This is a genomic window from Amycolatopsis sp. NPDC114484, from assembly GCF_055633755.1.
In genome coordinates, this window is the sequence record NZ_JBVKDQ010000014.1 from 230,061 (window position 1) to 282,012 (window position 51,952).

The 51,952-nt window shown below is 67.3% G+C and carries 42 protein-coding genes and 1 pseudogene (1 of these 43 running past the window's edge); 16 read left to right on the top strand and 27 right to left on the bottom strand.

The annotated features are described in order from the left end of the window. On the bottom strand, positions 1-37 hold the 5' end (the start) of the coding sequence (locus tag ACZ7SW_RS30540; protein WP_470233810.1) for an NUDIX hydrolase. It extends 440 nt beyond the left edge of the window; only the first 37 of its 477 coding nucleotides appear in the window; the start codon lies at positions 35-37; its stop codon lies beyond the left edge, outside the window. Between the two features lie 3 nt (positions 38-40). Beyond that, positions 41-784 (bottom strand): helix-turn-helix domain-containing protein, encoded by a 744-nt coding sequence (locus tag ACZ7SW_RS30545; RefSeq protein ID WP_470233811.1) that lies wholly within the window; start codon positions 782-784, stop codon positions 41-43. Positions 785-1,439: 655 nt separating this feature from the next. On the opposite strand from ACZ7SW_RS30545, the gene ACZ7SW_RS30550 reads away from it, so the two are divergent. Further along, positions 1,440-2,294 carry a helix-turn-helix domain-containing protein gene (locus tag ACZ7SW_RS30550; protein WP_470233812.1) on the top strand — a complete coding sequence of 285 codons (855 nt, stop codon included), beginning with the start codon at positions 1,440-1,442 and terminating at the stop codon, positions 2,292-2,294. 124 nt (positions 2,295-2,418) lie between these two features. Here ACZ7SW_RS30550 and ACZ7SW_RS30555 read toward each other — a convergent pair whose 3' ends face one another. The 11 genes from ACZ7SW_RS30555 to ACZ7SW_RS30605 all read right to left on the bottom strand — a co-directional run bounded on the left by ACZ7SW_RS30555 (position 2,419) and on the right by ACZ7SW_RS30605 (position 13,562). After that, on the bottom strand, positions 2,419-3,039 hold the full coding sequence (locus tag ACZ7SW_RS30555) for a hypothetical protein (protein ID WP_470233813.1): 621 nt from the start codon (positions 3,037-3,039) through the stop codon (positions 2,419-2,421). After that, the gene (locus ACZ7SW_RS30560) at positions 3,036-4,868 is read right to left on the bottom strand and encodes a type IV secretory system conjugative DNA transfer family protein (protein WP_470233814.1); all 1,833 of its coding nucleotides are present in this window, start codon (positions 4,866-4,868) and stop codon (positions 3,036-3,038) included. The genes ACZ7SW_RS30555 and ACZ7SW_RS30560 overlap by 4 nt, the downstream gene beginning before the upstream one ends. Before the next feature lie 40 nt (positions 4,869-4,908). After that, complete coding sequence (locus tag ACZ7SW_RS30565; protein WP_470233815.1) at positions 4,909-6,024, bottom strand: C40 family peptidase; 1,116 nt, start codon at positions 6,022-6,024, stop codon at positions 4,909-4,911. A gap of 7 nt (positions 6,025-6,031) precedes the next feature. Then, positions 6,032-6,409 (bottom strand): hypothetical protein, encoded by a 378-nt coding sequence (locus ACZ7SW_RS30570; RefSeq protein ID WP_470233816.1) that lies wholly within the window; start codon positions 6,407-6,409, stop codon positions 6,032-6,034. Between the two features lie 44 nt (positions 6,410-6,453). Next, positions 6,454-7,254 carry a hypothetical protein gene (locus ACZ7SW_RS30575; protein ID WP_470233817.1) on the bottom strand — a complete coding sequence of 267 codons (801 nt, stop codon included), beginning with the start codon at positions 7,252-7,254 and terminating at the stop codon, positions 6,454-6,456. Continuing rightward, positions 7,247-9,628 carry an SCO6880 family protein gene (locus tag ACZ7SW_RS30580; RefSeq protein WP_470233818.1) on the bottom strand — a complete coding sequence of 794 codons (2,382 nt, stop codon included), beginning with the start codon at positions 9,626-9,628 and terminating at the stop codon, positions 7,247-7,249. Before ACZ7SW_RS30580 ends, ACZ7SW_RS30575 begins: the two co-directional genes overlap by 8 nt. Continuing rightward, on the bottom strand, positions 9,556-10,269 hold the full coding sequence (locus ACZ7SW_RS30585) for an SCO6880 family protein (protein WP_470233819.1): 714 nt from the start codon (positions 10,267-10,269) through the stop codon (positions 9,556-9,558). The genes ACZ7SW_RS30580 and ACZ7SW_RS30585 overlap by 73 nt, the downstream gene beginning before the upstream one ends. After that, positions 10,266-11,576, bottom strand: coding sequence for a hypothetical protein (locus tag ACZ7SW_RS30590; protein ID WP_470233820.1), 1,311 nt, complete (start codon positions 11,574-11,576; stop codon positions 10,266-10,268). The genes ACZ7SW_RS30585 and ACZ7SW_RS30590 overlap by 4 nt, the downstream gene beginning before the upstream one ends. Continuing rightward, positions 11,573-12,271 (bottom strand): hypothetical protein, encoded by a 699-nt coding sequence (locus ACZ7SW_RS30595; protein WP_470233821.1) that lies wholly within the window; start codon positions 12,269-12,271, stop codon positions 11,573-11,575. Before ACZ7SW_RS30595 ends, ACZ7SW_RS30590 begins: the two co-directional genes overlap by 4 nt. 89 nt (positions 12,272-12,360) lie before the next feature. After that, positions 12,361-12,663 carry a hypothetical protein gene (locus tag ACZ7SW_RS30600; RefSeq protein ID WP_470233822.1) on the bottom strand — a complete coding sequence of 101 codons (303 nt, stop codon included), beginning with the start codon at positions 12,661-12,663 and terminating at the stop codon, positions 12,361-12,363. Positions 12,664-12,746: 83 nt separating this feature from the next. Further along, positions 12,747-13,562 (bottom strand): hypothetical protein, encoded by an 816-nt coding sequence (locus ACZ7SW_RS30605; protein WP_470233823.1) that lies wholly within the window; start codon positions 13,560-13,562, stop codon positions 12,747-12,749. A 170-nt stretch (positions 13,563-13,732) separates the two neighbouring features. On the opposite strand from ACZ7SW_RS30605, the gene ACZ7SW_RS30610 reads away from it, so the two are divergent. From ACZ7SW_RS30610 to ACZ7SW_RS30645, 8 genes are all read left to right on the top strand, one after another. After that, positions 13,733-14,362 (top strand): hypothetical protein, encoded by a 630-nt coding sequence (locus ACZ7SW_RS30610; RefSeq protein WP_470233824.1) that lies wholly within the window; start codon positions 13,733-13,735, stop codon positions 14,360-14,362. Between the two features lie 479 nt (positions 14,363-14,841). After that, on the top strand, positions 14,842-16,752 hold the full coding sequence (locus ACZ7SW_RS30615) for a S53 family peptidase (RefSeq protein WP_470233825.1): 1,911 nt from the start codon (positions 14,842-14,844) through the stop codon (positions 16,750-16,752). 150 nt (positions 16,753-16,902) lie between these two features. Further along, complete coding sequence (locus ACZ7SW_RS30620) at positions 16,903-17,691, top strand: L,D-transpeptidase family protein (RefSeq protein ID WP_470233826.1); 789 nt, start codon at positions 16,903-16,905, stop codon at positions 17,689-17,691. A 1,000-nt stretch (positions 17,692-18,691) separates the two neighbouring features. After that, positions 18,692-19,687, top strand: a complete 996-nt coding sequence (locus ACZ7SW_RS30625) for a hypothetical protein (RefSeq protein WP_470233827.1) — start codon at positions 18,692-18,694, stop codon at positions 19,685-19,687. Beyond that, positions 19,684-20,172 carry a cupin domain-containing protein gene (locus ACZ7SW_RS30630; protein ID WP_470233828.1) on the top strand — a complete coding sequence of 163 codons (489 nt, stop codon included), beginning with the start codon at positions 19,684-19,686 and terminating at the stop codon, positions 20,170-20,172. The genes ACZ7SW_RS30625 and ACZ7SW_RS30630 overlap by 4 nt, the downstream gene beginning before the upstream one ends. 111 nt (positions 20,173-20,283) lie before the next feature. Continuing rightward, positions 20,284-20,466 carry a hypothetical protein gene (locus ACZ7SW_RS30635; protein WP_470233829.1) on the top strand — a complete coding sequence of 61 codons (183 nt, stop codon included), beginning with the start codon at positions 20,284-20,286 and terminating at the stop codon, positions 20,464-20,466. Then, positions 20,463-21,539, top strand: a complete 1,077-nt coding sequence (locus ACZ7SW_RS30640; protein ID WP_470233830.1) for a 3-oxoacyl-[acyl-carrier-protein] synthase III C-terminal domain-containing protein — start codon at positions 20,463-20,465, stop codon at positions 21,537-21,539. Before ACZ7SW_RS30635 ends, ACZ7SW_RS30640 begins: the two co-directional genes overlap by 4 nt. 52 nt (positions 21,540-21,591) lie before the next feature. Next, positions 21,592-22,365, top strand: coding sequence for a helix-turn-helix domain-containing protein (locus ACZ7SW_RS30645; RefSeq protein ID WP_470233831.1), 774 nt, complete (start codon positions 21,592-21,594; stop codon positions 22,363-22,365). 317 nt (positions 22,366-22,682) lie between these two features. Here the strand turns inward: ACZ7SW_RS30645 and ACZ7SW_RS30650 are convergent, their stop codons facing one another. Both ACZ7SW_RS30650 and ACZ7SW_RS30655 read right to left on the bottom strand, forming a co-directional pair. Then, a complete protein-coding gene (locus tag ACZ7SW_RS30650) occupies positions 22,683-23,666 on the bottom strand; it encodes a tyrosine-type recombinase/integrase (protein WP_470233832.1) in 984 nt (327 codons plus the stop codon). A gap of 761 nt (positions 23,667-24,427) precedes the next feature. Beyond that, positions 24,428-24,775, bottom strand: a complete 348-nt coding sequence (locus tag ACZ7SW_RS30655; RefSeq protein ID WP_470233833.1) for a hypothetical protein — start codon at positions 24,773-24,775, stop codon at positions 24,428-24,430. Between the two features lie 64 nt (positions 24,776-24,839). Between ACZ7SW_RS30655 and ACZ7SW_RS30660 the strand changes: the two genes are divergently transcribed. From ACZ7SW_RS30660 to ACZ7SW_RS30670, 3 genes are all read left to right on the top strand, one after another. Then, on the top strand, positions 24,840-25,307 hold the full coding sequence (locus tag ACZ7SW_RS30660; RefSeq protein ID WP_470233834.1) for a helix-turn-helix domain-containing protein: 468 nt from the start codon (positions 24,840-24,842) through the stop codon (positions 25,305-25,307). After that, the gene (locus ACZ7SW_RS30665; RefSeq protein WP_470233835.1) at positions 25,265-25,852 is read left to right on the top strand and encodes a transposase; all 588 of its coding nucleotides are present in this window, start codon (positions 25,265-25,267) and stop codon (positions 25,850-25,852) included. The genes ACZ7SW_RS30660 and ACZ7SW_RS30665 overlap by 43 nt, the downstream gene beginning before the upstream one ends. Positions 25,853-26,247: 395 nt before the next feature. Then, on the top strand, positions 26,248-27,024 hold the full coding sequence (locus ACZ7SW_RS30670) for a response regulator transcription factor (protein WP_470233859.1): 777 nt from the start codon (positions 26,248-26,250) through the stop codon (positions 27,022-27,024). Between the two features lie 890 nt (positions 27,025-27,914). On the opposite strand, the gene ACZ7SW_RS30675 is transcribed toward ACZ7SW_RS30670, so the two are convergent. Beyond that, positions 27,915-28,316: a beta-ketoacyl synthase N-terminal-like domain-containing protein gene (locus ACZ7SW_RS30675; protein ID WP_470233836.1), complete on the bottom strand. Its 402-nt coding sequence runs from the start codon at positions 28,314-28,316 to the stop codon at positions 27,915-27,917. A 173-nt stretch (positions 28,317-28,489) separates the two neighbouring features. Between ACZ7SW_RS30675 and ACZ7SW_RS30680 the strand changes: the two genes are divergently transcribed. The 3 genes from ACZ7SW_RS30680 to ACZ7SW_RS30690 all read left to right on the top strand — a co-directional run bounded on the left by ACZ7SW_RS30680 (position 28,490) and on the right by ACZ7SW_RS30690 (position 33,537). Further along, a complete protein-coding gene (locus ACZ7SW_RS30680) occupies positions 28,490-29,113 on the top strand; it encodes a hypothetical protein (protein WP_470233837.1) in 624 nt (207 codons plus the stop codon). Positions 29,114-30,146: 1,033 nt separating this feature from the next. Further along, complete coding sequence (locus ACZ7SW_RS30685) at positions 30,147-31,916, top strand: hypothetical protein (RefSeq protein WP_470233838.1); 1,770 nt, start codon at positions 30,147-30,149, stop codon at positions 31,914-31,916. An 826-nt stretch (positions 31,917-32,742) separates the two neighbouring features. Further along, positions 32,743-33,537 carry an IclR family transcriptional regulator gene (locus tag ACZ7SW_RS30690; protein WP_470233839.1) on the top strand — a complete coding sequence of 265 codons (795 nt, stop codon included), beginning with the start codon at positions 32,743-32,745 and terminating at the stop codon, positions 33,535-33,537. Here the strand turns inward: ACZ7SW_RS30690 and ACZ7SW_RS30695 are convergent. The 11 genes and pseudogenes from ACZ7SW_RS30695 to ACZ7SW_RS30745 all read right to left on the bottom strand — a co-directional run bounded on the left by ACZ7SW_RS30695 (position 33,524) and on the right by ACZ7SW_RS30745 (position 49,807). Then, positions 33,524-38,824, bottom strand: coding sequence for a type I polyketide synthase (locus tag ACZ7SW_RS30695; protein WP_470233840.1), 5,301 nt, complete (start codon positions 38,822-38,824; stop codon positions 33,524-33,526). The two genes, ACZ7SW_RS30690 and ACZ7SW_RS30695, sit on opposite strands and share 14 nt — an antisense overlap. 675 nt (positions 38,825-39,499) lie before the next feature. Beyond that, positions 39,500-40,351 (bottom strand): SAM-dependent methyltransferase, encoded by an 852-nt coding sequence (locus ACZ7SW_RS30700; RefSeq protein ID WP_470233841.1) that lies wholly within the window; start codon positions 40,349-40,351, stop codon positions 39,500-39,502. A gap of 9 nt (positions 40,352-40,360) precedes the next feature. Next, on the bottom strand, positions 40,361-42,046 hold the full coding sequence (locus ACZ7SW_RS30705) for an AMP-binding protein (protein ID WP_470233842.1): 1,686 nt from the start codon (positions 42,044-42,046) through the stop codon (positions 40,361-40,363). A gap of 20 nt (positions 42,047-42,066) precedes the next feature. Next, positions 42,067-42,774: a DUF1365 domain-containing protein gene (locus ACZ7SW_RS30710; RefSeq protein WP_470233843.1), complete on the bottom strand. Its 708-nt coding sequence runs from the start codon at positions 42,772-42,774 to the stop codon at positions 42,067-42,069. Between the two features lie 11 nt (positions 42,775-42,785). After that, positions 42,786-44,042, bottom strand: coding sequence for an NAD(P)/FAD-dependent oxidoreductase (locus tag ACZ7SW_RS30715; RefSeq protein ID WP_470233844.1), 1,257 nt, complete (start codon positions 44,040-44,042; stop codon positions 42,786-42,788). Next, positions 44,039-45,199, bottom strand: a complete 1,161-nt coding sequence (locus ACZ7SW_RS30720; RefSeq protein ID WP_470233845.1) for a cytochrome P450 — start codon at positions 45,197-45,199, stop codon at positions 44,039-44,041. Before ACZ7SW_RS30720 ends, ACZ7SW_RS30715 begins: the two co-directional genes overlap by 4 nt. Next, positions 45,199-46,218 (bottom strand): beta-ketoacyl-ACP synthase 3, encoded by a 1,020-nt coding sequence (locus ACZ7SW_RS30725; RefSeq protein WP_470233846.1) that lies wholly within the window; start codon positions 46,216-46,218, stop codon positions 45,199-45,201. The genes ACZ7SW_RS30720 and ACZ7SW_RS30725 overlap by 1 nt, the downstream gene beginning before the upstream one ends. Next, positions 46,218-47,078, bottom strand: coding sequence for an SAM-dependent methyltransferase (locus ACZ7SW_RS30730; RefSeq protein WP_470233847.1), 861 nt, complete (start codon positions 47,076-47,078; stop codon positions 46,218-46,220). Before ACZ7SW_RS30730 ends, ACZ7SW_RS30725 begins: the two co-directional genes overlap by 1 nt. After that, complete coding sequence (locus tag ACZ7SW_RS30735) at positions 47,075-47,335, bottom strand: acyl carrier protein (protein ID WP_470233848.1); 261 nt, start codon at positions 47,333-47,335, stop codon at positions 47,075-47,077. Before ACZ7SW_RS30735 ends, ACZ7SW_RS30730 begins: the two co-directional genes overlap by 4 nt. A gap of 703 nt (positions 47,336-48,038) precedes the next feature. Next, positions 48,039-48,893, bottom strand: a complete 855-nt coding sequence (locus tag ACZ7SW_RS30740; RefSeq protein ID WP_470233849.1) for an acyl-ACP desaturase — start codon at positions 48,891-48,893, stop codon at positions 48,039-48,041. Positions 48,894-49,002: 109 nt separating this feature from the next. Then, positions 49,003-49,807: pseudogene (locus ACZ7SW_RS30745) on the bottom strand (IS5 family transposase). Positions 49,808-50,555: 748 nt separating this feature from the next. On the opposite strand from ACZ7SW_RS30745, the gene ACZ7SW_RS30750 reads away from it, so the two are divergent. Then, on the top strand, positions 50,556-51,200 hold the full coding sequence (locus ACZ7SW_RS30750; RefSeq protein WP_470233850.1) for a hypothetical protein: 645 nt from the start codon (positions 50,556-50,558) through the stop codon (positions 51,198-51,200). Positions 51,201-51,952 lie beyond the last annotated feature (752 nt).

Here is a 51,952-nt window from a genome sequence, read left to right on the forward strand (position 1 = left end):
GTGCTGCAGGGTCGTCGACGTAATCGATCCTGGCCATGGCTTACCCCTCCCTCTGCTCCGGTTTTGCGGATCGCCACACCTGCTCGAACGACTTCAGGTAATGATCCCACACAGTTCCCTGCGGGTGACGCTTGAAATGCAGGACGGGGCTCTGCCCTGCGAGCGCTCCGTACACGTGCGGATTGACCAAAAGCTGGTCATCGAAGCGATACAGCGAGTTGTACAGAGTTGTGCCGTGCGTACGAACTTCGACACCGTCAAGGTCGGCGACCTCGGCCAGATACCGGCGCATCAGCTGGATGCGCCCCTCCAAGCCTCCGGGTGTGCCTTCGTCGTTCGCACGTTGCAAGACAGCTTCCGACTTCTCGTCTCCGACGAGCAGCCGGAAACGAACACCAGATTGGGCCTTCTTCAGAATCATCGGTACCAGGTCGTACTGTTCCACAAGAAATACCCCGGAGAACACGAGCACGTCCATCTGCTCCTCGACACCCGTGAGGAGTTCTTGCCAGCCGGCCCCGGTGATGGCCGACCGGGAGGGGTAGAGATGGATGAACTCGGTTTCGGACGGCACTGGCCGAGCGCCGTTGTTGAGGGAGGGCCAGATCTCGGTTTCCCCGACCCCCAGCACGGCGAGAATCCTGTGCCTGGTCGTTCGATGCGGCACGACCTCGTCCCGGATCCACCGTTCCGCGGTCTTCGGGTGCGCGTCGACCCGCTCAGCCAACTGTTCGATAGTCAGGTTCGCCGCCAGCATGGCGGTGCGAAGCCGATCGTTCGCCATAGATTCCCTCCCCTGGGCTAGCACGTTTGGAAACGTCGTGAGGGACGTTTCAGCCCGCCAAGCCGTTCTCAAGAGTTCCGCAAGTGCGGTGTCGGCGTCCTCCACAGTGGAGTTTTCTGTGACCAGCACAGCAAACCCGCCGCAGGTCGTAGGGTGGAGGTAGCGGTGTTCCTGGTGATCTGCTCATGGATGCTCCAGGTCCGGCTGTTTCCGTTGGGCCGCAAGCGTACTTCCGGCCCGTTCTGCGCGCTGCTTCGTGATCATAGCTTCGTATCACGAAATCTGACGCCTGTCGCTCGGTCGCCGGAACACGAGAGGAGCGGTCGCCAATGGCAGCTTTGATCTTAATCTACCTCGAACATCTACGCCCGGTCGTCGACGGCGTGTGGCACCGCGCGCGCCTTACGCGCGTCCCCTCGCCGGGGGAACACATCACCATGCTCTGCGGACTGCGAGCAGCAGCTGCGTTCGCGCCACACGACCAACGCCGGGCGCGTTGCATACCGACGCAGTGCCTACCCTGCGCCGCGGTATACCGCGAACAACTGGGCTGGGGCACCCCGAACCGGTCCGCTGGCCGACCCGCGAAGTCGAAGCGGAAGCGGCAGCGATGAATGGCCGGACCGACGATCACAGCTGCAAAGGCTGAATTGCAATGAAACCCAGCAAAGGGCCGATGGCGGTGAGCACGCGTGCCACGCTGCTCGGATCGGCGTTGCGCGCCGCACGGGAGCGCGCGTCATGGGGCCTCAACGAGCTTGCCCGCAGGATCGGGGTCCGGCCTGCGAGACTGTCCAGCTGGGAATTAGGCCTGCGGGCCGCGCCGGTCATTGACGTCGCCTACATTCTCGGCACGCTCGGTGTCGACGGCGACGACAAGCGCCGCATTCTCGCCCTGGCAAGAATGACCGCGTCCGAAGTCGTCATCATGGGCCAGCACCATGACTACGACCGCTACGCGATGCTCGCCGACTGCGGGACGACCGCCACGTCCGTAGCCGACTGGCACCCGCTGTTCATTCCCGATCTCGTACAGCACAATGACTACGCACGCGAAGCCTTGACCGCTGCGGGCAGGTCGGAAGCTGAAGTCCACTTCGTCGGAGAACTCGGCACAGAACACCGAGAACTTATCCAGTCCAAGCCGCTCACGGCATACATCGGCGAAGCCGCATTCGACTACATGACCGGATCGTTCGAAACTGTCTCCCGGCAGTTCGGCTTCCTCGCCAGCCTGGGCGCACCGAGCTCGACGGTCAGCATCCGCGTTGTTCCGAGGGGAACCTGGCGGCATCCCGGGCTTATGGCCGCGTTCACGCTGTACCGCACGAACAGCGGTCCCGTCGTCCACCTCCCGAGCCATGGTGCCGCCGTTTTCATGGCTGACGACGGAAACTACAGCGACGTGCTCGAAGAACTGGACAGCGTCGCTCTGTCCAAAATGAGCTCAAGGGTTCTCATGGACGAGTACGCGGCAAAGCATCGAACCAGCCTGCGCAGATCGGCGTAATTCTTACTCCTCTTCCGTGCCATTTCTCCATACAGCACTGAATGTTCCGCCTACCGCGTCAGGCGGAACGGGCCGGTGCACCGTTTGCCCCAACGGGCACCGGCCCCTCGTAAACACCGACGGTCTAGCCGGTACGTTTCCGGCTGTTGGCTGGCGGTTGGGGCGAGGCCGGTGCTTCGACTGTGTACCGGTCCTTCAAATCTTCCGAGCCGACCTGCTTGTGCGTCGCGGTGAGACAGTGCGGGTGGGTCCATTCGGTCGCGAGGCGTTCGGCGAACGCGGGTCGCCACCGGTCGTGCCAGTATTGGGCGTCGCGGACGTTCGCGTGCCGGCCGAGATGAGCGGCGCGCCAGGTGTAGGTCAGGGTCGCGATTTCGGCGAGCAGCCCGGGGTGGTTAAGCCAGCAGTCGGGTATCGAGACGGCACGGCTGCCGGGCCGTCCGACATAAACCTCGTTGTAGTACTGCACGAAGCACGCGATCGTGAACAACGGGGTCTCGCCTAGGTGCTCGGGGTCTTCCGCAGCCGGAGGTGCCGGAAACGTGAGCCAACGGGCGACGTGTTGCGGGTTCGCCTCTTCGTCGGCTTCGAGCCTGCTGATGCGGTCGTGGAGATGCCCGAGGCGAGCTTCATGAGACTGAGCTGCGGACCACAGCCGCTCGACCATCGCGGCGATCTCGGCAGCGCTCCGCCGCGGATCCTCCTCTTCGCTCTCGGGGATGGGGATATCGTCGTCTGTGTTCATGCTCGACCTTGGATTCGGTCAAGTTCGTGCTGTGCGTTGCCCGCCCGGATGGCCGCGACATCGGCTTCGATCTGGGGCCAGTCCGGTCGCTCGGTGATGTCCACGGTGCGGCCGAGGATCGGCTTGAGGTTGCCGTGCAGGATGAGGACCCGGTCGCGGTCGAGGGTGCGGATGTCGCCGGGACGGTAGGTCGGGGTGTCTTCGCTGCCGACCGAGCCGCGGCCGCTGCTGAGCAGGCCGTCGGAGTGGTGCTGGTAGGTGCGGCGCCGGTGCTGCCCGCTGATGGTGGAGAGCCATTCGAGGGTCTGGTCGTCTTTGATGCCGGGGAAAACCGACAAGGTCAGCGTGTTGTCGATCAGGGTTTTGCGGCCGTGTTCGCCGTAGAGCTCGTCGAGCTGGCCGCGGGATTGGGCAGACCAGTGGACGGGCCCGCCGCGGCCGGCGATGTCGGAGATGATTCCGGGCAGTCGTGGCACGGGAGTGCCTTCGTAGATTTCGTCGAGGATTGTGGTCGCTGGTGGCGAGTTGCGCCGGTGTGCCTGGTGCAGTGCGCGTTCCTGGACTCGGGTGAGGAACTCCTCGGCGAACGCGCTCAGCACGGGTCGAGCGTGCGCAGCCTGGTGCTGACCGGCGATGACGAACACGCTCCCGCCGGTGTCGAGGAGGGTATCGATGTCGAACGGATCGCTGCCCGGAGTGCACAGCGCACGGACATCAGGGTTCATGAAGGGCTCGAGCGCGCGACGCACGCTCATCCAGACCGCGTCGGCCGTCTCGGCGACCATGCCGGTTTCCGAGCGCAGATTGTGGGCCAGGTGCGGGAATTCGCGTTGCAGCAGCTCGGCAGGTTCCTGGTCGGCCGGTTTGGTCAGCGACCAGGTGATCAGGTCGTCGATCCCGCGTTGATGGCGGGCAGCAGCGAGCAAGTACGCCTGCAGCACGATCCTGGCACGGCCGCGAAATACAGCGTCGTTCCCGCCGACATCTTCGATCCCGAGCGCTGAGGTCGCGATCAGCGTTTCAGCACGGCGCAATGCGACTGCGGGTTCAGCACAGCCGGCGACCGGGTTCCAGCGAACATGGCGGGGCCAGTCGGTGGTACCGGTCATGTCCAGCAGCCAGGCCGTCCCGCCGCGGTCTCGGCGCGATCGGGCGAGCAGGCACCATTCGGCGAGGTCGTTCTTCGTCGTGGACGCGAACAACGCGCCCGGTGCGTCGAGTGCTTTGTGGACGAGGTCGGTGCGGGACTTGCCGGACCGGGTCGGTGCGATCGTGCCGGTCGGTGTTTCCAGCGAGACGACCAGGCGTTCGCGGTAGGGCCCGCGGGGCAGCGGCGCGGAGATCTGGGCGATCGGGGCACGGCGGCGCCGCTCCGGGGTGAGGTCCGGGCGAGTCCAGGCAGCAGTGCGCCGGGCGGCGGCGGGCGTGAGGGTTCGGTGGACCTGCAGCCGGCTGGCATGGCCTGGGCGGGAGGGGCCGCATCGGCGCCAGACAGGGATCGAGACGCCGACGATCAGGCTCGCGAGCACCATGATCACCGCGATGGCGTAGGCGTAGAAAGCCAGTTCGCGGCCGGATACGCCGTTGTCCCAGGGATGGATCAGAGCTGCTGCCGGGCGGGCAGGGTCCGTGACGACCTGCAAGGCGAGCTTGAGCGTTCGGGGCGGCGTCGGCCAGGCCCAGATGTCGGTGGCGAAACCAGTGGTCAGCACCGCGGACACGGTCAGCGCGAAGGCGGCTGCGCAGACGACGAGCACTGCGGCGATGAGCAGCGCGACCAACACGACGTCGCGGTCCGTATCGGTTGGTTCGGAGCGGTGACGGGGCACAGTGGCGTCCCTCCCGTGTGGGGAGGGCACCAGCAGTCGTTCATCGAGGCTGGCTCCCTCCTGGCGGAGGGGAGGGCGAATCCAGATCGGCGATCCGGCGGATGGCAACGATGCGGGCGGACCAGTCTGCGAGGCGCTCGACGATCACGCCGTGCTTCTCGTCGTAGGCATCAACGATCAGGCCTGCGCCGACGTACATGCCGACGTGGCGAGGCTGGGCGGGGGTGCCGAGGGCTCCGGGGATGAACAGAAGGTCGCCCGGCTGCAGTTGGGACTGGTCGGGGACGGCGTGACCGGCTTTGACCTGGCCGACGGTGGACGCGGGGATACCGATGCCCGCAGTGGCCCACGCGGCGAGCATGAGGCCGGAGCAGTCGAAGACGTCCGGGCCTTTGCCGCCCCAGACGTACCGCTTTCCCAGTTGCGCCACGGCGTATCCGACCGCTGCTTTCTGCCGCGGATCCGCAGGCAGCGTGAATCCGGCCGGCATCCGCGTCTTCTGGTCGCTGCCTGGCGGCAGCGGAACGTCGGATCTGCCGTCGTCTCCGCATGTGGTCGTCGAAGTCTCGGCGGTCGTGTGCGGGACGGGGTTGTCGGGGCCGGTCCAAATCGAGGCGACAATCTGGGCCGCTTCCGGCTCGCGAGGCGCGTAACGGCCGGGAAAGCCGCTGTTCTGCACGGCTTGTTCCGCTTTGCCGGGCGGAAGCGTGTCCCATCCGGGCAGGGCGAGAAGGCGGTCGAGGAAGGTGTTCGTGGCATGTGCGGGGTTCAGGACCTCGGCACGGGTCCCCCAGCCTTGGGACGGCCGTTGTTGAAACACGCCAAGGGAGTCGCGGTCGCCGTGGTCGAGGTTGTGCAGGTGTGATTCGACCAGGCCGGTCGCGATCGCGATGACGGCTGCCCGGCGCGGAAGCCGTCGCTGCTGGACGATGCCGACGATGGTCCGGGCGATGTTGCTCGCTTCCGCGTCCCGTTCGTCGCGGACGATCCGCCCGGTCCCGGACGAGGAGTTCCCGCAACCCGCCGCAGCGATCGCCGTGGGCGGTTGCGCGACAGCGACGATCGCGACGCCGAGCAGGAGGCCGCAGAGCACCGTCACGGTGGCAGTGACGAAGCCTGTGACGGCTTTGGTCGCCCGGTTCATCGGCAGCGCCAAGACATGCTCAGTACCCGAAGCCTTGGCCGAGGTCGTCGTTGTCCCGGAAGTGGTCGTTTAGCAGACGGTCTTCGTCGGCTTCGCTATTCAGCTCATCCGCAAGATCGTCGAGCAAGTACTCGGTTCGTTCGGCCATACAGTCCGGTTCGTGAATCACCGCCGCGAGCGGATCGGCAAGGTAGTAATCACGTTCCTCAAAGCCAAGAACAGCGGACATCTCCCTGACGGTCTTCTGGTACGCCGCGTCAGCTTGGTTTTCGACTGCGGACATAGCCGATTGCAGCCCACCCGAGTTCACGTTTTTCGGTATGACAGAGCTGTTCCACACGCGATCAGCGGCCTCGGTTGCAGCCTGCTTAATCCGTGCCGCGGTCTCTTCGTCCATGACAGAACCTCCTTCGGGTCGTTCGGCGGGCTCCCGTTGCGGCGCTAGGTGCCGAGTCCTGAGTGGAATCCCTCGCCGTCGGAAGGCGGGTCATCGAACCACGATTCGTCCGGCCCGGTGTCGAGCCGACGGTCCTGGTGCTGTGCTTCATCGTCGGCGAGAATCCCGGTAAGCAGTTCGTCGACCCGCTCTTCGCTGCCTGGCGTGAGAATCCGCGGATCCGGGCTGCCTTCGGCCAGCAGGCTCGAGAGTTCTTCGCGGTTGTCCACGCCGTGGCGCTGGCCGTCGAGGTGGATCGGGCTCAGCATACGTTCGGTGTCGTAGTCGTGGTCGGGCCAGGTCCAGGCGAGAGTCAACTCCTGCTCGCCGCGGCTGTAGGTCTCGGTGTGGCCGGTCTTGGTGGCTTTGATGCCGCTAGACGTCCAGCCGTGCTCGCTGAGCACGGGTGCGACGTCGTCGCGGGTGAGCGTGGTGACGAAGCCGTCCGGGCGGTAGAGCCGGTTCAGCTCGGACTGGACATGCTGCTCCTGTTGGTAGCGCCGGGAATCCGGCCGCAAGTCGGTATAGGTAGGCGTCGTCGAGACGCGACTGACGTTCAGCAGTTCGCCGAGGTCGTCGGTGATTTCGGCATAGGGCCGGAGGGCCGCGATCACCCCGCCGGGATAGGTGACGTCGCCGAGGCCATTGCCGACGTCGACGGTCAAACGGTCCTCCCCCTGCGCGTCTTGACCGTCGAAGACCTGGGCGTAGTAGGTTTGCAGGCCCTCGTCCCAGCCGACGTAGACCTCCCGGTTCGGGTTCACGAAGGTGGAGAGTGGTTGCAGGCGGATGCGGCTGTTAGCCACGGCTTCTCCCCTCTACCCCGCTGCGGCCTGCGGTTGGCCGCAGTTGCGCGTTCGTGTCGAAAAGGCGCTTTTCGAAGCTGGACAGCACGGTCTGCACCAGATGCGCCGGATGGTTCTCCGTCTTCCACAGCGCGCGGCCGCGTCGTTCGTTCACTGGCCCGGTCAGCCGTTGATGCTCCGGTCCGGTCAACGCGAGCGCGTCGGCGAGATCGTCCGCGACGCGCGTGGACTGTCCGAAAAGGACGCGCGTGGAACAGAGCGCGATGAGGTCCTTGGCGATCGAAACAGCCTGCGATCCCGTTGCGCCGACCGAGTGCAGATCGGACAGCTTGTGCAGGACCAGGATCTGGATGACCTTCTCGAGTCGGGACAGCCGCAGCTCCGCATCGATCGCGGCGACCGCGCGAGGGCCGAGCCGCAGCTGCCGCCAGCATTCGTCGCGCACGACGATGCGGATGTCGCCGTCGCCGCGCAGATCAGTGGCCAGGGACGACCAGGCTCCGAGACACGTCAGCGCGACCGCGACGGCCGTGTCGCCACGGGAGCGCAGCCGCGACAGGTCCATGCTCTGCACCGGTGCGTCCCAGTCGATGGCCACGGTGGTCGGTGCGTCGAACATCCCGGCGAGCGCACCGGAGATGAGGTTCGCGAGCGCGTCGGTCATCGGGCGCAGCTGATGGAGGAAGTCGTGCCGGCCCTCGTAGCGCAGATCGCGCCACAGCTGGGGATCCGGGGAAGCGAGTTCCCGGTGGACATCGGGAATCGTGATCGGCCGGAGCCGGGTGTAGCCGTCGCTGGCTCCCACGAGGCGGTGCAAGACCGCGGCCAGCGCGGCCTCGTCGGACACGCTCGGCGGATGCCGTTGGGACTCGGCCAGCGCGGCCAGCAACTGCACCCAGCGGCCGAGCACGCTGGACAGTACGTCGCGTTGCCGCCTTACAGTCCAGGTATCCCAGCGGGCGGTCAACGGTCCGAGGTCGAGGGCATTGACCCGGGCGCAGTTGCCCGCGCCCAGCTCGATAGGCGTCGCTCCGAGTGCGCGCACGACCGGGGTGTACTCGCCTTTGACGTCCCCGCTGATCAATGTGCGGACGCCGAAATTGAGCATCCTCAGCGCGAAAGCCACGACTGTCGACGACTTGCCGCGGCCGGGTTCGCCGAACATCGCGATGTTGGGGTTGGTCGCCAGACCGTTGCGCAGCACCCACTCGACGGGGTGGCAGTAGAACGCGCCCCCGGACTGGACGTCGTAACCGATGCGTGCGCCGACTGCCGGCATCGGGCTGGCCACCAGCAGCGGAAACAGCCCGCCGATCTCACGGGTGCTGGCCTGGTACACCGGCAACGGCGCGAGCACCGGCGACCACCCGTGTCCTGGCCGGGCGTGCCCGCGCAGCGGTGCCGTCGAGCGGTTCACTCTGCCGCGTTTCGCCGCCGCCGGAGGTTGCCTGGGCTTGTGGTGGGACGCGGCGCCGAAGGTGGTCAGGAGATCGGCAGCGGTTCGTTCCGGTGGTCGCGCGGGCATCAGAGGAGACCTCCGCGCAGGCGGGGCAGGCCGACGCCGACCGGGAGCACCGCGGTGACGAACCCCGCGTCCTGCGCCAGGTCCAGCCGCAGCAGCTCGAAGCGCCCCGCGATGTCGTTCTCCATTCGCGGCGTGGTCCTCCACGCTCCACTCCCCTGGCACCGTGATAGCGGTCGCGGCAGCGAAACGCACCAGTCCGTGCCCGGCGGCGACAGCCTGCTCCTGCGCTCGCGCGCCCGCAGCCGCGCGGGACTCGGACGCCGCGGCGCTGAAACCCTTCGAACGCTTCCAGTCCCGCACCGCTCCTGCGCGGAACCGGCCTGCTCGGACCGCGCGGCGAGCACGGCGAGGAGGAAGTGCTTCGTAGTGGATGGCCAGGGCTCGCCGTTCCCCGGCGGCGCGCACCGCCAGCAGACCGCTCAGAGAACCGAAGGTGGTGCCGGATTCGGGCATCAGGACGGCGTAGGACACGGTGGCGAAGCCGTCGTGCCGGTAGATCCGCGCGCTGGGCGTCGGCGTCTGACCAGGACCGGCAGCGGCCCATGCGACGCCGGAGCGCCGCGCGTTCAGCGAGGCGGCGGAGCCTGGGTTGAAGCCGGTCCGGATTGCTTCGGCCAAGCCGGCACCGGACAGCCAGGTCACCCGTTGCGCGCCGAGCGCGCGCAACGGCTCGGTGAGGCCGTCTAGGGTGCGGTACAGGACGACGGCGCGCCCGTCAGTTCCGCCGCCGGCAGCTGCGGCGGGGCGGCGCAGCGCGTGTTCCGGGCCGGTGAAGGTCACGAACACCTCGTGCCGGACCGACACCGCGCCGACGGTGCGGTCCAGCTCGCGTGCCGCCCGACGTGCCACGGCAGGCGCGTCCGCGCGTCCGCGCGTTCGTGTGCCGAGCGCCAGGCCTCGTACTCGGCACCGGTGTCGGGCACCGTCCGGACCAACAGCGACATCCGGTCGACGACTTCGCGGTGCGCAAGCGTCGCCAGCAGGTTTCCCAGACGGTTGGCGAGCCGCTGGCATTGCGCGTCCGACAGCATGCCGACTCCGCGGTGCGTCAGCTTCGCCGTCGCGCCCCAGCGGGCCTCGCCGGTGTCGTGGATCAGGCAGATCCGGCCGAGGTCGCGCATCGGCGGACCGTCGGGGAACCGCAGCCGGGCAAGGGTCCCGGGCAGATCCGGCGCGGCCGGGTCGACCGTCGCACCGGCGGCGGCTCGGGACTGCCAGCGTGACCAGCCGAACGCGATCCCGACCTGGAACAACATCCAATCGGCGAGCCACCGAGCAGCCGACCGGCCACGGACGGGAACCACGATCAGGGCGATCGCAGGGACGGACACCACGGCGGTCGCCAGCGCTCCGGCGAGGTCTCCCCCGGCCAGCGGGAGGACCATGGGCAGGGCGAGCAGTATGCAGGCGACGGCCTGTGCTGGGCGGAGGCCCAGCAGCCAGCCGTCGTGTTCCCGGCGGCCGAGTCCGGTGCAGAGCCGAATGCTCATTCGACCACCGGCTCTTCGGCCGGGCCGTGGTCGTCGTCAGCATCGTCATCGTCGTCGTCCGACGAATCGTCGTCCGGCGCTGCTGCTTCCTCCGGGTCCTCGATCGCGTCCACTACAGACGGGAGAACGTCGTCGGCTGGCGACGTGGCGTCCTCGGCGGATTCGTCGTCCGGGTCCTGCTCGTCTTCGCTCTCGTCGTCCCGGTCGTTTTCCTCTTCGCCGGGTTCGTCGTCCTCGGATTCGAAGGCAGGTTCGGCGTCGGCGGCGTCGAAGCGCTCGTCGTTCGCGGTTTCCTGCGCGTCGTCCTCGTCGCCGTCGTCGTCGCCTGATCTCCAGTCCTGCCAAGCTTTCTTGAGCTTGTCGAACCTGTTTCCGAGTCGATCCGCGGGCAGGCTGTCCGGCCCGTAAGTGTCGGCGCCCAGGTCCGACATCTCGCCGCGGAGGTCGCCGCCCGCGTTCGGGTCAATGAAGGAGAACAGCTTGAACAACACGATCGGCATGAACAGCGCGAGCAACAAGGTCACGATCCCGGCAAGCAGCCCGAACAGACCATGCCACCCGGCCACCGTCGCGACACCGATGACGATGACCAGCGCGATCGCGGGCTTGAGGAAGATCAGCGCCAGCAGGCCGCGGACGCCCTTCCAGAACCAGCGCGAGGTCGTGTTGGCGAGCAACCCGGCGGCCAGAATCGGGATCGTCGCGACGATCACGTCGATCCCGGCCTGCCGCAGGATCATCTCGAAGGCCATGCCGAACCCGGCGGGGAAGGTCCCGACCACCGCGGCCACGCCCAGGATCACCGCGGTAAAGGCTTGGGACACGCCATTGGGGAAGTTCAGCGCGTGCATCGCGTCGGCGAACCGATCGCTGTTGAGGCCGTACTCCAGCAGGAATGTGGTGAGCCCGTCCGCCGCGGCCAGCAGCGCGGCGACGATCCCGACCGACGCTGCCAAGGCCACGCAGTACTGCATCGGTCCGAGCAGCAGGCGGGTGAACCCGCGCCCTCCGCGCAGCACTGCCGACATGATCTGCCAGAAGAACAGCCCCAACGCGAGGACACCGCTGATCCACAGCATCACCGGCCACACCACGCCGATCGGACCGTCCGTTTTGGACACGGTGAACCGGGAGTAGTAGTCGATGCCTTCCAGAACGACCTGCAGCACGGTCAGCCCGGATCCCCACAGGCCTTTCATGATCGAGTCGAACACGTTCCCGGCGGCGACCGACAGTCCCTTGCTGACGAGGTCACCGGCAAGGTTGCCCAAATTCCCCAGCTGGCTCAGCCAGTCGATCGGGTTCACCGCGCACCGCCCAGCGCTCGGTATCCAGCGTCGACGGATTCGCTGGTGCCCGGCCAAGCCGACGACGCGTACGCCGCTCGGGCCCCGGGGCTGATGCGCCAAGTGCTTCCAGTCCACCGCAGTGCTTGGCAGTCCCCGACACCGACGCTCGTGCCCTGTCCCTGATAGTCGACCGAGAACTGCCCCAGCGTGCAGGCCACCGCGTAGCGTCCATGGTCGGAAGTCCCTTTGATCAGCCCGTGGGTCGCCTCGTAGCGCACCGTCAACCCATCGGTCACCTCGCCCGCAGCGATCCCGGCGGCTTTGCGGAACTCCCGCAGCAGCACGTGCAATCCCGCCTCGGCAACCGGCGGGGCTCCCGGCAGAGCCAGCTGTGCGTACGCGCGGTCGTAGGTTTCGGGGTCTCCGCCGGACAACCCGGCCTGGTTGAGGGCCACCAGCTGCGCCAGCGCGCCTTCCGGAGTCGGCGGGAAGCCGTCGGGAATCCAGCGTCCAACACGCTGCGACGGTGACGGCAGCACGATCGACAGCCCTGCCGTCCGCGTGCTCTGCGGGTGGGGCTGTGCCGCCTGAGCGGGCAGCCAGGGCATCGGGCGAGTGGCGAGCGCTGTCTCCTGATCGCCGGGCAGCTGTCCCGGGAGCACGACGCCGGGCGGGTTCGAAAGCGTGGCAGGTGCGGTCCGGGCGTGTGCCATGACCACGAACCCCGCGATGGCACCGAGCCCGACGAATATCATTGCAAGCAAACGGATTCGTGCACGTGCGTGCGAGTCTAGGCGGCCGGTCATTTCGCCGTACCCGCGAAGCCGTTGATGACGGTCCAGCCGATGCCGTACAACAGCGCACCGCCGACCGCGCAGAGCATCATGACCAAGCCGACCTTGCCAGCCCGGTGGTGATCGACCCAGCGGCCGCCCGCCCACACCACCAACCCCATGAAAAAGCCCACCAGCAACGCGATCCCGGCAGCCCACTTCACATTGCCGACGAGCCCGAGGATCTGGTCGGCCCCCGGCGGTTTAGACGGTTCCGGATTCGGAAGATCCGCGACATGCACGATCCAGGTCCACACCACATGGCTGAGCATCGCGACTCCCTGCTCGGCACCCGGACGAGACGGGTGCGCGGAAGCGGGAGGGCTTCAAACGACGAGGGCGAAAACACGGGCAATCACGAAGGTCTTCGATGGGCTGACGGAGGCGGCAGCCATCCTGACGCACGCCATTGGCGCAGCAGCGGAGAAAGAGCGGTGCGGATCTTGTCCGGCGTGACGTCGGCAGTGATCCCGGCGGCTGCGATCTCTCGTTCGTGCGGCAGGAAAACCGCGATCTCCAGCATCGCGCTGACCCGGGTACCCGCCGTCGCTGCGACCCGTGCGGGCCACCGCCGAGCTCCGACAACCACCAGACATCCGATCGGCGGGATCAGTCGCCGCAGCACCCACGGTTCGAGGCGAGCGAGAACCTGCTCCGCTTGAACCAGACCAGGCACGGTAGGCCGCAGAACCAGCAGCGGACATGCCGCGAGACCCAGCCAGCGACCGGCACCCAGCCGCACGTCCGACGCGAGTTCCCAGGCGTCGCCTGCCACGTCGACGACCGTCGCCTGCACGCGGCGATCTCCGGGAAGCCACCAGAGTGACGGCGCGACCGACCGGGTTCTTCCGGGGTCCTCGACGCGGCCCACGAGCGCTTGCGCTCGCCAGGAGAACCGCACGCGGGCCACCGGGTCCGGAACGCGGAGGACCGGGCCGTCCGCTCTGGCCGCCCGCCCGAGTCCGGAACGGACTGGCCCTGCGGTGTCGGCAAGCAGCACCGAGTATCCGGCCAGCTGCAGCGCGTCCGAGAGCGCGGCAGCGACCACGCTCACCCCGACACCGCCGGACGCGCCCAGGACCGGGACCGCCAACCCGAACCGGGCACGGAGCGAGTCCGCGCTTGCCGGCTGGTGCGAATCGGCGGCCGCGCTGCCGGACGATGTGCTCATCTCGCGCCTCCGGACGTCGCTGACCTGCGCCGCGTCCCAGTTTGGAGGCACGACGACTTCAGCTGTTGTCAAGGAGGGCAGGTCGTGAGAGATTTGACTCGCTCTGTTGTCACGACAAGAGCCAGCGTATCGGCACAGCAGTGCTTGTCAAGCGGCACCGAGGGGACCCGATGGACGACCAGCGCGCACAGCAGGACGGCGGCACGAGCGGATCAGGCGATTCGCCGATCCCTCGTCGCACCGCCGAGCGGCAGGCCGCGCTGTACCGGACGCTGCTCGGGTTCGACAACTTCTCCGGACGCTTCACGCACCTCCTGGACCACGAGTCGTTCGTCCACTACGACGCAGACCGCACCCCGGTCACCGACCCGGAGTTCATCGCGGCGCACGAGCCCGAACTACGGAAGAAGCGAGCGTCCGCACAGGTGATCGCCGACTGGCTCCTGGAGTACCGCGGGATCTCGATCAGCCGTCAGCAAATCAACAACCTGCGGGCCGGCCGTCGCCCGATGCCGCGCGCGTCGGAGGTGAACGCCTTCGCCGACTACTGGCGCATCGACGCGCGCGCTCTCGATCCCGCCACGCCGGCCGAGCAGGTTACCGGCTTCCCGGACACGGAAACCAAACTCGCCGCTCCCGACTGGCACATCCTTGAGCTGATGAACGAAATCGGGCTGCAGAGCGTGCAGGCGCGAGAAATCAGCTCCGCCCTCGACAGCTCGTCCCCCGCCAACAAGCAGGCCCTGATCGACATTCTGTCCGCCATCTCCCAGGACCAGAAGACGCTGCGCAACGACTGACGTTTCCGGCAGCGCACACTCACTTAACTTGAATTCACCTGTTGACAAAACTCGGTCAGCAGGTAGGTTTACCCCGAGTTGGCCGCCACGGCCGCCGCATCAGGGAGGGTGCGGCGCACCGGCCGGACGGCCGCCGACACGGGAGTTGTCGTGCCGACTTTCATCGTGTCGGCGACGCATTTTCGCGCACAAAGGGACCCCGGGTTCACAGCCCTCTCTCTGCGCTCTGATCGCGCCGCCGAAATACAGAATCACTGCCTGAAACTGCCCCTTCGACAGACGCTCGGACGCGGCCCGCCGCCAACCTAAACTTGCATTAAACCCTTGTGCATCAAGGTAAACAATCCCCTGTCCTCAGCGGATAACCAGACTCGCCCATCCGGCGATGTTCCGGAACAACCTCAGTTATTTACAGCTCATCATCAGCGCCGCAATCGGCGCGATCTCGTCATGCCACAAAAACCAACCTAAGGACACTCATGCGTTTTTCTCCGCCCACCGCGGCATTGGCCGCGGCGCTGGCGCTCTCCTCTGCTGTCGCAGCGCCTGCGATCGCCAACGGAACCCAGGATGCAAGCAACGACCGTAGCGCCCTGTCCGGCAGCATGCCCGCGTGGGCAACGCCTTCGGCGAAGGTCGGCAGTGCCGACACGTCGGATGTTCGCCACGTGCAGGTCGCGCTGTCACTGCGCGATCCCGGCGGCGCAGCACGTCTTGCCGCCGACGTGTCCACGCCAGGGAACCGCCAGCGCGGCCATTTCCTTTCTGCCGCACAGTTCACCGACCGATTCGGGCCGACCGACGACGCAGTCCGCCAGGTGCGGAACTGGCTGACCCACGCCGGTCTGACTGTGAAAGCCACGACCTCGAACAGGATGTTCGTCGATGTCGAAGGCACCACCGGCGATCTGGAACGCGCCTTCGGCACACATCTCGCCTCCTACCGCACCAAGATCAGCGGGCTCGCACAGACGCTTACCGCACCCGAAAACCCCATCACGATCCCCCGCGCACTCCGCGGCGTGGTCAGTACCGTCATCGGCTTGGACGACAGCGGCAAGACGATCCGGCCGCAGCACACCACACCGCACGCACCCAGCGCCGAACAGCACTGCGCCCGCTGGTGGGGCGAGCAGAACAACACCGACGTCCCGCAGAAGTACCCGTCGGGAGCCCAATCGAACTCTCTGTGCGGCTACACCGGCACCTCGCTACGCGCCATGTACGGTCTCGGCTCCGGCAACCAGGGGTCCGGCACCACCATCGGAATCGTCGGTGCCTACAACGGAAGTACCATCGAACGAGACGCCAGCGAGGCCGCGAGCCAATCCGGAGTTCCTCCGTTGAGGCCTGGCCAGTACACCGCTGTCCTGCCCGACGGCGGATTCACCGATCAGCAGAAGTGCGACGCCGACGGGTGGGCCGGCGAGCAAGCTCTCGACGTCCAATCGTCCCACGCGATCGCACCGAACGCCAAGCTCCGCTATTACGCCGCGAAGACCTGTCTCGGCGGGCTGTACGACGCAGTCGTCAAGGCTGTCAACGAAAATGCCGCGGATGTGCTGTCCTTCTCCTGGGGCAATGCAGACGGCGAACGGCAGATGGCCCCGGCAGTTCGCGACCAATTCAACTCGATCGCCCTGCAGGCCGCGATCCAAGGCCAGTCCATCGTGGTCTCAACCGGAGACGCCGGCACGAACGCCGGCATCACCGGATCAGCGACCACGAGCTTCCCGTCCTCCAGCCCGTGGGTCACTGCGGTCGGCGGCACCACAGTGGGACTCGACCAGCAGAACAAGCCGGTCGTAGTCACCGGCTGGGAGAACGCCGGGAACACTCTGTCCGGCGGGAAATGGGTCCCGCAGCGCAACATCGACGGGTCGTTCGCCGGCGGAGCGGGCGGCGGTGCCTCCGCGCTGTACCCCGTTCCGGACTGGCAAAACGGCGTCGTGCCCGCCTCGGCGAGCCACGGACATCGTGCCGTGCCCGACATCTCAGCGCTGGCCGACTCCTACACCGGTTTCCTGGTCGGGCAGACAAGGCAGGGCCAGTTCGGTCTGTACTCCTTCGGCGGCACCTCGCTCGCGGCTCCTGTCGTCGCCGGCCTAGCGGCCGATGCCCAGCAGGTCCGCGGTGAGCGCGGCGGGCTGCTGACGCCAGCGTTGTACGCCTTGCGTGCCGGGATCAAGGACGTCACACCGGTCAAGGCCGGCGTGTTCACCCCGGCGATGCACACCCTCCCGGGGACTGGCGTGCCAAGCCAGCAAGGCCAGTACCTGATCGATTTCGACACCCGCCCGCAGACACTGCAGAGCGGACCGCGCTGGGACAACGTCGCCGGGGTCGGCACTCCCGACCGCGGTTTCGTCGCGGCGCTGGCCGCGAAGTGAACCGGTGGTGCGGGCCTGGCCAGGGGCTGGCCCGCACCACCCCCGTCCCGATCTCGACACCGGAGGCCCGATGCCCGTGCCCTTCTCTCCGCGCCCGTCGCTTCTGCACACCTGGACACGCCGATTCCTTTTCATCGCAGGAGGTTTCGCATGCGGCCAGCTGCTGGCGATCTCCGTGAACAACTTCGTGGACCACGCACCCCGGCGACCGGCGAGGGCATTTCCGCACCGGCACAACAGACCGCAGCACCGATCGCGCCTCAGCCGGTATCGCACCCCGAGTTGCTCCCTCAGGCCACGACCTATGCCACGATCGCTGCTGCACCGCAAGACGTGAACGACCGCGATGCACCAGACGGAACAGTCGTGCATCCGCTGCGATCGGTCCCGGTCTACCGTGCGCCGGGTTCGGTGCCATTCGCGATGCTGCCGGTGCATGAGATCAACTCCGATACCTGGGTGCCCGTTGTAGCGCAGGAAAACGACTGGGTGCAGGTGCTCTTGCCGTCCCGCCCGAACGGGTCCGTCGGATGGCTGTCCACACAGGACTCCGCATTGGCAGTCACCCGAACCTCTTACCGGGTCGAGGTGGACCGGGCGGCATTCCGCCTCACGCTGATACGCGACGGCACTGCGGTGGCCGCCTGGACGATCGGCATAGGCAAGGAATCCACGCCGACGCCGGCGGGCCGGACCTTCGTGATGGCGTCCCTCACCGACGAGAAACAAGCCTACAGTCCCGTGATCCTCCCGCTGGGGATCCATTCGACCAGCCACGAAACCTTCGGCGGCGGCCCTGGAACGACTGGCATCCACACCTGGCCCGACCCCGGAGTCTTCGGCACCCGCTCCAGCGACGGCTGCGTCCGCGTCCCCCCTGACGCACTGCACCGACTGGCCGCAGAGGTGCCCCTGGGCACTCCGGTCCTCATCCGTTGAATCGACCTACAAAGGAGCAGCAATGTCCGCACCCGCACAACTGCGCGCTATCCGGCTCGCACTGGCCGGAGCAGGTGTCAGCGCGCTCGCCCTCGGCGTAGCTGTCGGAATCACCTCGCTGACGGCGAAACCTGCCGCCCTCGCCGCCAGCTCGGGGTCCAGCGCGTCCGGCATCACCGTGAGCAACGGTGAACACTTCGGACCTGCGCCGTCCATCTCCAGCAGCGGTGCCGTCAAAAGCGGTGGAGGATCTGCCTCCTCCCCCAGCGGTGCCGTCGTCGCCACCGGTATCAGCCTGCGCGCTGGAGCCGGGCTCGCCGAGGCAACGGTTTCCAGCGTCCGAGTCGGTACCACCAGCGTCGGCCCGTTCTCGGCCACCTGCCGCAACGGCGTCACCACGGTCAAGGCTCCAACGCGTTCCACCGGCAACCTCACTGTCACCCTGGGCAAATCCGGAGGCCCACAAGCAACCGCGGGAACCATCACCGTGAAGACCCCCGGCGCACCAGCGGTCACCGTGACGGTCGCCGCTGTCTCCTGCGGTACTGGCACCCCGCCCACCGAACCGCCGCCCAGCACCCGCCCAGGTAAACCCAGCCCAACCGAAGCACCCGCGCCGACCGGCAAACCCACCCGGCCTGGTCATCGCCCGGCACCGACCGAACGACCCGGCCCCGGCGGCCAGCCAACCGACCCCGGCTTGGACCACAACCAGCCCGGCCACCGCCCCGCGCCCGCCCCGACACCCCACCCCGGCCACCTGCCGGTCACTGGCTAACGCGCTGCTGTGGTCCGCCAACAACTGGCGGACCACAGCAGCCCACCCCGACGTGACGACCCTCCCCGTCACCGCAGCAATCCGAGACCCGCGGGAGGATCCATGCGCGCCACACAACCCGAAACTGAGCCCACCGACGCCACGAAACCCCCACGCGCCATTCACTTCGTCGGCTCCCTGCCACCACAACTCGCACCGAGGCCGCAGGCTGGCACGCAGTGGATGCTCGACCAGGCTCGCGACCACACGCTCGCGACCCTCTCCTGCGACGCCGATCCGCGATGGATCGTCGACTGGCTCTACTCCCTCGGCCACGTCGACACGCTCGAACCCATCCGCACCGGCGACGCCACCAGCTACAACGACTACCCCCGATACCGCATCGCCCCCGGCCAACGGCTCGCACCCGAAGACGTATCCCTCCGTCGCACGAGCCACACCGCCACCGTCATCGCCGCCCGTCAAACCCTCTACAGCCCACACGAACTGCCACCAGCGCAGATCTCGTTCCCCAGCCCGCTCGACCTCGCCTACATCTGCTTCGGGGCCCCGTTCCGCACCCTTGCGAACCTTGGCGTCCTGCGCGAGGCCCTGCTGCACGACATCAACGACATCCACCACCGCTGGGGAGACGAAGTCGTCTTCCAACTCGAAACCCCAGCCACCCTCACTCTCCTCGACCGAGTGCCCCGATCGCTGCAATCCGCCGCGGCCGGGCTCCTGGCCGAACAAATCACCAGGATCATCCGCGACGCCCCGACCGACGCGACCTGGATCCTCCATCTCTGCCACGGCGATCTCAACCACGAGCCGCTGGTCACCCCGTCCAACCTCGCGCCCGCCGTCCGCATCGTCCGGACCCTCCACCGGCAGCTGGCCCAGCTAGGGCTGCCCATGCCGCGCGTGCACATTCCCATGTGCACCGGGACCACCGCACCGCCCGCGCACGCTGCCTACTACCGGGCCCTCAGCAAGGTGCCCGACGAAGTCGAGATCATCGCCGGGCTGGTCGATGAACACAATCAGTCCGCGTCAGCCCGTGCACTCGAACTGGCCGAGAACGCGCTCGGACGCCCAATCGCCGCTGTGGCCGCCGCGTGCGGACACGGCCGCCGAACACCGGATGACGCCGATGCCAACGCGGCGCTCGCCCGCGGTCTCGCCAACGCACCCCACCGCAGATTCGCGCACCATCACAAGGCGGGGAGGACCGTATGACCACACCCAAGTTCGCCGTGCATTGCCGACCCCGCGGTGCCGAGACCCGGCCATTGCCCGAGGGTGCGCTGGCCACCAATCTTCTCTACGCACCAACGGTCCCCGTCGACAGGATCTCCGCGATCCGTGCGCTGCTCCCCGGCGGCCGCGTCCTGCCTCCCCAACGACACCGCACCGCAGAAAGCGCGGTCGTCGTGCTCAGCGGATACGCCGCCGTCCTCTCCGGTCCGACCATGGCCGCGGCCCTGCCCGCTCCGGGCGACCTCATCTACGTGCCGACCGACGTCCCCTACGCCGTGGTCAACCTCAGCCTCAATGCCGCGGTACTGCTGCTGGTCATCACCACAGACCCGAACTTCGACGTCGGGGCTGCGCCCGCCGCCGAGCATTCGGGAACCGTCGCCGACCGCGCCATTGCCCTGCGCGCAGAACACCTCGAGCGGATCAGCCAGCGCCGAGCAAGCAACGGACGCCGGCACCGCTGACTGCACGCACCGATCGCAGCGGCTGCGGTCACGACCGGAACACACTGCCCCGCCCTCCCCGGCCACACGCGCCGACGACGTGCCTACGCAAAGCAAGCCAGGGAGGAACCTGTGCGCACCCAAATCCTGCGCGCTGCCCGCGAACTGCTCACCGCCGAATCCCCGCCGCACCTGCCTCCTGTGACCCTCGACGAGGTAGCCGCCCAAGCAGGCATCACCCGCAGTCAGCTCCGCGCGTACTACACCTCGATCACAGCGATCGAAGCAGATCTGCGCGCCGAGGACCGCTTATGAAGTGGGCATCGCTCCATGTGCGCGGGATCGGTGCAGCCCTAGGCGAACTCGTGCCAGTCGATCAGGTTCATCCCACCGGCCAGCGGTCCATCTCGATCGCGCACGGCACGACCGGAATGGACCTCGCTGTCCGAGCCGGCAACGCCGCGCTGTCCACCCTCGCTCAGGTCAGCGACGGACCGCTGCCGGTACCGGAACTGCATCTGCACAGCGCCATTTGGCGAGGCAGTCGCGGCATCGACTTCTGGTCCCGGGCCAACTACGTCCGCGCCAAACTCGGGCTGCCAGCCGGGCCGGGCATCGCAGCCGAACTCAACGCCATGTCCAACTCGCTCGTCGGCGGCACTGACCTCGCCGCGCGCATCCTCTCCGGCAGCTCCGACGTCGACCACATCATGCTCACCGGCGGCGAAGTATTCGGACCGCCAGCTTTCGACCACCTCAACGCCGACCATGGCATCGCCTACGGAGACGGCGGATCAGCACTCATCCTCGGCCGCCTCCCAGGGCTCGCCCAAATCATCGCCACCGCGTCCTACACCGACCCCAGCCTCGAGCAGCTCCACCGCGGGCAACACCGGTTCCAACCCGCCGGGACAACCGAACCCGGCCCGGAACGCGTCCGCGAACGAAAACGCCAATACGTCGCCGCCGTCGGCACAGACTCGATCAACGCCCGCAACACACACGGGATCAGTACGGTCATGAAACACGCCCTCGCCGACGCCGAACTCGCCGCAGACAATCTTTCCTGGATTCTCCTGCCCCACTATGGGAAAAAGCTGCTCGACGCCCACTGCCTGCGCCCTCTCGGTGTCACTGCCGAACGCACGCTGCAGCACGCGGGCGATCAGTGGGGACACCTCGGCCCCAATGATCAGATCGTCGGTCTCACCCACCTGCTGGCCCGCAATGCTGTCCAACCCGGCGACCGCCTTGCGCTTATTGGCATTGGCATCGGCATGACCTGGACCGCCGCGATCATCCAAGTCAACCAAGTCCCCGGCTCGCTCCGAGCACAAGCTCCGCCGCTGTGCTTTCCCTGGCGCGGCAGAACCTTCCAGCCCATCTGACCCCTCGCGCGGCCTCGACCCACGTCCGAACGCGACAGCTAGCAGGCACGCCATGAGCATCGAAGCAATCAACTGGGCGCTCAAACACGCCCAGATACCCACGGACCGACGCGACTCGTCCAGCCTCGCCGTGGTCCTCATCGGACTGGCCAACCATGCTGACCCCGAAGGCCGGAACGCCTTCCCATCATTGGCCACGCTGGCTGAATACACCCGCCTGTCCGAACGCTCGGTCAGATACGCCCTTCGCCACCTCGAACGACTCGAACTCATCAGATCGGCCGACCCACGCATCGTCGCCGCGCACGTCCAACGCGCCGACCGCCGACCTAACGGCTACGACCTGTCCATGACCGCTCAACCGGCCAACGCGGTCGTCCCGGTCGCAGGCGACCAGGGGCAAGCACTGCCGACGGCTAGCCAGAGCGAGGGGCAAAGGGCGACCGCGCGGGCGGCAAACAACGCCGCAGCGAGGGGCGGCCAGTGCCCCCGAACCGTCCATGAACCATCCTTGAACCGTCCGCGCAGGAGGCTCGCCGGACGTGACGGGGCCGCCTACGTCCCGCCGCCTTGCGGCCGCTGCGACGCGCGTCCTCGAGATCCGGTCTCCACTCGGTCCACCACGGACGACAACGGCAACGTCCGGCGGTGCCCGAACTGCCATCCGGCCGAAGTCCAGCGCCTCGCGGATGAGGGCTACCCAGCCGCGAGGTCTGCCTCACGTCTGCCTGATCCCTTAGCCCGCCACCTCAGCGGAACCGTGCACCGCTCGAACGACGACATGGTCATATCGACAAATCCCCTCCCCCAGCCACGTCTGTCCTGACTGGAGGACCGGATGAAAAGCCATAAAGCAGCGGGTCAAAGCCTTACCCCCGTGCAACGATCGATGCGCGCCCGCGTGGCTGCACATGTCTCCTGGTCGCATACAACCGACCGCGCAGCTCGGACCGAGCCAGCACGGAGAGCAGCCTTGGACCGCTTCGAGAGGCAGGTCGATCCGGAAGGCATCCTGGACGACGAGACACGGCAGAAACGGGCTCTCGCGGCCAAGCGCGCGTACTTCCAACAGTTGGCCTACCGCAGTTCTCGGACTCGGCAGCGAAGCCATCAATCCCGGCAAGGCACCGCGGGGACTGCCGACTAGAGCAGAGACTCGATGAGGTTCAGCTTCCGGTGCGCAGCCTGCGCACGTTCGTCCGCAGCGGAGGCCCCATAACGGTCGAGCATCTGTCGGCTGCGCCAGCCCGCGATCCGCATCATCGCCTCGTCGCTCATGCCCGCCAGCTTGCACCGGTGTGCCCACGTATGCCGGAAGAGATGCGGAAACACCGGACCGATGCCAGCTTCCTCCGCCCGACGGTCAAGCATTGACCTGATGCCCCACTCGTTCAGCGAGCCGTAGCGGCCGAGCCAGGCCGCAGTGGTGCGCCTGCCATGCGGATGCCGCGCGCGGGCACGGAAGTAGCGTCTGAGCGCCTCGCCGGTTGCCGGGTTGAAAGGCACGTCGCGTGCACGACGCCCCTTCCCCAGAACGCGAATGACGTCGATGTCGAAGTCGAAGCTGCCACTCTCACGCTCCACCGGGCTTGCGACGCGCAACGGCGACAGCTCACCGATCCGGACTCCGCAATCGGTCAACACCAACATGATCGCCCGGTCACGAAGCGCGACAAACTCCTTCCCTTTCGTAGTCGCCAACAATGCTTTAAGTTCAGCTTCACGCAGCACCGTCGGCGGGTTGTCCGGAACTTGCGGGACTTCCATTTTATAGAACGGGGATATATTGATGATCTCTTCTACGTCGTCGAGCCATCGATAGAACTGCTGCAAATGCCGATACCGCTTGGCGATGTAGTTGTGCGAGAGCGACTCACCGGTGCGGAAATTCGGCCGTTGCCGGAGATATTCGAAGTACCGCTCAAGTTCCCGCCGTCCGACCTCGGTGGCCAGCATCGAGTAATTCTCGTCCTCGAGATAGTCGACCATCATGGCCACGCTGTCGAGGTAGGCGTCGATCGTGGAATCGGCCCGGTTCTTGGCCCTCAGGTGCGTTCTCCAGTCCGAAACAAGCTCCCTGATGTCATCAGGCTCGAGCACCTCCACGGGCGCCTCAACGGCGGTCATGAAGTCAGCCGTACTCGAAAGATCCCTTGGGTTCCAAGCGCTGTGCTCGGTTCCAGCGCTGCCGCCGCGACCGTTTTCAAGATCATCTATCGGCGTGTTTCCGCTGGTCAGAAGCCATATCGAGGGCAAGATAGTGGGCCGGGTCGGGCTCGAACCGACGGCCAAGGGATTATGAGCCCTCCTGGCCCGAGCGGTGTGCTGACCTGCGAAAACGCAGGCCATCGGCGAGCGTTGGGGCCAAAATCCCTTGGGTTTGGCAAGATCCCCCAAATCGGGGATCGCAGCCAACGTCCACCGTACTCCTCAGAGCGCCCGCACCGCCGGACACGGAGTGCGCCGCAACATATCGCGAGGACCCTGCGCACGCCGTCGACCGCAGTGCTCCCAGCTAGCGGGGAGCACCGCACTTGGACACACATCGCCTATGAGCAACGTGGCTACGGCCAGCAGTCGCGCAGCGCCAACAAGCTCAAACTTGCCGCTTACCACTATGGAACCCGCATAGCGAGAAAACCTCAAACGTACTATTCCTAAAAGCGAGAAAATACGAGTCCGCATCCGTCAACATTCACGATTTGACTCGGCTTACACTGCAGCCCGTCGGATGCCTACGGTTTGAACTGCGAGAAGGGCAGATCGTGACCTTCCCGCAGTCACACCGCGACTCTGGCATTCAACGATGGCAATGCAGCTCGAGCTTGGGCGTCCAAGCCGCCATCGACAACGGCGTCCTTGAGGGACGTCGCTAGTGGTCACGCCCGTTAGTTCGTCGGGGGTTTTAGCCAGGCGGTGGCGTCGTTGAGGTAGAGCCCGCAGGCGCAGTCCAGAGCTTCTTCTGGGGTCCCGGAGGGGGAGCCGCTGGGCAGCATGGAGTTTTCGTAGCCGTCTCGGCTGGCCAGATAGACAGCGAATCCCCAGGTTGTGGCGGATCCGTTGTAGCGCAGTCGAAACAAGGGCAGCACTGCGCCGTCGGCGAGATGGCCACTGACGTGTGCGAACGCCCCGTGGTGGCGGGTGGTGACACTGGCCAGGACGGGCCAGCGGTCCCGGGCTCGTGCTTGCAGGCGTTGACGCAGCGAGGTCTTGGTCGACTCGGGCGGGGAGGCCATGGCGACATCCTGCCCGATACCGTCCCACCATTACAGTCGATCTTGAAGCGGGTGGGTCGGTGGCATGGTGAGCCCCTCTGTGGTCGCGTTGACCGCGGCAGACCGGCGGATCCTGGAGGCCGTAGCGCGTTCGGGATCCGCCGAGCGTCGTCAGGTCGTGCAGGCGCGGATCGTGCTGGCCGCGGCCGACCAGCAATCCAATGCCGGCATCGCCCGCGACCTGGGAGTGGTTGAGGACACGGTGCGCAAATGGCGCAGGAGGTTCTGCGACGACGGCATGCCGGGGTTGAAGGATCGACCGCGCAGTGGGCGGCCCCGGGTGTTCACCGCGACGACCGTGGCCGAGGTCAAAGCGCTGGCCTGCGAGCTACCCGCCCAGACCGAGGTGGATCGCCCCGGGTTGGCTGGAGGCTCTGATGCCCGGAAGGGCGAGGAGTTGTGGCACCACCGCGGAGGTACTCGCCTGAGCTGCGCGAACGTGCGGTCCGGATGGTCTTTGAGCTACGCGGGCAGGGCGAGCGGACGGGTGTGAACGCTCGGGCGGCAGACCGGCTCGGCGTGCACCGGGAGGCGTTGCGGACCCGGGAGCGGCAGGCCGAGGTCGATGGCGGGAAACGAACCGGCACGTCCACACGTGATATTCCGCGGATCGCTGAGCCGGAGCGGGAGAATCGCGAGCTGCGCCGAGCGAACGAGATCCCGCAGGCACCGTCGGCGTTTTCCGCCCGGGAACTCGACCCGACACCGCCGCGCCAGTCGAGTTCATCGATACCCGACGGGACCAGTCCGGCGTCGAGCCGGTCCGTGCCGTGCCCGAGGTGCCGCCGTCGACGTATCCGGCGGCGAAGAAACGGGAGTCGACGCCGTCGGCCCGCGCGGTCCGGGACGAATAGCCGACAAAGGAGACTCCGCAGGAGTGGCGCGAGCCGGACCGTGGCCGGTACGGGGCACGGAAGGCACGGGGCCAGCCCTGCTGGGAAGGTGGCACCATACCTTCCGTGCCCCGTCGGCAGACCTCCCGCCTGTCCAGTACTGGCCGAGCCAGCCCACGCGCCAAAGCCGGGGTCATCCGTCTAGTTGCGGTGCACGCCGACGAGAACTACACCAACTGGCCGATGCCTGGACAGACAGACCGGTTCACCCACGCCCCTGAGACGCGGCCGCCCTTTCCTGCGCCACGACGCCTGCTCGCAAGTTTATCACCGCAGCACCGACAACTCGACAATTAATAACCAAGCCTAAGATTTAATCAACTACGCTCCTTCATTGACGCGAGGTGCTACAGTCCCTCCAACCTGGATAATGCTCGAAACGCTCATGGACACACAAGCCTTGGCGCTGACATTCACTGGACAAACCAGCCAAGTGAAAGCACCCAGGACACCGTCGACGTCAATTAACTGAGAAATACGCGGCATCATGAATTCCCTGGACGCCGCAAGGAACAGCAAGGGAGAAAACTTTTGCACACCATGATCGCAAAGCTGTCATCAATTCTCCCCAAAGAATTCATACTGCTAACCCGGCCCCCCTCGCCGACAGTTAACAAACAACTTAAGTCCAGTAATTTCTCGGCCATTCTTCTTTACATGAAAGAAGCTTCACCCGAAGAGGTTGTCAACACCGTCAACAACATCGTTTCGATGCACCCAATGCCGCTCATAGTCCTTCCTTCCCAGAGCTCGGACATCGACCCGTCCGCAGTATTGGAAGCGGGCGCAGTTGACTGCATCTCGCCCACCGCCACCCTAACAGAGGTGCGCGCACGCGCTGAAGCCCTGCTCCGATGGAGCAGGGCACACCAGAACAACGATGCGATCCAGCCCAGCGGTGACGAAGTGATCACCGTTGGCGATTTTTCCATCGATATAGCCCGGAGGTCCGCATACGTGCGAGACCGTTTGATAACTTTCTCTCCATCAGAATTCAACTTACTCGTCTTATTGGCAAGGAATCAAGGAAGGGTTTTGCCTCGACAGGCAATCCTTGAAAAACTTTGGGGAACAGGCAGTCGATCAAAGAATTCCATCAAGGCAGCCAACGGATGCATCACAAGATTGCGTCAGCGTCTGGGCGAGACTGCCGGCAGGCCAATTTACCTGCGATCAGTATACTCCTCCGGAATCAGGTTTGACGCTTGGGCTTCCCGGTCGGCCGGCGTCAATCTATCCATTGACCACGAATATGCGGCGACCGAGGAATGCTCGCACGGGCAACACCGGCACGTTCCAGACCAGGGGTGCGGATAGTTTGATCCTCAGCGGGCCAATCCGGAGACCGCGAGGACGGAGACGCTCGACTATCGCAAGGCGATCGCAGAACAACAGTCCGACAGGTGGTCGCGCGGGCAATACGCCGCCAGCCGTCAAAACGCCCCTGACTCGCCTGGCATCTCGTCAAGCCGCCAGCCGCTCACTGCCGGAGAAGCTCCTGGCGCTCGCCGATCCCCCACGACCTGACGACGGCCGAAGCTTCGAACTCTTCCTTGACCCACGGTGCTCCCTGTCTATCGATGAACTGCCGGAAAATGCCTTCGGGGAAATCTTCATCACTGCCTTCCCAGACTAATCTCGTCCCCCTTCTGGTGGCCTATCCCACGGCCTGCTCAGCACCTCCACGCGCTCAACGATTGGCCAAGACGGTCAGCGGACTTCTGCTCGCCGGAGCGCGGCAACTGGAGCCCGGCACCTCGACTTTTGTCAGGAATCCGCTCCGCGTTTCGGCCGGACTGGTGACTTCGCCTCACCGGACCGTATCTGGCCAGCCCGGAAGCGGGCCGTCCCCGGCGACGAGCGCGGTCGCCGAATCCGCCGCAAAGTGGCTGTGCACCATGGTTACCGCGCAAGTCGGCGGACATCCAACAGTTCAGTGGAGGCTTCGTCGTGGGCGCACACACCGGATCGACGATCGGTATCGTCACGCAACCCGCTCCCCTGGGGGCAGCGGAGGCGATCAATCGGCACGTGATCTGACCCCGGGCACCGCCATGGCACGTCTCCCGGCCGGGCGTTTCGACCCCCATCGCGCGCCGCGCTGGCTGGCCCTCGTGGCGGAGACAAGGCCGGCCGATTGACCAGCGACGCCCTATCACCCGATAGCGACAAGAAACCAGGCCACTTGAACTGCCCGCACCGGGTTTTCAAGCGCGATCTGTATCCCGGAGGTGCCGGCTCCGACGAGCGTCACGTGCTTGTCCGCCCGGTCGACGTCGTGGTTCCAGCACGACGTGTGCCAACTTCGCCTGGTCCCCGCGCGCAGCCGTCGACTTCGGCGGGATCCCGGCGTTCTCCAGCGATTCCCAGGCGATCTCCAGCAGCAGCCGCTGTTGGGGATCCAGCGCAGCCGCCTCGCGCGGCGACATCCCGAAGAAACCCGCGTCGAACTCGTCGACCGGATTCCGCAGGAAACCACCCTGCCGGACGAACATCCGGCCCGGCGCGGCCGGGTCCGCGTCGTAATGGTCATCGATCCGCCACCGGCAGACCGGGACGTCGCCGATCGCGTCGGTCCCGGAAGCGACCAACTCCCAGAAACCCGGCACATCCTCGACATATCCCGGATCATTTTTCAGCGAAGCGACCGCCAGGTCGAATCAATTTCGACACCAGCGCAGCAGAAATAACGCACGATCCCGCGATCCGCACAGCTATTGCGGCGTAGGCCGCGAAAAAGCTAAACAAGATTGGCGAGCCGGCGATCGCCAATGCTGCTGCGGTGAAGTTCTTCTTGTCGCTCCCGGATAATCCGTTCTCCGCATTGCGCGCCCGGCACCGGGAAAGGCCGCGCTTCACCGCCGCGCGGAAGATTCTGAGCAGGCACCCGGAAGCGCTGCTGGCAGACCCCGCCTCCTTGCTGCCTGTGCTGAAGGAACTCGGCATCAGCGACGACCAGGTACTGGCGGGTACCGCGTTGCTCGGGCTGGCCAGGCGAGGACACGGCGATCTCGGTTTCCGCTACCTAGAACAGGTTCGCTACCAGACCCGCCTCGACGAGATCTACGCGCAATTCGCTTCGATCGTGCAGGACTCCCACGGGGAGACCCGCCCGCTTGTCGTGGAGCTGGGGGAACTGGCAGATCTCATGTTCTGCTCGGAACTGGGCAGCGAACAAGCAGCCGCACGGATGGTTTGGTCGGTGAACGCCACGCTGGGTGGCGACGGCAGCAGGGGCCGGGCGGAGGCCGAAGCGGCCAAGGCCAAGGTGGTGCGGAAACTTGCCTGGATGAAGATTCTGGATACCCTCAAACAATACCGGCCGCACGTCGAAGACCAGCTTTCAGGTGTCCAGCATGCATTCGCGGGCTGCGGCTCGGGTGTCTCCGGCCGAGTCGCATCCTGACCGGCCCGGGAAGCAATGATGTCGACCCCGTGCTTCCGGCGACGGGGCACGCGTCCCGGACTTATCCGAGGTAGGAGCTATCGTGCCGCCCCTGTTCGCACGCTGCGGTCACAGAGTTCGTCAGCCAACTCCTCGTGCGTGCAGTAGTCGCCCTGGGACCCCGGTTTAGTGCACTGTGGTGCCACTGTTTTCTGACACGTCCAATAGTCGGCCCGACTTCTTCATGGATCCTTCGTCGCGAGCCGCGCCACGCCGTCGTCTGGCGTCGGTCAGCCAGGGCTCATTGTGATCGGCCCTTCGGCGGCAGGCACCACCTCCCGCCCGCAGTCACCGAATTTGTGGACCCCGTGCGCCGCCCGTGCGGCACAACCAGTCCGGACCACGAGGCGGACTGCCACTCACCGTCGACCGGCGTCGGCCTTCCGCTGGGACGAGACTCGCCCATTGCACAGCGAACCGACTCGACCTTCGACGCCGTTCCCCTTGTTCCGAGAGCGGAACGATCTCCCCGGCGAACGGTGCAGGTGATCAGCATACCGCTCTTGATTGTGAGCACCGCCACGTCCGGGTATTCGCGGACACAATACTCCGTGACGCACTCATGAACTTTGCCCGGACGATTCCGATCCGCTGGATGAAACAGCCTCGTGGCACGACTGGCCGCCGGTAGGGTCCGATGCGTTGCGGACCAGTGCGAGGAGGACAAGGTGCCCAGCCGATTCTCGATGGACGCGGGGCGTCTCCGGTTCCTGGCCGGGGAGTTCCAGATGTCCGCAGACGAACTGAGGACACGCGTCCAGAACTTCCGGGCACAAGCTGAATGCACCAGCGGCGCGTACGGGGAGACACCGGAAGCCGCCGAAGCTGAGCGCGCGCACCGGCAAACAGTTCAACAGACACTGGATCACCTCGGTAGAATGCATCAAGAACTCCTCGACATGTCCGAAGGACTCACGAGCCTGGCGATCGTCGCCGAGGACATCGGCACGCAGGCCGCGGAAACGGCCGCCCTAGCGTCTCGCCGGGCGTATTGATGCCGCCGGACGCGCTGGAGCAGGCCGGCCTCGCGAATCCGGGAGGAGATCCGTCCGCCTTGCACCACGACGCTCAGTGCTGGGCGGAGATCTCGGCCTTCCTGGCCGGGCATAGCATCCGTATCGCCGATCTCGCCGAGGCTGGCGGGCAAAGCTGGAAGGGCAAGTCCGCGGACGCGTTCGCCTTGCGGGCGCGATCCTTGGCCCAGGACGTCGCCGCTGCCGCGCAGTCCGCCGCCGCGGTAGCCGAACGGCAACAGCAGCACGCCCAGACGCACCGGACAGTGCTGCAGATCATCGTCGAATTGACCGTCCAGATCGGGGCCCTGCTTGCGTTCTACGCCGGGGCGGCCCTGTTCCCCGCGCTCCTCGCGTGGGCACACGCATGGCTGACCTACCTCGTCGCCGCTGGAACCAAGGTGCTGCGATTCCTTGCTCAAGCGCTGAACGCGTTGGTGCGCTTCCTGGTCGAGGCCAGTGCGCGGATCACCGCGTTCGCGGACCTTACTTGGAACACCTCGAAGTTCGGCATCGGTTACGGCCGGATGGTGACCGAAGGCGTCCGAGACACCGCGGTCGACCTTTCGGCAAGCCTCGTGGCGGCCGGCGTCCTGCGCAAGAAGATCGATCCGGCGCAGTTGTTCATCAGCGCCGGGATCAGCGGCGGCATCGGCGGGCTCGTCGGCCTGCTGGAGAAGAGCGGCGTCAAAAAACTCCTGGACGAAGCGGGCGAGGCGAAGCACGGCGCGGACCGGCGACCCGAATTCGTCTCATTCAGCGAGCAAGCGCGGGAGCTCGTGAAGAAGAGCAGCCCCCGGCCCACGCCCGCATCGAGTGTTCCGCCGTCTTCCCCCGGGGCAGACGCGCTGGCCTTGGCCAAGGAATCGTTCGATGCCGCGCGAAGCCTCGGTCTCAGGAACACTGCCGACGAGAACCCCCGGCTCGCTGAGGACGTGTCGACGAGCCGGATGAACTACGACGATTCGCTTGTCCGGCAAGCGGCAGCGGCCGAATCCGTTCGCCGGCTCAGCGACGAGGTGCAGGCGCACGAGCAAACTGCCCGGACCTGCCGGAACGCGGCAGACCAGGCCGACCTCCGAGTCCGGTCTGCCGGTACCACGCTGGTCTGCTGCCAAGCATCCGGAAACCCGGGCTGGGTGGCAGACGGCGAACGCAAGCTGGCGAACGCGCGATCACGGCTCGCCGCGGCTGGAGACGATCTGCGCACCGCCGAGCACACCCTGCGCGAGGCACAGGAGCGGCTGGCGGGCGCGCGCAGGAACCTCGACAGCGCGAATGAAGAAGTCAGCTCGGCGAGGGCCGCGCACAGACTCGCGAAGGAGCGAACGAACGCCGGGATCAGGCGCGACACGGCGCGCGACATCGCTCGGGCGCAGGCTTCCTTCGGCGAGAAGTTCCGCTTCCTCCAAAGGTACAACGACTGGAATACCTCATTCGGAAAGCCCAAAGTGTGGCGGGAGATCGTCTTCTACGACGTTGCCAGGGAAGCCGTCAAGGGCGCGGCGAACGGCGCCGCCAAGTCGTCGGTCGCGGCTTCCAGAGGCAACGGCCAACGCGGCGACATCTGGAAGGACGCGCTGCTGGGCGGCGCGACCGGAGCGGTGCGTGGCGGGGTGAACTCGTTCGCGAGCAATCGGGTTTTCCCAGCCAGCGGCATCGAGGAGACCTCGTGGAAAATCGGCAGCAAGACGATGGACGAGTACCTACGGCGCAAGATCAAGGAAGCCTCGGACGGACAACAGGCCTGATCCCAGCGGCGTCGCGGGCGATCGAGGACGATCCGGGGAACAGCTGCGCTTGCCGGAGACGGGCGCTGACCTGGAGTCGCCCTGGCCTGACCGGTCGTTGGGCCAGGGCGACAGCATAGTGCGCTTTCCGGCGAGCCGTGCCGGAAACCGGAAAGCCGTCGCAGCAGGACCCGCGAGCGGCGCCCAGCGGCTCGCCGATGTCCCGGGCAGTCCTCGGCGGAGCCGCCGCTGGGCTTGCTGGTCCTGCCCGGAGTTCACGTCGCGCTTCTCGCGATGGCCGGTGTGCGGGCTGTCACGCTGTCGAGGCGAGCGACTACCCGCACTCCACGAGTGCTGTCTGTCCAACAAGAGGTGCGGCAAGCTCAAGCCGAGCTTCGGCCGGCGGGCTGGCCTGCGACACCGCCGGAATCCGGGAGCGGACCCGAGCGGGCGACCCGGCACTGCTCCCGGGTGCGGAGCGCAGCCGCGACCTGAGCGCCGCCGGTCCGGCTGCCCCATCTTCTCCTTCCGCTGAACGTTCGCACCTCGGCCCAGCCGGGCGCTCTCTGCCTGCGCGACGGGGGTGACACGATGTGGCCGCCGAACGCTCGAAGATGCCGCTCTTTGCCGGAACGTGCCGCTTTGGAGGCGTGCACGGCAGGTCTCGACACGCGTGGCTGTCTTGGCCGAGGTTCCAGCGGAGGTGAGGATGACCGCAACGCTCCGCGGTCCCCCGAGCCGCAGACGAATTCCCGCGCTGCCAGGGTGCGCGAACCCGGCCACCCGCGGCAGCCGCCGAGCAAGCACTTCGGCCGAATCGCCGCCACCGCACGACTCAGGATGTCTCATGTCTCTTCCTCACGCGATCACCGCCGGACCGGATGCCGAAGCCGTTCCTTCCGCCATCACCGCATTGAACGCAGTCGACAAGGCGATGGTCGTGCTGTCGGCAGTCGTCAACGGACGGCAGCCGTCGCGGCTGGCGGACATCGCGCAGCGCACCGGGCTGCCCAAGTCCACCGTGCACCGGTTGCTGTCCACGCTGGTCCGGCATCGGATGGTTTCGCAGCACTACCATCGTTACCGCGCCGGACCCGCGATCACCGGCGCTTCCGATTTCCCCGGCGACCACAGATACGACCTGCTGATCCGGATAGCCACGCCGCGCCTGGTCGACCTGCACCGGGCGACCCGCGCGGCAGCGTCGCTGTCCTCTCTCGACTGCTGCGAGGTGGTCCACCTCGCCGAGGTCCGCCGGCCGCGGCGAGAGGAGATGGCGTCGTTCTGGCACATCGACAGCAGCCCGGCGCCGCGCACCGCGGCCGGGCGGGTGCTGCTCGCGAACACGGACCGGCAAAACCGCGCCTGCCCGGGGTTCAGCGAGTTCCCGCCTGAGGCGACCGCCCTGCTGCTGCGAAGCTTCGAGAGGATCCGGCGCGACGGCTTCGACTGCCTGCCCGGGCAGCCCGCGCTCGGCATCCGCCCGACCGCCGCCAAGATCGTCGCCGGGAACGACGACCTCCCGCCAGTGGTGATTTCCCTGAGTTATGACAGCGTCCCGAATTCCGCCGCGGCGGAATCGCTGCTGCGCCGCGCCGCCGCGGCCATCGAGGCCGACGTCCGGCAGGTTATGCGGAAATGACCGGATCCCGGTCGCCGGACGGATTTTCGGCGCCGGCCGCGACCGGGACCTCGCCGGTTCCGAACTTCCCCGCCGGCCCGTGCAGCGCTTGCAGATACCCGACGAGATCCACGAGCGTCGGGTGGTTCCACAAGATCGTGGCCGGCAGCTTGACGCCGAGCCGCTGTTCGATCCGGATCCGGAGCGAGGACATCGTGCGGGAGTCGAGCCCGATCTCGAGCAGCGGGCGGCGCGGGTCGAGCTCGCCGGCCGGGATTTCGAGTTCCCGCGAAATCTGGTCCGCCACCTGGCCGTGGAGATAACCGCGCTGCTCTTCGGCGGGCATGGTCTTCCAGTCGGCTTCGGTTTCCGGAACCGAGCCGTCGGTTTCGCCCGAAGACAGCGGCCACTCCAGTTCGCTGAGCAGCGGCAACGGGGCCCGCCCGGCGGGCAGGACGGTGAGCGGCAACACCGCCGCGTACGGCGTCCCGAGCCGTTCGGCGTGGTCCCAGCACTGGAAGGCCAGGTCGGCGGACACGTCGCCGGTGCCGGTAGCCGCCATCTCATGCTGGAAAATGCCGGTCGCGGTCGAGTAGAGGCCGAGACCGCGCCAGCCCGGCCACGCCATCGTCAACGCGTCCGGGTGCCCGTTCATGCGGCGGTGCCGGGCGAAGGCGTCCAGGAAGGCGTTGGCGGCCACATAGGTGGCCTGCCCGGAGTTGCGGATGAGCTGGCCGGTGGAGGAAAACGACACGAAGAAGTCGACACTGCCGGGCGGGAACAATTCGCCGAGCACCAGCGTCCCCCGGACCTTGGCGCTCATCACCTCGTGCAGGGTCTCCGGGCTCACGTTCGCGATCAGCTCGTTCCTGCTGATTCCCGCGGCGTGGACGACACCGCGGATCGGCGGCAGGTCGCAGGCGGTCGACGCCAGAACACGGCGCACCGCCTCGGAATCGGAGATGTCGGCGGCTAGCGCGCGAACCGTGACTCCCTGGGCTTCCAAGTCGCGGACGACGGCGACGCGATCGCGAACAGCCGGGTCGAGGTGGTCGTTCCACTCCGCACGCGGCGGCAGCGCGGTGCGGTTGAGCAGGACGAGCCGCCGGGCTCCGCGGCTCGCGAGCCACCGCGCCGTCTGCGCCCCCAGACCGCCCAAACCGCCAGTGACCAGATAAGTGCTGTCGGCACGACAGGTCCGGCCTTCGCCGCGCGCGACAGGCGCCGACGGGACCAAGCGGGCAACCTGGACTTCGGTGCCGTCGATCCGGTAAGTGTCTTCGACCGAGGTGTCGGACAGCACCGCGAGCAGGGTGGCGCCGTCCAGACTGGCGGTGTCGAGGACGTCGATGTGGCCGCCCCAGAGCTCTGGGTGTTCGCCGGCGATCGCTCGCTGCGCTCCGAGCAGGGGCGCGTGGGCGAGGGCGGCGCTGGTTTCCCCGGCCGAGGCGCTTTGGGTGAGGCACCACAAGCGCGGCTGCCGGTGCGGCGGAAGGTCAGCGAAGGCCTGGACGGTTCGAAGCAGGAGCCAGGTGTTCGCTTCGGCGGCTTCGGCCAGCTCGGTGGCGCCGATGCCGGGCTCTGCGAGCGGAGGCACGACGACGACGGCGGTCTCCGCGTCGACGACTGGCGGATCCCCGGCACCGGAGACCGCTGTGTGGAGGATCTGCTCCGCGCCGAAGGCAGTCCCCAGCCAGGCGGGCACGGTACCGTCGGCGGTGACGAGGACGACCTGCCGAGGCCGCTGCGCGAGCGGGTGTCCTGCCCAAGGACGCCAGCCAAGAAGATGGGTGATGCGACTCGGGTCCTCGGCGACCTCGAGAGTGGTCGGGTCAAGCGGGCCGAAGACGAGACCGCGGATCTCCGCCACCGGAGTACCGTCGAGGTCGGCGACCCAGATGTCGACCGTGTCCCCGTCGTCGCGCAAACGCGCGCTGACTGCGACCTCGGCCGGCGGCCGCCCGTCGGCCGCCACCCGGTCGATCCGGGTGACCATTCGCGCGGTGCCTTGGTCGAACACCAACACGGCGGCGACTGTCATCGCCGCGTCCAGCGCTGCCGCCCAGTCCGTCTCCGCGCCCGCTGGGGCAGGCAGGCGCAGCCTTCCCCCGAGCGCGGCAGGCGTTTGCCACAGCTCCTCGATCCGCCAGTCGAAAGCGACATCGTGGACTCCGACAGCGGCGAGCCGGGCCATCAGGCCGTCGTGGCCGATCGGCTCGCTACGGGCGTCCTGGCCGCCGGACCTCGGCTCAGGCATTCCGGAAAGCTCGCCGGCTTCCCGGCCCAGCATCGCGGTCGTGTGCACGAGCCAGTCCGCCTCGCCGGAATCCGAGCCGGCTTTGCGCGAACAGAGCGCAACCGAGTCGTCGCGGAGCACCACCTGGACCGCACGGGCGGGCTCGACCGTGAGCGGCGCGCGGAAGTCGATGTCGGTGACGGCCACCGGATGGCCGGTTTGCCGGGCAGCGCCCAGGAAGCTGTTGAGCAGGACGGAAGCCGGCACGATGTCGACTCCGGCCACCCGGTGCTCGGACGGGAAGGGCCGGTTGCCCGAATCAAGGACGGTCTGCCACAACCGCTGGGAAGTCGCTGCCGCGATCGGGGTGGCCGCGCCGAGCAGCGAGTGGCGATCGGGGTCGTGCCCGCCGGGACGCAGCGAAGGCGTGGTCCAGAAATCGCGGTGTTGCCACGCCATTCCGGGCAGATCTGCCAGCGGACCCCGGTAACGGCGGACAGTGGCGTCGATCCGGATCCCAGCACAGTACAGGGCCGCAAGGTTGGCCACGATCGACTCCGGACCGCCGGCGTCCCGCCGCACCGAGTGCGCCACCGCGAATTCGTCCACGTCCCAGCTCTGCGCCAGCGTTTCGGTGATGGAGTGGGTGACGATGGGATGGCTGGAAATCTCCAGGAAGATGCGGTGACCGTCGTCGGCCGCGGCGGTGATCGCCTGGGCGAACCGCACCGCGTTGCGCAGGTTCGCCTTCCAGTAGGCGCCGTCGCGCACGTTTTCGGCGCGCGGATCTCCGAGCGCGGTGGTGTAGAGGGGAATGAGCGGTTCGCTGACGGTCAGGTCGGCCGCAGCGGCGGCGAGGTCGTCCAGCACCGGGTCCATGTGATTGCTGTGCGAGGCGATGTCGGTCTTCACTTCGCGGACGAACAGGTTCTCCGCGTTCCACCGGCGAGCCCACGAGGCGACGGCGGCCGCGTCGCCGCTGACGACCGTGGCCGCCGGAGAGGCGTGGACCGCCACTGTCACGGAGCCGTCGTCGACGAGCATCTCCTCGACCACCGCAGCGGGCAGGCCCACCAAGACCATCGCCCCGCGCCCGGCCGCGACCCGCATCAGCCGGGCTCGCCGGCAGGCCAGCCGGGCGCCGTCGCCGACGGACAGCACCCCGGCGGCGACCGCGGCGGCGATCTCCCCGAGCGAATGCCCGACGACCGCGGCCGGCCGCACCCCGTGCGACCGCCATACCGCCGCGAGTGCCGCCTGCATCAGGTAGGTCAACGACTGGACGTGGGCGATGTCGGTCAGTTCGTCCTCGATGAGCGCTCGCCTCGCGTCGATGCCCAGTTCCTCGGCGTAGATCGGGGCGACCTCCTCGACCACCTGCCGGAACGCCGGCTCGGTCGCGAGCAGCCGCTCCCCCATCGACGCCCACTGCGCGCCTTGCCCGGAAAAAACCCACACCGGGTTCGCGTCGTCGGCCAGCGTGCGCCCGCTGACCGCAGTCGCGGACCGCCCGTTCCCGGCCAGCGTCCGCAGTCCCTCGGCCAGCTCTTCCCTTCCTTCGGCGACCACCGCACCGCGCCAGGCAAGGTGGGATCGACGCGCCAGCAACGTGTGCATGACCGCTGTCGGCGAAAGATCGGTTCGCCGGTCCAGCGTTTCCCGCAGGCGGGCGACATTCTCCCGCAAGCCGGCTTCCGACATCGCCGAGCTGACGAAAAGCCGGGGGCCGGCACCGGGCTCCTCGGCCGGCTCGGCCGGCTCGGGTTCGTATTCGAGGACGACGTGCCCGATGCTGCCGCCTGCTCCGAAACTCGACACCCCTGCCCGGCGGGTCCGGCCGCGGCGCGGCCACTCGACGGATTCCCCGACAACGCGCAAACCGGAAATCGGCCAGTCCACGGCTGGATTGAGCCGGCCGGAAAAACTGGGCGTCGCCGGGATGACGCCGGCCCGCATGGACAAGACCGTTTTGATCACGCCGGCTACGCCGGACGCGGATTCAAGGTGCCCGATGGCGGTCTTCACTGATCCGATCAGGCACGGATCGTCTTCCTGGCGGTCGGCACCGAAGAACTCCGCGAGCGCATTCGCTTCCACCGGATCGCCGACCGACGTGCCGGTTCCGTGCGCCTCGACGTAGTCCACTGTGGATGGATCGATCCCGGCCCGCTCGTACAGCCCGCGCAACATCCGCGCCTGCGCGGAGGCGTTGGGTGCCATCACCCCGACCGTCCAGCCGTCCTGGCTGCTGCAGCTGCCGATGATCGTCGCGAGTACGCGATCACCGTCCCGCCGTGCGTCCGACAGCCTCTTGAGCACCAGGATTCCGACTCCCTCGCCACGTCCGTAGCCGTCGGCAGCGGCATCGAACGGCTTGCTCTTGCCGTCCGCGGAAGTGGTACCGGCGTCGGTCAGCCCGAGGTGCGGAGCGGGCCCGATCATGAGGTGCGCACCGCCCGCCAGCGCCAAGGGCGTCTGGCCCAGCTGCAAGCTCTGCACCGCGAGGTGGATCGTGGTCATGCTGGACGAGCACGCCGTGTCCACTGCCATGCTCGGTCCGTGGAGGTCGTAACTGTGCGAGATCCGGTTGGCGACACCGTAGTGCATCCCGCCGGAGATCCGCATCGCGTCGACTTTGGACAGTTCGGAAAGCAGCTGCCGGCCGTAGTCGCTGTCGGCCACTCCCATGAAGACGCCCGCGTCGCTGCCGGCGATGCTCCGGGGAGGAATGCCGGCGTGTTCGAGTGCCCGCCAGGCCACTTCCAAGGCGATCCGCTGCTGAGGATCCATCGCGGCGGCCTCGCGGGGCGGGACGCCGAAGAACGCGGCGTCGAAACCCTCGATGTCGTCGAGGAACGAGCCGTACCGCACTGCCTTCCGCAGCAGACCGGCGATTTCCGGGCTGGCCGAGGCCTGACTTTCCCACCGCTCGGCCGGAACAGGGCCTACCGTCCGGCCTCCGGCCGCCATCAACTGCCACAGCTCGTCGGCGGAATCGATCGCGGACGGAAACCGGAACGCCATGCCCACGATGGCAATAGGTTCGCCGACGCGATGCGCACGCTGATTCATGCGGAACCACCCTCAATTCAAGCGGAGCGAGCCAACGACCGGGCAAGCCGCAGCTGGTGCGCGTTCGTCCAGCGATGGATCGGGACGACGTCGCACAGCTGCCGATCGAAGCAACCGCGGTCCCGAAGGGCAGGCCCGAACGGAGCTGCGCGGTTGCGGTCAGCTGAATCCTCCTCGTCGTGCAGGGATCGCTGTCCTCGGCGGGGCAGCCAGCGGCCGCCCGCGGTTCGGCTGCCCAGGTGCGGCGTTTCTTGCACCGAAGGATTGCCCGATCCGCCGGCGACCGCACCTGTCCGTTCCGCACGATGGAACCGGGCGCGCGCCGAAAGCCCGGGCTTGCGGAAACCTTGGCTCCGGACGGGCCTGGTCCTTGCCCTCGCCGATGATGCGCGGGCGAGGATCCGCCTCCTCGGCCAGGTCGTCCTGCATCGAGTCCCGCGAACGCGGCCCAGCAGACCGCGTTGCGGTCCGTCGACCTCGATCACTGCCCCGCGGCCGTAGCCGGGCCCGACGAAATCTGGATGCGCGCACCGGCATCGCGCAACTTGTCCGCTGGCAACCGCATTTGCGATGGCTCGGTGCAGGGATACCCGGGTGCCCAGTCTGAGGAGAATGCCGACCGCTGGGCGCCGCCCGTGTCATTCCTGCGTTCTCGGCACGGCGGCGCAGTACCAGTCACCGTACCGGCACCGCGGCGCCGTGCCGAGAACGCATGCCCACCAAGGCATAGTGCCGCGTGGTGTGGCTCCAGCCGGCGTTCGCGGTCTCGAAGTAGCGGGTCAGCTCGGCGGCATAGCCCGGACGCAGCTGCTCGATGGCGGCGCGGCCGGCCGCCACTCGCTCGATCCACTGCTGGATGGTGCGCCGGTAGTGCTCGGTCAGGTCGTAGCAGCCGATTACGCTGAGCCGTGCCTCCTCGAATCCCTCTACCAGCTGCGACAACGGACGGAGCACTCCCCCTCCGAAAATGTCCTCGACAACGTGCCGGCTAGCCGGGCGATCCGCGTATTCGGCGGAAGCCGCTGAGCTTCTGAAACACGACGCGGAAAGGTAAACCCGGCCGCCTGGCCGCAGGTGGCAGGCGATTTTGCTCAGCGCCGCAGCGAGATCGGGGATTGCCTCGGCCACGCCGACGAGCGTCACCGCGTCGTAGATCGCATCGCCCAGATCGGCATCCTCGAAGGAGGATTGCACGAGCGAGACCTGCTCGCCGATGCCCTGTGCCATGGCCCTCGAGCGGATATACCCGGCCTGATTGGGTGCGGGCGTCACGCCGGTCACCTGGCAGCCGCGCTCAGCGAGGAAGCAGACCATGCTTCCCCACCCCGAGCCGATGTCCAGCACCCGCTCCCCGCCCCGAATTCCGAGCAGGTCCGCAACCATCCGAAGCTTCGTCTCCTGGGCTTCGTCCAGCGTCTCGCCACCGTCCTGATAAACGCCGCAGGTGTACTTCATCCGCGCACCGAGAAATGTCTCGAAGATTTCCGGATCCTGATCGTAGTGAACGTTCGTGGCATTGCGCGTCATAGTCGTGCCTCACCGTTCCGGTGGTTGCGGGCAAGTGGCGGGACTTGTGCCCGCTCTCAGACGACGGGCCGCGAGCAGGCGCTGGGGCTTGCCACTGGTGGTCCGGCTTATCCAGCCGGGCGGCACAGTGCGGACGACCACCTCCCCCAGTCCCAGCGCCTCGCTCACCCGGCGGCGGACAACCTCTCGCAGTTCCGCTCGTTCGGCGGACGGCAACTCGGTTTCCACAGCCACTCCCATCGCCTCGCCGTCCGCCTGGTCCACGCGGAACGCCACGCAACGGCCGCGATGCACTCCCGGTGTCCGGCCGGCCGCGGTTTCGGCGTCTTCCGGGAAGAAGTTGCGGCCGTGGACGACGACCATCTCGCTGCGTCGTCCGGTGACGAAGAGATCGCCGTCGAGGACGAAGCCGAGATCGCCGGTGCGCAGCCAGGAACCGTCGAAGAGAACTTCGGTCGCGGCAGGGTCGCGGTAGTAGCCGGTGGTGACTGCTGCGCCGCGGATCTGGATTTCGCCTATCGTGCCCTCGCCGAGCTTCTCGCCGTCCAGGCCGACGATCCGCAACTCCAGCCCGTGGACCGCCCGGCCGACGCTGACCAGCGCCTTCCGCTGCGGGTCGTTTTCCGGGACCAGCCGGACGGCCGCTCCCTCCGCGAGCCGGTCCCGATCGGCGCGGACGATGCGCGGTGGCTGGCCCGGCGCGGGGAATGTCGCGGCGAGAGTGGCTTCGGCCAGCCCGTAGACGGGGAACATTTTTTCGGGCCGGTACCCGACCTTGCTCAGGACCCTGTCGAACAGTTCCACACCGGCGGGCTGCACGGGTTCCGCTCCGTTGAAGGCGAGTCGCAGGCTGTCGAGGTCCAGACCATGGTCGCCCTGCCGGCGGACGGCCTCGGCGAGCAGGGTGTAGCTGAAGCTAGGGCCGGAGATGACCGTCCCGCCGTGCTGGGTGAGGTGCCGCAGCAGACCGACCGGATCGCGGAGAAACGCCAGTGAATCGAAGACGTGCACGGACGCGCCGTGCAGCACCTGGCTGAGCAGGCCGAACAAACCCATGTCGTGGTAAGTGGGAACCCACTGCACGAGCACGTCTTCCCGGGTGAACTCGGCCGAGATCAGAATCGCCCGCAGCCCGGCCAGAACTGTCCGGTGAGTGAGCATCACGCCCCGGGGGCGCCCAGTGGTGCCCGAGGTGAACTGCACAATGGCCAGATCGTCCGGCTCCGGCGTCGGCAGCTGCCCGGGCAGTGCGGTCTCCGGGGTGGGACGCAACACGACGAGATCAGGGTTCTCGGCACTCAGCGCGACCGCGATCTGCCGCCAGCCGGTATCCGCGATCAAGTGCCGGATGCCCGCGGTCCGGACGATCCGGTCGATCCGCTCGACGACCCTCGCCGTATCGGCGGACCTCCCCGGCACCGGGAGCACGCTGACCGCCGCGCCGGCGCGCAGGACGCCGAACAGGCATGCCAGGAACTCCGGCCCGGTGCCGTGGATGAGCCCCACCAACTCGCCCGGGCCGATCCCGTCGCGCTGCAAGCGGGCGGCGTAGCCGTTCGCCAGCGAATCCAGTTCGGCGCTGGTCAGCACCTCCCCGGTCCCGGGGTACACCGAGGCAGCCGCGGGATACGCCTGTGCGACGAGGTGCAGCGCGGCGCCGAGCGTTTTCCCGGGCAAGATCTGTTTCGCGATCATCCTGTGCTCACGTCCTTGTCTCAGGGCTGGACGCCAGGTTGGGGCGGGTGGGTCCGGCGTCGGCGAAGAGCCAGCCCGAGGCGGCGCAGACGCCAGCTCTGGTAGCGGATACGCACCATGGTCCAGCGCGCCGCCACGGGGTTGCCAACTGTCGCCAATGCGTCTCGCCAGGCGCTCTCGGGCTCGCGAACCCCGATCAGGGTGGCGACCAGGGCGGGCTTCCCCGCATCCCGGCTCAGCGTGAACGTCACCCGCAGTTCGTTCCCGGAGAGGTGGGCGTGACTCTTGTACAGGCCGGTCAACGGGAAGAACGGGGAAACGTAAAGCGCCTTGTCGAAACTCGCGCGGCCGAGCGGATCCGGCCTCACTACGTAGCAGTGCCGGTCGCCGAAGGTGTTGCGAACCTCGAAGACCAGGCAGACGAGCCGACCTGCCCGGTCATGGCACCAGTACACCGTGATCGGATCGAACACGTAGCCGAGCCCGCGGGACTGGGAAAGCATCAGCACCCGGCCACCCGCCAGATCAATCCCGTTGAGGCCGAGCAAGAAGTCCACGTTGGCGCGCAGGGGCCGGCCGGGATCGCCCAGATGGTCTGCCGAATTGACACTGCGCAGCAGCCGGGCGACGCGGCCGCGCCGATCCGGCACGTCGAGGTCCGTCAGCCACAACCGCATGCGATAGCGGAACGAGAAACGGGTGCCCTCCGCTCGGTGGTGCGTGACCACGCACCGGTACCTCACCATTGGACGCCCAATGCCCGCGCGGCCTCCACCCCGGAGCGGCAACCGTCCTCGTGGAAGCCCCAGCCGTGATACGCGCCGGCGTAAGCCAAGGCAGCGGAATTGAGGCCGGCCAGCCTGCGCTGGGCACGCAGGCTCTCGCCGGTGTAGAGGGGGTGCTCGTAACGCATGGCGGCCAGCACCTGGCCCGGGTCGACGCGGTCGGTCGCGTTGAGGGTCACCACGTAATCAGTTTCGGCGGGCAGGCCCTGCAACTGGTTGAGGTGGTAGCTGACGCTGACGTCGGTGTCGCTGGCAGCACAGCGGTCTTGCCGGTAGTTCCACGATGCCCGGACGCCTGCGGCCGCTGGCAACAGCCGGGAATCGGTGTGCAGAACAACGTCGCTGGACACGTAGCTGAACGCCGCCAGCACCTCCTGCTCCTCGGGGGTGGGATCGGTGCACATGGCCAGGGCGTCTGCCGGGTGGGTGCCGATCACCGCGGCATCGAAGAACTCAGTGCGACCCTGCTCATCGGTCACCTCGACTCCCCCGGCTGCTCGGGTTACCCCGATCACCCGCGTGGCAGGGCGGACGTCCGGAAGCCCGGCGACGACGCGGCGCACGTACTCCGCCGAGCCGCCGACGATCGTCCGCCATCGGGTCGCCGTGCTGCCGTGCAGCAGACCGTGATTGGACAGGAACTGGAAGAGATACCAGGCCGGGTACCGCAGCGCGCCGCTGGGACCGCAGGACCACACCGCACAGACCAGCGGCAACACCAGATGCCGTCCGAAATACTCGGAATAGCCGCCTTCGGCGAGGAACTCGCCGAGGGTGAGCGAGGTCTCGGGGCTGGCCAGCACTTCAGCGGTCCGGCCGGTGAAACGACCGAGCTCAGCAAGGGCTTTTCCCCAGATGACGCGGTCGGCAGACGGCGGCCGGTTCGGCACGGACCGCAGCGTGCTTCCGCTCAGATACCGCAGACCGCACCCCTCGCAGCTGACCGACATCGACATTTCGGAACCTCGAGTGTTGACCCCGATTTCGGTCAGCAGCCTGGTCAGCAACGGGTAGTTCCCCGCGTTGTGCACGATGAACCCGGAGTCCGCCGCCAGTGGCGCCGCCCCCACCTGGTGGGTGTGCGCGTGCCCGCCCAGCCTCGCGTCCGCCTCGAACAGCGTGACGTACCGTGCCCGGCTGAGGACGTGGGCGGCCGTCAGGCCCGCGACGCCGGAGCCGATCACCGCGACGGTGGGGCGGGTCGTGCTCACTTCGCCTCCAGAACCAGCCGGGAAAGGTGGTTTCTCAGCAGCGCCGGGCGGACGACCGGGGGCTCAGTCACCCGCAGCGCGGGGAAACGACGGTAAATGCTGGCCGGCAGCCGACAGAGCACCATCCGCACCAGCGACTGGCCTAGGCAGCTGTGCGCGCCGTGCCCGAAGGTCAGCGCCCGGTCCAGACCGGGGCGGGATGGGCGGAAAACGTCTGGGTCGGCCCAATGCGCCGGGTCCCGGTTCGCCGCAGCGGTGAAGACCATGACCGCCTCGCCGGCGCGGATCGAGACACCGCCCAGTTCGACGTTCTTCCAGGCGACTCGCACCGTACCGTGGGCCGGGGCGTCGTAGCGCAGCAATTCCTCGACACTCGCATCAGGCGCCAGCGGGCCGGAAAGGATGCGTTCCCGTTCTTCCGGGAACCGGTTCAAGGTCTGGATCAGGTTGCCGACAGCACCGGTGAGGTTGACGAGCCCAGGGCCGATGATTCCGACCGCCTCGGCGGGGGAAAGACCCTCCATCGCGGATCCGCGCCCGGCTGCTCTGGCCGCGAAGTCGAGGAGCGTGCCCGCGGCTTGATCGTCGAGCAGTTGCGGAGCCTCGTCGATCACCTTCGCGAAGGCCCACGCGGCGGGCAGGACGGCCTGCGTGTCGGCCGCCGAAACGCCGAGGAGGGCGGCGAAGACGCCCGCGACGAGCGGCTCGACGACCGTTTCCATCACCTCGACGGAACCCGTCCGGGAGAATCTGACCGCCAGCCGGTCCATGGCCTGTTCGATACAGTTTTCTACCCGGGCTTCGAAATCCCCGCCCAGCGCATGGGCGAGAGCCCGGTGCATGGCGGAACGAGCCGCCCGGTGGCCGGCGCCCTTGAGCGTCACCAAGTCCGCGCTCAGCAGTGCAGCCGGATGGCTCCGCCAACCCGGCTGCACGACGTCGCGCCGCGCGGGGGTCGGCGGCCCGAAGCGGTCAGTGGCGTGCAATACCTCGGCGACCTCCGGGTATCCCAGGACCGCCACTCCGCGCCAGATCCGGAACACCGGGCCGAAGGCCCGGAGCTGAGAGAGAATCGGATACCGCGCGCCGTGCCCGGTCGCTCGGCGCATCCTGGCGAGCAGCACTGCCGCCTGCCGGTTGCCGGCAGAGGGGGACATCACGCCGCACCGCCGGGGAGGCGGACCACCTGGGCAGCGTGGGCCAGGCCGGCTCCGAAGCCGAGCAGCAGGGCGAGCCCGTGCGGTGCGGTACCGCCTTCGGCAAGCACTCTGCTCATCGCCAGCGGAATGGAAGCCGCCGATGTGTTGCCCTGCTCAGCGACGTCGAAGGACACCTGGACCTGCTCGGGAAGGTCCAGGGCTGTCGCGACCGCGGCGACGATCCGCCCGTTGGCCTGGTGCGGGATGAACACGCTGAGGTCGGCCACGTCCACCCCGGCCAGCTTCAGCGCCTGGCGGGCTACCGGTGCCATCTCGCGGATCGCCCACCGGTACACGGCCGTCCCCGACATCTCGAGCCGCCCGGGCCAGGGACCGGCCGGGTCCTCGCGCAGCCGGTCCCAGGGCGCAGCCTGGCGGATGACGTCTTTCCGGCTGCCGTCCGCGCCCCAGACGACCGGGCCGATCGCCGTCTCGTCCGCGGGGCCGACCACGACCGCGCCGGCGCCGTCCGCGAACAGGAACGCTGTCGACGGGTCTTCCAGATCCAGCATGTCGCTGATCCGTTCGGCTCCGATGACGACGACGTACCTGCTGTTCCCTGCCCGGACGATGTCGCTGGCCAGCGCGAGCCCGTAGCAGAAACCGGCGCAGGCGGCGGAGAGGTCGAACGCCCCGGCGTTGACGGCGCCGATCTCGGCTGCCACGACCGGTGCGACGGCAGGGGTCTGCTGCAGGTGCGTGATCGTGGCGACGATGACGCACCCCACCTCCTCCGGTTCGATCCCGGCGTGCGCAAGAGCGCTTTTCGCGGCGCAGGCGCTCATCACGGTCAGGGTTTCGGTCTCGGTGGCCCAGCGCCGGCTGTGGATGCCGGTGCGGGCGACGATCCATTTCTCCGGCAGGTCAAGGGTCGCCGCGATCTCGACGTTGTGCACGACTCGGCTGCCCCGATGGGCGCCGACACCGAGAATGGCAGTGGCGCCGCGATGCTTCGCGGCCTTGATCCGGGCAGGCATCAGTGCGCCTTCCCGGGGAGCCGCAATTCGCCCGTCCGGCTGTTTACCGCGCTCATCGCGTAGTGTTTGGCGGTGTAGCCCCAGCTGGCGTTCGCGGTCTCGAAGTATCGGCTGGTCTCCTCCGCGAATCCGGGCTGGACCAACTCCAGTTCCGTTCGCCGCGCCGCGATCCGCTCCTGCCAGGCTTCGATAGTGCGCCGGTAGTCCGCGGTGAGGTCGGTGATCGACGAGATGCCGAGACCAGCGTCCTCAAAAGACCTCACCAGGCCGGAGAGCGTCGGCATGACGGTGTAGCCGAACACCTCGACCGCGTGCTCACTCGCCGGCCGCGGCTCGTATTCCGCCTTGTCCGCGGCGCTGCGGTAACAAGAGGAGGACACATACAGCCGACCCCGCAGTTTCAGCAGCCGCCGGATGGTCTTCAGCGTTTCGACGTGGTCGGGGAAGTGTTCCAGCACGCCGATCGCACTGACGGCGTCAAAGCTGCGCTCGGGCAACGACACTCGCTGAAACTGCGCCACTTCCAGCTGAACCCGACCAGCCACCCCGGCGGCTTCCGCCCGCGCCGCGATGAACGCTGCTTGCCGCGGCGACGGAGTCACCCCCACCACGTCGCAGTCCAGTTCCCGGGCCAGGAACAAGACCATGCTGCCCCAGCCTGAGCCGATGTCCAGCACTCGCTCGCCGCCGCGCAGCCCGAGCAGGTCCGCCACGAAGCGCAATTTCGCCTCCTGCGCCTCGTCCAGGGACTCCGCACCGGTGGCGTAGAGGCCGCTGGTGTACTTCATCCGCCGGTCGAGGAACATCTCGAACAGCTGCGGCGACTGGTCGTAATGCCGATTGGTGACCGCTTCTGTCATCGAGTTGCCGCCTGGTGCGCGGCGACAACGAGCTCGACCAGGTCCGCCACTGTCTCGGCATCCCGGATTTGCTCGTCGTCGAATTCCAGTTCGTACTCGCGTTCGAGGCGGGAAACCACGCGCAGCAGGCGCACCGAATCGGCACGGGGCAGTTCGTCGAGATGATCCGTCTCGACGATCTCGCCGGTTCCCGTCCCCAGCTCCTGGGCCAGGTGATCGCGGACATCCCGCAAGACGGCATCTCGGGATAGGCTCATGTGCACGGTCCGTTCGGTTCGGTCGGGGCCGGGCCAGCCGTCCCGAGGTCGAGCAAAGCAAATTCGGCACTGTCCGCTCCGTGGCCGACGAGGGACACGACCGTGCCCTCCCAGCAGAACGTCCGACCAGGCAGCCGCGGTCCGGCCGGCATACTGACAGCCGGGCCGTCCGGCGACCAATGCACCCGGTATGCACGCAGACTCGGCCATCTGCCGAGGGCTGCCTTGTAGGCGGCTTCCTTCAGCGTCCACAGCACTGTCGGATCGAGGTTGGCAGGAAGCGTCTCGCCAGGTCCGATGATGCGCCTCGCCAGCACTGCATCACACTGCCCTTGACCCTCCACATCGATGCCGACCTGACAATCGGACGACCCGACAGCGCAGGCGACTCGATCGCCGGTGTGGGAGAGCGAGAGCGCGATCCCGCGCAAACCGCGCACCACAGGTGCACCGGACAGCCGATCGGGTACCAGTTCCGCCTCCGCGGCACGTGCGCCACAGTGCAAACTGAGGGCTGCTCGCGCAGTGAGTCGACCGATCAGCCACTCCCTGCGACGCCACGGCGGGTACCGCTCCGCGGTATGCCGGTCCCACTCGCTCGGCTTGGTCGAATCAAGGTCAATCCCGGTCCAATCGGCCAGTACGGCAGACTCGATCTTCCCGGAGGACGGGACCGGTCCGACGCGGGTGTCAGACGCGAGGGTCACGGCAGGCGCCCCAGCGAGTCGATCAGCTGGAGCACATCGTCGCTGTCGGCCCGGCCAGGGGTGTCGACGAAATCGGAAACCAGCCGAGCCAGCGCACCGTACGCTTCCGTGTGGTCGTAGCCGAGCGCGTCCGCGAGCTGGAACGACCAACGCCGGTAGCCGTCGAGCGTCGACGCCAGGGGCATCCGAAAGGTCGCGACCACGTCCTTCAGATACGGTGCCGCCGCGGGACCGTCCATTTCGAGGTAACCGGCCACCAGCTTCGAGTAGAGCGCGAAGTGACGGGCTTCGTCACGAGCCATCAGCTTCAGCAGTTCACGCAGGACCGGCTCCGTCACGCCAGACAGAAACCGCTGATAGAATAATTGAGTGGCCTTCTCTTGAATGAGGGTGTAGGCGAATGCCTGCAGCGGATGCTCGTAGGGCAGGCTGAACGGCTTCGTGCCCTCCTGCGCCAGTTCGACCAGCAGATCGTCCTCGTTGTCGGCAATACCCGCGGCCAGCTGATAGCGGGTCAGCGCCGAAGCGTGCCGCTCCTCCTCGTGCGCCCAGGTCACGAAGAACCGGAAGTACTCGCGATTGGCGCAGAACACCGCCACGTCGCGATCGGCGCCGGTCACCGGAAAAGTGGTGAGCAGCCAGTCCAGGTATCCCGGCAGGTGATCTTCGATGAAAGTGATGAACCGGACCGCCGATCGGTCCAGCGCGGTGAGCCGATCAGCGTCGAGTCTTGCCCAGTCAAGGCTTTCGACCTGCCAGGCGTTCGTGCCGCCCCGATGCACCGCGGGCCCCACGGCGGCACGAATCACGTTGAGGGGAAGCGACTTCTGCCGAGCGAGAATCCTGGCCATTGGCCGCCTTCCACCTTCCCTGTCAGCGATCAGAAACGACGGGATTTATCAAAAATTTCTTCGATGATCTCGATCTCGCAGCGGAAGCCGCGATCCATAAGAGCATGTCTCATTTGGCACGTTTCTTGCAGCCGGCGATGGCGGCGCCGAGCGTGAGGAAGGCGAGGTAGTGGCTGGGTTTGCGTTCGCAGCGGATGGTCAGACGTCGACAGCCGGGGAGCCACGCGATCGATCGCTCGACGACCCGCCGGCGCCGGCCGAGGTTCCCGGCGGACTCGACGCCTTTGCGGGCGATGCGCGGGATGATCCCGCGTCGGCGCCGCCAGTCGCACAGGGCGGGAATGTCGCAGGCCTTGCCGGCATGGAGCCTGACAGCTTCGCGTCGCCGTGGTCCGCAGCGGGAGCGAATCGCCGGAATCGCATTGACCCGCGGTTTGAGCGCGTGGCTGTCGTGGGTGTTCGCTGCGGAGATCCGGCGATCAGGGGCAGGCCCCGGTCGGACAGGACGTGGATCTTGGAGCCGGATTTGCCGCGGCCGACCGGGCTCGGGCTGGTCAGTCCGCCCCTTTTCGGGCCCTGACGGATGCTCCGTCCAGGACCGCGCGGGACCAGCCGATCATGCCTTGGCCGCCCAGTTCGTCCAGCACCGCACGATGCACAGCGCGCCACAGTCCAGCCTGGGTCCATTCGGTGAACCGCCGATGCGCCGTCGGTACGGTCACCCCGAAGCTGGGCGGCAGATGCCGCCAGGCGCAGCGGCCGGTCAGCACGAACACGATCGCCCCGAACACCATCCGGTCGCCCGCTCGCGATATGCCGCCGCCCCGCGGGCGCGTCTTTCCTGGCGGGATCAACGGCTCCGCGAGCGCCCACAACTCCTCCGGCACCGGACGCCGCGACAACTCGTCCGTCACAAGTCATGATCATGCCCGCACCTCAATCAAAACCCAAGTGAGACACGCTCTAAATCAACGGATCACGGAAAAGCGCCAGCCTCTTTCCTGATCAATGATTCGACAGGGCATCGGCCTCGAACGCTAATGCGAAAACCGCCGACCGTGCAACAGCTGCGGGGCGAGCAAGAGATTATCGGGCAGAGATTCCGCAGAAAGTGCCTCGCTGCCGTTTCCCGGCCAGGAGGCAGTACGCCGATCACAGCCAAGAACCGCGCTCGCGACGCGCACGGCTTGCTCGACCCCGGCTTGACATCCGTCGGTCACGACGAGCATCGGAGGGCAGGTCCCAGGCCGTCGGCTTGGTTGGCATCATCCGCACCGCGGCGATCATCGCGCTGGCCGCGTCCTCCGGCATGCGGGCGAGCGAGCTGATGGAGCTGCGTGTCGGAGGTCGCCGCGTCGACGAGCCTGTTCCTGGTTTGAAGCGGTTCCGCGTCGCAAGCAAGATCATCAAGGTCGGCCCCTGGGCGGCACCGATGGCGAATGGATCGTCATCGAGCCCGCTTACCGGGCCGTCGAACTCCCCGAACAGCTGCACGAAGATCGCCGTGAGGGCGCACTGCTGTTCGGCCGCTTCGCCTTCTACTTCCGCTACATCTGGTTCCGCAACTGGGTCGACTCGCCTGCTGGCGCCCGTCTCGGACTGGCGCCGATTCCAGAAGAGCCGGTCACGTTGCGGATGCTCGGAAGGACGCTCTCTTTGGAAATGGCCTACCGGCCGGGCGGAGTTCTCGCCGCCAAGATCCACCTGAAGCACTGCGTCGTCGCGACCACCGAAGACTACGCATCACGCCCCGGCGGCACCCAAGCCGAACTGCTTGCCGAGGTCAACAAACACGAGGCCGACCGCAACCCCGAACTCGTCCTCGCGGAGTTCCGCAGCTACCAGCAAGGCATCCTGCGCGCCGGGCCCGGCGCGCGCAGCCTCACCGAGTTCTTCGCCAGCATCGACGGCGACCTGCACACGGAACCTGTTGCGGCACCACGAATCCAGCGCAACGACCGTGACATTCTCAACCTACTGTCCCAACGCGCCAACGTGCCGCACCTGGGCCCAGCGAACTACTGCTGGTTCACCGACCCCTCCCGGGCCCTCTGCCTCAAGCTGGCGGGCACCCCGACCGCGAGGAAACCGCTGATCGGCATGTGTGATTCCGCGCGCTGCCCGCAGGCAACCCACCACCAAGTTCACCGAGGCGTCTGGGCCGAGCACAGCGAACGCACCAAGACATTCCTCGGCCAGCTCGGCAAAACCCGCACCGCTGAACGCGAGCGCCTCACCAGCGACCACACCCGGGCCCAGCGCGTCATCGCCGAGATCGATGCCGCCGCCAGCAAGGACCTGCCGTGAGGATCAGTGCCGCCCAGCGCACGCAGAACGAGAACCGCGTCCGCGCCGCCCTGGACCGACTGCTCCGCGGGGAGATTCCTGTGGGGGCTGCGACGTCAAAACCCTCGCCGCGCAGGCGGGCGTCGATCGCAGCGCCTTCTACGGCTCCCGGCCCTACGCGCACCTGCGCGTCGAGTTCGAACAGCGGCTTCAGCAGCTGCAAGACGCCGGACACATCCCGGATCCCAAGGCTGCCAGATCGAACGCCTCAAGACAGAGATCAACAAGCTCAACGACCGCCTGGCCCAGGCGAACTCGACGATCGAACAGCTAGCCGGCTTCCGGACCCAAGCCCTGGCACGGCTGGTCGCCCGGCGCGAGGAAATCCACCGGCTACGCGCTGCCACAGCAGGGAACGCGAACGTCGCCCACCTCCCGGCCACCCGACGCAAGGTCATCGGACCATGCTGACACCGCACTCCACGGTGACGTCGATCACAAGGGCTCGGCCTTGTCGCCGCACACGCAGCGATCTGCGTCGCGAACGCGGCGCTCGGGGATCGTCCCGGTCAAACGCGGCACGAACCCAGCCGCACACAGCTTCTGCGGACACAAGGCACTTCTGCGCCGGCGGTCTCTCTCCGTCCGGTTTGGGCTTGATCTCCATCCGGGAGCTTCTCGGGCACGCCTGGCTCGCCTCGACCCTGAACTGCGTTCACGTGCACCGCACGCGGATCGAAGAAGCCTGGCTCGCCGGCCGGCAGCGCGCCGCC

Bases quoted from the DNA above. Each gene is read 5' to 3' on its own strand.
- ACZ7SW_RS30545 (WP_470233811.1), bottom strand. From the start codon at position 784: ATGGCGAACGATCGGCTTCGCACCGCCATGCTGGCGGCGAACCTGACT.
- ACZ7SW_RS30550 (WP_470233812.1), top strand. From the start codon at position 1,440: ATGAAACCCAGCAAAGGGCCGATGGCGGTGAGCACGCGTGCCACGCTG.
- ACZ7SW_RS30555 (WP_470233813.1), bottom strand. From the start codon at position 3,039: ATGAACACAGACGACGATATCCCCATCCCCGAGAGCGAAGAGGAGGAT.
- ACZ7SW_RS30570 (WP_470233816.1), bottom strand. From the start codon at position 6,409: ATGGACGAAGAGACCGCGGCACGGATTAAGCAGGCTGCAACCGAGGCC.
- ACZ7SW_RS30585 (WP_470233819.1), bottom strand. From the start codon at position 10,269: ATGAGCATTCGGCTCTGCACCGGACTCGGCCGCCGGGAACACGACGGC.
- ACZ7SW_RS30595 (WP_470233821.1), bottom strand. From the start codon at position 12,271: ATGGCACACGCCCGGACCGCACCTGCCACGCTTTCGAACCCGCCCGGC.
- ACZ7SW_RS30600 (WP_470233822.1), bottom strand. From the start codon at position 12,663: ATGCTCAGCCATGTGGTGTGGACCTGGATCGTGCATGTCGCGGATCTT.
- ACZ7SW_RS30605 (WP_470233823.1), bottom strand. From the start codon at position 13,562: ATGAGCACATCGTCCGGCAGCGCGGCCGCCGATTCGCACCAGCCGGCA.
- ACZ7SW_RS30610 (WP_470233824.1), top strand. From the start codon at position 13,733: ATGGACGACCAGCGCGCACAGCAGGACGGCGGCACGAGCGGATCAGGC.
- ACZ7SW_RS30615 (WP_470233825.1), top strand. From the start codon at position 14,842: ATGCGTTTTTCTCCGCCCACCGCGGCATTGGCCGCGGCGCTGGCGCTC.
- ACZ7SW_RS30620 (WP_470233826.1), top strand. From the start codon at position 16,903: ATGCGGCCAGCTGCTGGCGATCTCCGTGAACAACTTCGTGGACCACGC.
- ACZ7SW_RS30625 (WP_470233827.1), top strand. From the start codon at position 18,692: ATGCTCGACCAGGCTCGCGACCACACGCTCGCGACCCTCTCCTGCGAC.
- ACZ7SW_RS30630 (WP_470233828.1), top strand. From the start codon at position 19,684: ATGACCACACCCAAGTTCGCCGTGCATTGCCGACCCCGCGGTGCCGAG.
- ACZ7SW_RS30640 (WP_470233830.1), top strand. From the start codon at position 20,463: ATGAAGTGGGCATCGCTCCATGTGCGCGGGATCGGTGCAGCCCTAGGC.
- ACZ7SW_RS30645 (WP_470233831.1), top strand. From the start codon at position 21,592: ATGAGCATCGAAGCAATCAACTGGGCGCTCAAACACGCCCAGATACCC.
- ACZ7SW_RS30650 (WP_470233832.1), bottom strand. From the start codon at position 23,666: ATGACCGCCGTTGAGGCGCCCGTGGAGGTGCTCGAGCCTGATGACATC.
- ACZ7SW_RS30655 (WP_470233833.1), bottom strand. From the start codon at position 24,775: ATGGCCTCCCCGCCCGAGTCGACCAAGACCTCGCTGCGTCAACGCCTG.
- ACZ7SW_RS30660 (WP_470233834.1), top strand. From the start codon at position 24,840: ATGGTGAGCCCCTCTGTGGTCGCGTTGACCGCGGCAGACCGGCGGATC.
- ACZ7SW_RS30665 (WP_470233835.1), top strand. From the start codon at position 25,265: ATGGTCTTTGAGCTACGCGGGCAGGGCGAGCGGACGGGTGTGAACGCT.
- ACZ7SW_RS30670 (WP_470233859.1), top strand. From the start codon at position 26,248: ATGATCGCAAAGCTGTCATCAATTCTCCCCAAAGAATTCATACTGCTA.
- ACZ7SW_RS30685 (WP_470233838.1), top strand. From the start codon at position 30,147: ATGCCGCCGGACGCGCTGGAGCAGGCCGGCCTCGCGAATCCGGGAGGA.
- ACZ7SW_RS30690 (WP_470233839.1), top strand. From the start codon at position 32,743: ATGTCTCTTCCTCACGCGATCACCGCCGGACCGGATGCCGAAGCCGTT.
- ACZ7SW_RS30695 (WP_470233840.1), bottom strand. From the start codon at position 38,824: ATGAATCAGCGTGCGCATCGCGTCGGCGAACCTATTGCCATCGTGGGC.
- ACZ7SW_RS30700 (WP_470233841.1), bottom strand. From the start codon at position 40,351: ATGACGCGCAATGCCACGAACGTTCACTACGATCAGGATCCGGAAATC.
- ACZ7SW_RS30705 (WP_470233842.1), bottom strand. From the start codon at position 42,046: ATGATCGCGAAACAGATCTTGCCCGGGAAAACGCTCGGCGCCGCGCTG.
- ACZ7SW_RS30720 (WP_470233845.1), bottom strand. From the start codon at position 45,199: ATGTCCCCCTCTGCCGGCAACCGGCAGGCGGCAGTGCTGCTCGCCAGG.
- ACZ7SW_RS30725 (WP_470233846.1), bottom strand. From the start codon at position 46,218: ATGCCTGCCCGGATCAAGGCCGCGAAGCATCGCGGCGCCACTGCCATT.
- ACZ7SW_RS30730 (WP_470233847.1), bottom strand. From the start codon at position 47,078: ATGACAGAAGCGGTCACCAATCGGCATTACGACCAGTCGCCGCAGCTG.
- ACZ7SW_RS30735 (WP_470233848.1), bottom strand. From the start codon at position 47,335: ATGAGCCTATCCCGAGATGCCGTCTTGCGGGATGTCCGCGATCACCTG.
- ACZ7SW_RS30740 (WP_470233849.1), bottom strand. From the start codon at position 48,893: ATGGCCAGGATTCTCGCTCGGCAGAAGTCGCTTCCCCTCAACGTGATT.
- ACZ7SW_RS30750 (WP_470233850.1), top strand. From the start codon at position 50,556: ATGGCCTACCGGCCGGGCGGAGTTCTCGCCGCCAAGATCCACCTGAAG.